Origin of the sequence: Nocardia sp. NPDC050412, from assembly GCF_044458825.1 — a bacterium.
Lineage (GTDB): Bacteria > Actinomycetota > Actinomycetes > Mycobacteriales > Mycobacteriaceae > Nocardia.
Window position 1 is genome coordinate 115,343 of sequence record NZ_JBITIJ010000011.1, and the last position, 57,671, is coordinate 173,013.

Annotated in this window: 51 protein-coding genes and 1 tRNA gene (2 of these 52 running past the window's edge); 32 read left to right on the forward strand and 20 right to left on the reverse strand. The window is 63.7% G+C overall.

Annotated elements, in window-relative coordinates:
* Positions 1-317: the 5' portion of a GTP-binding protein gene (locus tag ACIBI6_RS28505; protein ID WP_396958394.1), read on the reverse strand. It extends 463 nt beyond the left edge of the window; 317 of the gene's 780 nt are visible here — the first part of the coding sequence; the start codon lies at positions 315-317; the stop codon falls past the left edge of the window.
* Positions 318-474: 157 nt separating this feature from the next.
* Between ACIBI6_RS28505 and ACIBI6_RS28510 the strand changes: the two genes are divergently transcribed.
* From ACIBI6_RS28510 to ACIBI6_RS28520, 3 genes are all read left to right on the forward strand, one after another.
* Positions 475-897, forward strand: a complete 423-nt coding sequence (locus ACIBI6_RS28510; protein WP_396958523.1) for a Zn-ribbon domain-containing OB-fold protein — start codon at positions 475-477, stop codon at positions 895-897.
* On the forward strand, positions 890-2,092 hold the full coding sequence (locus ACIBI6_RS28515; RefSeq protein ID WP_396958395.1) for a lipid-transfer protein: 1,203 nt from the start codon (positions 890-892) through the stop codon (positions 2,090-2,092). Before ACIBI6_RS28510 ends, ACIBI6_RS28515 begins: the two co-directional genes overlap by 8 nt.
* A gap of 507 nt (positions 2,093-2,599) precedes the next feature.
* Positions 2,600-4,042, forward strand: coding sequence for a flavin-containing monooxygenase (locus ACIBI6_RS28520; RefSeq protein WP_396958396.1), 1,443 nt, complete (start codon positions 2,600-2,602; stop codon positions 4,040-4,042).
* 269 nt (positions 4,043-4,311) lie between these two features.
* Here ACIBI6_RS28520 and ACIBI6_RS28525 read toward each other — a convergent pair whose 3' ends face one another.
* The gene (locus ACIBI6_RS28525; protein ID WP_396958397.1) at positions 4,312-4,875 is read right to left on the reverse strand and encodes a hypothetical protein; all 564 of its coding nucleotides are present in this window, start codon (positions 4,873-4,875) and stop codon (positions 4,312-4,314) included.
* A 618-nt stretch (positions 4,876-5,493) separates the two neighbouring features.
* Between ACIBI6_RS28525 and ACIBI6_RS28530 the strand changes: the two genes are divergently transcribed.
* The 6 genes from ACIBI6_RS28530 (at position 5,494) to ACIBI6_RS28555 (ending at position 10,168) form a co-directional block, all read left to right on the forward strand.
* A complete protein-coding gene (locus tag ACIBI6_RS28530) occupies positions 5,494-5,769 on the forward strand; it encodes a hypothetical protein (protein ID WP_396958398.1) in 276 nt (91 codons plus the stop codon).
* A 424-nt stretch (positions 5,770-6,193) separates the two neighbouring features.
* Positions 6,194-6,475: a hypothetical protein gene (locus ACIBI6_RS28535; RefSeq protein WP_396958399.1), complete on the forward strand. Its 282-nt coding sequence runs from the start codon at positions 6,194-6,196 to the stop codon at positions 6,473-6,475.
* On the forward strand, positions 6,472-8,550 hold the full coding sequence (locus ACIBI6_RS28540; protein WP_396958400.1) for a hypothetical protein: 2,079 nt from the start codon (positions 6,472-6,474) through the stop codon (positions 8,548-8,550). Before ACIBI6_RS28535 ends, ACIBI6_RS28540 begins: the two co-directional genes overlap by 4 nt.
* Positions 8,547-8,909, forward strand: a complete 363-nt coding sequence (locus ACIBI6_RS28545; RefSeq protein WP_396958401.1) for a hypothetical protein — start codon at positions 8,547-8,549, stop codon at positions 8,907-8,909. The genes ACIBI6_RS28540 and ACIBI6_RS28545 overlap by 4 nt, the downstream gene beginning before the upstream one ends.
* 130 nt (positions 8,910-9,039) lie before the next feature.
* Positions 9,040-9,720 carry a hypothetical protein gene (locus tag ACIBI6_RS28550; RefSeq protein WP_396958402.1) on the forward strand — a complete coding sequence of 227 codons (681 nt, stop codon included), beginning with the start codon at positions 9,040-9,042 and terminating at the stop codon, positions 9,718-9,720.
* Between the two features lie 4 nt (positions 9,721-9,724).
* The gene (locus ACIBI6_RS28555; protein WP_396958403.1) at positions 9,725-10,168 is read left to right on the forward strand and encodes a YbaB/EbfC family nucleoid-associated protein; all 444 of its coding nucleotides are present in this window, start codon (positions 9,725-9,727) and stop codon (positions 10,166-10,168) included.
* 114 nt (positions 10,169-10,282) lie between these two features.
* On the opposite strand, the gene ACIBI6_RS28560 is transcribed toward ACIBI6_RS28555, so the two are convergent.
* The 3 genes from ACIBI6_RS28560 to ACIBI6_RS28570 all read right to left on the reverse strand — a co-directional run bounded on the left by ACIBI6_RS28560 (position 10,283) and on the right by ACIBI6_RS28570 (position 13,144).
* A complete protein-coding gene (locus ACIBI6_RS28560; RefSeq protein ID WP_396958404.1) occupies positions 10,283-11,128 on the reverse strand; it encodes a hypothetical protein in 846 nt (281 codons plus the stop codon).
* Between the two features lie 467 nt (positions 11,129-11,595).
* Positions 11,596-11,868, reverse strand: a complete 273-nt coding sequence (locus tag ACIBI6_RS28565) for a hypothetical protein (protein WP_396958405.1) — start codon at positions 11,866-11,868, stop codon at positions 11,596-11,598.
* A 1,075-nt stretch (positions 11,869-12,943) separates the two neighbouring features.
* A complete protein-coding gene (locus tag ACIBI6_RS28570; protein ID WP_396958406.1) occupies positions 12,944-13,144 on the reverse strand; it encodes a hypothetical protein in 201 nt (66 codons plus the stop codon).
* Positions 13,145-13,289: 145 nt separating this feature from the next.
* Between ACIBI6_RS28570 and ACIBI6_RS28575 the strand changes: the two genes are divergently transcribed.
* From ACIBI6_RS28575 to ACIBI6_RS28625, 11 genes are all read left to right on the forward strand, one after another.
* A complete protein-coding gene (locus ACIBI6_RS28575) occupies positions 13,290-13,520 on the forward strand; it encodes a hypothetical protein (protein WP_396958407.1) in 231 nt (76 codons plus the stop codon).
* 224 nt (positions 13,521-13,744) lie between these two features.
* On the forward strand, positions 13,745-21,088 hold the full coding sequence (locus ACIBI6_RS28580) for a toxin glutamine deamidase domain-containing protein (protein WP_396958408.1): 7,344 nt from the start codon (positions 13,745-13,747) through the stop codon (positions 21,086-21,088).
* 87 nt (positions 21,089-21,175) lie between these two features.
* A complete protein-coding gene (locus ACIBI6_RS28585; protein WP_396958409.1) occupies positions 21,176-21,673 on the forward strand; it encodes a DUF6301 family protein in 498 nt (165 codons plus the stop codon).
* Complete coding sequence (locus ACIBI6_RS28590; RefSeq protein WP_396958410.1) at positions 21,670-22,119, forward strand: TY-Chap domain-containing protein; 450 nt, start codon at positions 21,670-21,672, stop codon at positions 22,117-22,119. Before ACIBI6_RS28585 ends, ACIBI6_RS28590 begins: the two co-directional genes overlap by 4 nt.
* 35 nt (positions 22,120-22,154) lie before the next feature.
* Positions 22,155-22,391 carry a hypothetical protein gene (locus tag ACIBI6_RS28595; protein ID WP_364349149.1) on the forward strand — a complete coding sequence of 79 codons (237 nt, stop codon included), beginning with the start codon at positions 22,155-22,157 and terminating at the stop codon, positions 22,389-22,391.
* A 22-nt stretch (positions 22,392-22,413) separates the two neighbouring features.
* Positions 22,414-23,481: a DUF6301 family protein gene (locus ACIBI6_RS28600; RefSeq protein WP_396958411.1), complete on the forward strand. Its 1,068-nt coding sequence runs from the start codon at positions 22,414-22,416 to the stop codon at positions 23,479-23,481.
* A 114-nt stretch (positions 23,482-23,595) separates the two neighbouring features.
* Positions 23,596-24,078 (forward strand): DUF6301 family protein, encoded by a 483-nt coding sequence (locus tag ACIBI6_RS28605; RefSeq protein ID WP_364349143.1) that lies wholly within the window; start codon positions 23,596-23,598, stop codon positions 24,076-24,078.
* Positions 24,075-24,890 carry a TY-Chap domain-containing protein gene (locus ACIBI6_RS28610; protein ID WP_396958412.1) on the forward strand — a complete coding sequence of 272 codons (816 nt, stop codon included), beginning with the start codon at positions 24,075-24,077 and terminating at the stop codon, positions 24,888-24,890. Before ACIBI6_RS28605 ends, ACIBI6_RS28610 begins: the two co-directional genes overlap by 4 nt.
* A gap of 123 nt (positions 24,891-25,013) precedes the next feature.
* Positions 25,014-26,093 (forward strand): ADP-ribosylglycohydrolase family protein, encoded by a 1,080-nt coding sequence (locus ACIBI6_RS28615; protein ID WP_396958413.1) that lies wholly within the window; start codon positions 25,014-25,016, stop codon positions 26,091-26,093.
* A gap of 561 nt (positions 26,094-26,654) precedes the next feature.
* On the forward strand, positions 26,655-27,305 hold the full coding sequence (locus ACIBI6_RS28620; RefSeq protein ID WP_396958414.1) for a dihydrofolate reductase family protein: 651 nt from the start codon (positions 26,655-26,657) through the stop codon (positions 27,303-27,305).
* 447 nt (positions 27,306-27,752) lie between these two features.
* Complete coding sequence (locus tag ACIBI6_RS28625; protein ID WP_396958415.1) at positions 27,753-28,688, forward strand: ADP-ribosylglycohydrolase family protein; 936 nt, start codon at positions 27,753-27,755, stop codon at positions 28,686-28,688.
* Positions 28,689-29,320: 632 nt separating this feature from the next.
* Here ACIBI6_RS28625 and ACIBI6_RS28630 read toward each other — a convergent pair.
* The 6 genes from ACIBI6_RS28630 to ACIBI6_RS28655 form a co-directional block, all read right to left on the reverse strand.
* The gene (locus tag ACIBI6_RS28630; protein ID WP_396958416.1) at positions 29,321-29,851 is read right to left on the reverse strand and encodes a hypothetical protein; all 531 of its coding nucleotides are present in this window, start codon (positions 29,849-29,851) and stop codon (positions 29,321-29,323) included.
* Positions 29,852-30,304: 453 nt separating this feature from the next.
* A complete protein-coding gene (locus ACIBI6_RS28635; protein ID WP_396958417.1) occupies positions 30,305-31,039 on the reverse strand; it encodes a hypothetical protein in 735 nt (244 codons plus the stop codon).
* A 45-nt stretch (positions 31,040-31,084) separates the two neighbouring features.
* Positions 31,085-36,613 carry a putative T7SS-secreted protein gene (locus ACIBI6_RS28640; RefSeq protein ID WP_396958418.1) on the reverse strand — a complete coding sequence of 1,843 codons (5,529 nt, stop codon included), beginning with the start codon at positions 36,611-36,613 and terminating at the stop codon, positions 31,085-31,087.
* Positions 36,614-37,222: a type VII secretion target gene (locus tag ACIBI6_RS28645; RefSeq protein WP_327094681.1), complete on the reverse strand. Its 609-nt coding sequence runs from the start codon at positions 37,220-37,222 to the stop codon at positions 36,614-36,616.
* Between the two features lie 2 nt (positions 37,223-37,224).
* Positions 37,225-37,626: a hypothetical protein gene (locus ACIBI6_RS28650; RefSeq protein ID WP_327094682.1), complete on the reverse strand. Its 402-nt coding sequence runs from the start codon at positions 37,624-37,626 to the stop codon at positions 37,225-37,227.
* A 332-nt stretch (positions 37,627-37,958) separates the two neighbouring features.
* Positions 37,959-38,291 carry a hypothetical protein gene (locus tag ACIBI6_RS28655; protein WP_396958419.1) on the reverse strand — a complete coding sequence of 111 codons (333 nt, stop codon included), beginning with the start codon at positions 38,289-38,291 and terminating at the stop codon, positions 37,959-37,961.
* A 539-nt stretch (positions 38,292-38,830) separates the two neighbouring features.
* Here ACIBI6_RS28655 and ACIBI6_RS28660 point away from each other — a divergent pair.
* Positions 38,831-39,241, forward strand: a complete 411-nt coding sequence (locus ACIBI6_RS28660) for a hypothetical protein (RefSeq protein WP_364351103.1) — start codon at positions 38,831-38,833, stop codon at positions 39,239-39,241.
* A gap of 353 nt (positions 39,242-39,594) precedes the next feature.
* Here the strand turns inward: ACIBI6_RS28660 and ACIBI6_RS28665 are convergent, their stop codons facing one another.
* The gene (locus tag ACIBI6_RS28665) at positions 39,595-40,284 is read right to left on the reverse strand and encodes a hypothetical protein (RefSeq protein ID WP_396958420.1); all 690 of its coding nucleotides are present in this window, start codon (positions 40,282-40,284) and stop codon (positions 39,595-39,597) included.
* A 387-nt stretch (positions 40,285-40,671) separates the two neighbouring features.
* Between ACIBI6_RS28665 and ACIBI6_RS28670 the strand changes: the two genes are divergently transcribed.
* The gene (locus tag ACIBI6_RS28670; protein ID WP_396958421.1) at positions 40,672-41,178 is read left to right on the forward strand and encodes a hypothetical protein; all 507 of its coding nucleotides are present in this window, start codon (positions 40,672-40,674) and stop codon (positions 41,176-41,178) included.
* 543 nt (positions 41,179-41,721) lie between these two features.
* Here ACIBI6_RS28670 and ACIBI6_RS28675 read toward each other — a convergent pair.
* Positions 41,722-42,273 (reverse strand): dihydrofolate reductase family protein, encoded by a 552-nt coding sequence (locus ACIBI6_RS28675; protein ID WP_364351094.1) that lies wholly within the window; start codon positions 42,271-42,273, stop codon positions 41,722-41,724.
* A gap of 891 nt (positions 42,274-43,164) precedes the next feature.
* Here ACIBI6_RS28675 and ACIBI6_RS28680 point away from each other — a divergent pair.
* The 4 genes from ACIBI6_RS28680 (at position 43,165) to ACIBI6_RS28695 (ending at position 46,334) form a co-directional block, all read left to right on the forward strand.
* Positions 43,165-43,380 carry a ferredoxin gene (locus ACIBI6_RS28680; protein WP_396958422.1) on the forward strand — a complete coding sequence of 72 codons (216 nt, stop codon included), beginning with the start codon at positions 43,165-43,167 and terminating at the stop codon, positions 43,378-43,380.
* Complete coding sequence (locus ACIBI6_RS28685; protein ID WP_396958423.1) at positions 43,377-44,777, forward strand: NAD(P)/FAD-dependent oxidoreductase; 1,401 nt, start codon at positions 43,377-43,379, stop codon at positions 44,775-44,777. Before ACIBI6_RS28680 ends, ACIBI6_RS28685 begins: the two co-directional genes overlap by 4 nt.
* Before the next feature lie 32 nt (positions 44,778-44,809).
* Entirely contained in the window at positions 44,810-46,087 is a 1,278-nt protein-coding gene (locus ACIBI6_RS28690) for a cytochrome P450 (protein WP_396958424.1), read from the forward strand.
* An 88-nt stretch (positions 46,088-46,175) separates the two neighbouring features.
* Positions 46,176-46,334 (forward strand): hypothetical protein, encoded by a 159-nt coding sequence (locus ACIBI6_RS28695; RefSeq protein WP_396958425.1) that lies wholly within the window; start codon positions 46,176-46,178, stop codon positions 46,332-46,334.
* On the opposite strand, the gene ACIBI6_RS28700 is transcribed toward ACIBI6_RS28695, so the two are convergent.
* Positions 46,316-47,209: an NmrA/HSCARG family protein gene (locus tag ACIBI6_RS28700; protein WP_396958426.1), complete on the reverse strand. Its 894-nt coding sequence runs from the start codon at positions 47,207-47,209 to the stop codon at positions 46,316-46,318. The genes ACIBI6_RS28695 and ACIBI6_RS28700 overlap by 19 nt on opposite strands.
* A 112-nt stretch (positions 47,210-47,321) precedes the next feature.
* Between ACIBI6_RS28700 and ACIBI6_RS28705 the strand changes: the two genes are divergently transcribed.
* From ACIBI6_RS28705 to ACIBI6_RS28720, 4 genes are all read left to right on the forward strand, one after another.
* Complete coding sequence (locus ACIBI6_RS28705) at positions 47,322-47,891, forward strand: helix-turn-helix domain-containing protein (protein ID WP_327097738.1); 570 nt, start codon at positions 47,322-47,324, stop codon at positions 47,889-47,891.
* A 319-nt stretch (positions 47,892-48,210) separates the two neighbouring features.
* On the forward strand, positions 48,211-49,116 hold the full coding sequence (locus ACIBI6_RS28710) for a hypothetical protein (RefSeq protein ID WP_396958427.1): 906 nt from the start codon (positions 48,211-48,213) through the stop codon (positions 49,114-49,116).
* 447 nt (positions 49,117-49,563) lie between these two features.
* Entirely contained in the window at positions 49,564-49,977 is a 414-nt protein-coding gene (locus tag ACIBI6_RS28715; RefSeq protein ID WP_396958428.1) for a hypothetical protein, read from the forward strand.
* A 203-nt stretch (positions 49,978-50,180) separates the two neighbouring features.
* Positions 50,181-51,410, forward strand: a complete 1,230-nt coding sequence (locus tag ACIBI6_RS28720) for a serine hydrolase domain-containing protein (protein ID WP_396958429.1) — start codon at positions 50,181-50,183, stop codon at positions 51,408-51,410.
* Positions 51,411-51,705: 295 nt separating this feature from the next.
* Here ACIBI6_RS28720 and ACIBI6_RS28725 read toward each other — a convergent pair whose 3' ends face one another.
* From ACIBI6_RS28725 to ACIBI6_RS28740, 4 genes are all read right to left on the reverse strand, one after another.
* A complete protein-coding gene (locus ACIBI6_RS28725) occupies positions 51,706-52,323 on the reverse strand; it encodes a hypothetical protein (RefSeq protein WP_396958430.1) in 618 nt (205 codons plus the stop codon).
* 417 nt (positions 52,324-52,740) lie between these two features.
* On the reverse strand, positions 52,741-53,442 hold the full coding sequence (locus ACIBI6_RS28730; protein WP_396958431.1) for a hypothetical protein: 702 nt from the start codon (positions 53,440-53,442) through the stop codon (positions 52,741-52,743).
* Between the two features lie 222 nt (positions 53,443-53,664).
* Positions 53,665-53,740: transfer RNA gene (locus tag ACIBI6_RS28735), tRNA-Gly, on the reverse strand.
* 99 nt (positions 53,741-53,839) lie between these two features.
* Entirely contained in the window at positions 53,840-54,715 is an 876-nt protein-coding gene (locus ACIBI6_RS28740; protein ID WP_396958432.1) for an NAD(P)H-binding protein, read from the reverse strand.
* A gap of 102 nt (positions 54,716-54,817) precedes the next feature.
* On the opposite strand from ACIBI6_RS28740, the gene ACIBI6_RS28745 reads away from it, so the two are divergent.
* Positions 54,818-55,594 (forward strand): helix-turn-helix domain-containing protein, encoded by a 777-nt coding sequence (locus tag ACIBI6_RS28745; protein WP_396958524.1) that lies wholly within the window; start codon positions 54,818-54,820, stop codon positions 55,592-55,594.
* 5 nt (positions 55,595-55,599) lie between these two features.
* Here ACIBI6_RS28745 and ACIBI6_RS28750 read toward each other — a convergent pair whose 3' ends face one another.
* The gene (locus tag ACIBI6_RS28750; RefSeq protein WP_364351066.1) at positions 55,600-56,355 is read right to left on the reverse strand and encodes a lysophospholipid acyltransferase family protein; all 756 of its coding nucleotides are present in this window, start codon (positions 56,353-56,355) and stop codon (positions 55,600-55,602) included.
* Between the two features lie 8 nt (positions 56,356-56,363).
* A complete protein-coding gene (locus tag ACIBI6_RS28755; protein WP_396958433.1) occupies positions 56,364-57,116 on the reverse strand; it encodes a lysophospholipid acyltransferase family protein in 753 nt (250 codons plus the stop codon).
* A 99-nt stretch (positions 57,117-57,215) separates the two neighbouring features.
* On the opposite strand from ACIBI6_RS28755, the gene ACIBI6_RS28760 reads away from it, so the two are divergent.
* Positions 57,216-57,671, forward strand: partial view of a hypothetical protein gene (locus tag ACIBI6_RS28760; protein WP_396958434.1) — the 5' end (the start) only. 456 nt of this gene lie beyond the right edge of the window; 456 of the gene's 912 nt are visible here — the first part of the coding sequence; the start codon lies at positions 57,216-57,218; the stop codon falls past the right edge of the window.

Below are 57,671 nucleotides of genomic sequence, written 5' to 3' on the forward strand. Positions count from 1 at the left end.
CACAGCCGTGCGACCTGATGGTCGTCGGCAAGCCGCAGTATCGTCTCGAGTCGCGGCGTGCTCTTCCCAGCAGCGTTCACGACCGCGATCACCCCGTCGGCTACCCGGATGGACCGCTCCAGGTCCGCGATCGGCGCGTGGCTCGACAGCTCGGCGATATGGACAGTGTGATCGACGCGGCCCGTCACCCAATGGACCGTGGTCGCCATCCTGGCGAAACCGCGGAACAGGCGGTGGACGACTCGCGTCGTCTCGTCGGGGTCCCCGATGATCGTGACGTTGCGGATCGACTGCGGGTCAATGGCTTTGGTGCCCATCGGCGTTGTGGTACTCCAAGTCGACTCGAGGATCGCATCGCGTCCTCAATCCGCAGTCACCGTACCTCCGCGCTTACATCGCCGGAGCGGATTTCAGCCCCAAAATAGAACATGTTCCTATACCGTCGGGTTTGTGCAGAAAGAACAACGCCCCGCGGTGGCAGGCTGGTTCACTGCGGACGACGGCGCGGTACGTCTCGTGGGAAGTCGCTGCGATGTGTGCGGCACACCGTATTTCCCGCGGAACACGCTGGCCTGTCGCAACCCGCAGTGTGCAAGCCCGAAGGACGGCTCCGAGTTGGTCGAGTACCTGTTCTCCACGCGTGGCCGGATCTGGTCATACGCGGACGCCCGATACAAGCCGCCCCCGCCCTATGTCTCGCCCGATCCGTTCGAGCCGTACGTCGTCGCGGCGGTGGAGCTCGAGGTCGAGCAGATGGTGATTCTCGGGCAGGTCCAGCGCGGCCTCACGGTGGACGACCTGGCCGTCGGCATGCCGGTCGAACTGACCCTCGGCGTGCTGTACGAGGACGAGGAAGCGGAGCACACGGTGTGGATGTGGAGGCCGGTCGATGCCTGACACGAATAATCGCGACATCGCCGTCCTCGGTGCGGGCATGCACCAGTGGGGCAAGTGGGGGCGCAATTTCGTCGAATACGGGCTGGTCGCGGCACGCGCGGCGCTGGCCGATGCCGGGGTAGACCACCGCGCCGTCGGCTACATCGCCGGTGCGGACACGATCCGCAACGGATACCCCGGTTTCGTCTCCGGTGCGACATTCGCCCAGGCGTTGGGCTGGTCGGGTGCGCGGATCTCGAGCAGCTACGCCGCCTGCGCCTCCGGTGCGCAGGCCATCGCCAACGCGCGCGCCCAGATCCTGGCCGGGTTGACCGATGTAGCGCTGGTGATCGGCGCGGATGCCGCCCCGAAGGGCTTCTTCCAGCCGGTCGGCGGTGAACGCCGCGACGATCCGGACTGGTTGCGCTTCCACCTGCTCGGTGCCACCAACCCCATCTATTTCGCGCTCTATGCCCGCCGCCGGATGGCGCTGCACGGCGCCACGCTCGACGATTTCGCCGCGGTCAAGGTGAAGAACGCCAAGCACGGCCTGAACAACCCGTACGCCCGCTACCGCAAGGAGGTTTCGGCCGAGGAGGTCGCGGACTCGGCGATCGTCTCTGACCCGCTGCGGCTGCTCGACATCTGCGCGACCAGCGACGGCGGTGCGGCACTGGTGCTGACGTCGATGGAGTACGCCCGCCGCCACGGCGTCACCGACCCGGTCCGCATCCGGGCGCTGTCGACGGTCACACCCACGTTCCCGAAAACCGTCCTCGACCTGCCGGATTTCGCGACGGACTCCGCCGTGGCCGTCGAGCCCCCGCCGCACACGTTCCGTTCCGCTATCGCGCACGCCGCGTACGAAGAGGCCGGGCTCGGACCCTCCGACCTGTCCTTCGCGGAGGTCTACGACCTCTCCACCGCTCTGGAGTTGGACTGGTACGAGGACATCGGGCTCTGCGACACCGGCGGCGCCGAGGACCTGCTGCGCAGCGGCGCAACGACTTTGGGTGGACGCGTGCCGGTGAACCCCAGCGGTGGACTGGCCTGCTTCGGTGAGGCGATACCCGCGCAGGCGATCGCCCAGATCTGCGAACTCACGTGGCAATTGCGCGGCCAGGCCGACAGCCGCCAAGTGGAGAACGCCCGCGCAGGCATCGCGGTGAATCAGGGCCTCTTCGGTCACGGCTCAGCAATCATCGCCACCCGCTGAACCGAGGCCGATCCACGCTGCGAAACCCCGGGCCACGCCCGGGTTTTCGTATATCGCGACCGCGACGAAGCCGTGGTCGCTGGATGGTGAATCGGCCCCCGCCAATGCACTCGACGCCGAGATGACCGAGGCTCCAGCTCGCCATAGGTCGGCGAGCGCTTCGCGGTCGATGAGGATCAACCTCGACCTGGCGCGGGAATCTATTGCGATGCAGGCAGTAGGGGTTCCGGACTGGCAGGATCGCGTATTCAACAGTCGCAAGTTCGTCATTCCAAACCAGCCCGCGAAGCCGAGTGCGCCGCACGAACTGCACCCACAGTGCAACCAGCGCAGGCGCAAGATTGACCAGCACCATCGCCACCCAACCGGAACCCGGGCCACCGCAACAAAGAAACTCACAAGCGGGCGAAGTGCCGCCACTACCTTCGGTACCGGTCGGCCAATCCCGTTGGTGGACTGGTCATCACAGCCCCAGCGCATCAGCGGATGCGGCACTAGGCTGAGTATATGGCTGTAGTCATCGTCGGCGCAGGATTCGGTGGGGTGGCGATGGCGTTGGAGCTCGTGCGCTCCGGTCACCATGATTTCGTCATCCTGGAAAAGGCATCCGAGGCAGGGGGAGTCTGGCGGGAGAACACCTATCCGGGTGCGGCATGCGACGTTCCGTCGCCGTACTACTCGTTCTCATTCGCCCCGAATCCCAGTTGGCCGAGACGGTATTCGGAGCAGCGCGATATCAAGGACTACCTGAACCGGCTGATAGACGACTACGGTCTGCGCCCGCACATCCGGTTCAACACAGAGGTAACCGGCGCGGACTTCGATGTGGCAACGCGACGGTGGCGAATCGAGACGAACACTGGCGAGACTTTGGATGCTGACGTGTTCGTGCCCGCCACCGGCCAGCTGTGCCGACCGGCAATTCCGGCTATTTCGGGCCGGGAGTCATTTGCGGGCGTCAGCTTCCATTCCGCGGAGTGGAATCACGACTACGAACTCGCCGGCAAGCGGGTGGCGGTCATCGGAACCGGTGCGAGCGCCGTCCAGTTCGTGCCGCGGATCCAACCGGTGGTCGCCGATCTGACGGTCTTTCAGCGATCGGCTCCTTACATCCTGCCGAAGCCGGACACCGCGTACGGTCGTCTGCACCAGTGGACTTTTCGGCGGAGGCCACTGCTGCAAAGCGTGGAGCGGCTGCTGTGCTGGTCGGGCGGGGAACTTGGCGCCTTGGGCCTTGTGAGGAATCGAAGCATCGCACGCTTTGTCGGCTGGATCGCGAAATGGAATCTGCGCATACAAGTTCCGGACGAGAAACTGCGGGCGGCGCTGACGCCGGACTATCCGATCGGGTGCAAGTGTGTGCTATTCGGCAACAACTTCTATTCCGCGCTCACCGAAACCAATGTGCATGTAGTGACCGAGGCCATCACCGAGATCACCCCCCGAGGACTCCGGACTGCTGACGGTGTTGAGCACGACGTCGACGCCATTATCTACGGGACAGGTTTCCTGGCGCAGGAACTGTTGGCGCCGATGAAGATCCGAGATCACAACGGTCGCGACCTGCACGATGTGTGGGCCGCAGGCGCGCGGGCCTACCTAGGCATCGCGGTTCCCGGTTTTCCGAATCTGTTCATCATGTATGGCCCGAACACCAATCTCGGCTCCGGGTCGATCATCTACATGCTCGAACGCCAAGCGCGCTACATCCGCCAACTCATCGAGCATCTCGACACTCGTCCGGGAACCGCGCTCGACGTTCGCGCCGACGTCGAACGACACTACGATACCGAGGTGCAGCGCAGGCTCGCCTCGACCGTATGGGCTTCCTGTGCGAGCTGGTATCGCTCCGAAACCGGCCGGATCTCGGCGAACTGGCCCGGACTGGTCAGTGAATACGACCGACGCACCCGCCGAGTAGAGATCGCGGACTACCGGCTCATGTCGTAGGCAGAAGTTACGTGCGGTCCAGGGGATAGGCAGCATCTGCCGGAAATCCGGCGGTAGCGGCATGGAGCGCCGTCCAACTGGTAGTTCGTACCGCTTCGAATGCGATCCGATTGCGTTGTACGGCAGATAGATTCCCGAGTCACCTCGAATCAGTCGGACCAGACATTGCAGATATTGATGCGACTCTGACGACACTGGATACGGGGTTCCGCGCGGTCCGGTCTACCACTCGCTGCGAGCTCTCCCGATCCGTCGCGCCCACAGGTGCATCAACTTCTGCGCGTCGCATCCACTACACAGGCATCCACGGCTCGTACCCGCTCGTCTGCCGGCGAAATACTCAGCGGTGACGACGAGGCTTTCGGGAATTGCGAGTTGATGCGTGCGCCACCGGTGGAGGCGAAGACGACGTGGTCGCGCAGGATCCACACGTCCGAACGCTCTTCCATCTGTCCGGATGCGTCGAGGGTCGTCGCGCCGAAGAACGTGAGACGACCATCGATGATCACCGTGGCATTGGTGAGCCGGTAGCCATCCATGGTGAGGCCCGCTTGCACCTGCGCGACGACATTCTCCGCCGCTGGCGCGCATCGCGGATCCGACAGCGACGCCGGCGCAGCGGCCGGTGTGGTTAGCAGCGCGGCAGGGGCTGAGCTGCTCGTTGTACTCGCTGCAGTCGATTCCGACTCTTCCTCACCCAGGCCGAGCGCCTTCGAGACGAGCACGACGACGACTAACAGTGCGAACACACCGACAACGCTGGTGATCAGGGCGCGCACCACAGCATTAGCTTGCCCGCGTATGCCGAGGCGTTCGTCTGGTTCGATGGACATGGGAATCCCTTTGTGCGATTGACGGATTGACCGCGCCGCGAGCACCTATTGCCCCTGCGCACGAGGCGCAGGAATCAGCCTTTTCACGGCAGGCCGTGGCTAGGTTAGCGTCATGGGAACCCGAGCCGCTCGCTGATCTCACTCATGAGAATCGTTCCATGGCGCGACCAGCAACGAAGTGTTACAACAAGCTTGGCCGTCAGTCGGCTGCCAGTGGAAGGGTTATGCGTGCCGCGTTTGTGGCCCGAGCATCCGATGACTGGTACGTCAACCTGCTGTGGTTCAACCGCCGCAGATGCCTCCTGCTGATTCGTCATCGTCGACGAATGCCACCACATCGCCGCATTCGCCTTCACCGAAGTCCTCAACCAACCCGCCCCGATACTGGCTCGGACTCACGGCCCCTACCGGCGCCCAGTGGAGGTGTTCTTCCACGAACTCGGTGGCTGCTGTGCCCGGACGCGTGGTGTGTAACCAGCCATCGTCCCGGCGGCACCGGCGTGGGCGGGTGGCATGGTGGCGGCGATGTGTTTGCCGAGGTTTTGACGCCGGGTGACAACCAGTTTGATGTCACCACCGAAGTCGGGTGTTGCGCCTGGCTGTATCGTCGCGAGCGCAATGAGCGAATTCCATGTGGAAGACATCTTCCCGGTGAGTTTCAGATCGAATCCGTTCGTCGTCGGTCGGGCCGTCGGGGACTTCGCGGTGGGCCAACAGGTCGAGTTGCACAAGAAGGACGGAACGACCTACCGCGGAGTCCTGGAAGCGCTCGACTTCCACCAGACCGCGCCGGGCAAGTTCTCGCTGGTCTTCTCCGCCGATGTGTCGTCTCGAATCGAACCCGGCGACGTGGTCTACTCGGTTCCCACCGGGAAAGGTCTGCGCTCACAGTGACTTCAGACATCCAGGAACGGGGCGGCAACTTCAGCGCGAACTCGCCGAGATCCGCAGCAGCAGCCAGCAACTCGCCGCGGCGATTGCTGGGGTGCGCGGCCGCAGCGAACTACGAGCAGTACTCGTCGAAGTTGTGGCTAGCGGATCCACGCTTCTGCCGCTCTGCCAGGCGGTCGGTGTTGCCGGTCGGGGGTCTCAACGCCGGGGCGCGTAATCCTGGGTGACGGCAGGTGGTTACCCACCGAATCCACGCCTGCTGCCATACATGGGTAAAGACATTGCAAAGCAACGTCTTTCAAATCGAGCGCTTCTTTCGGGTGTGTCATGATCATGAAGCCAACCGGTTTCGACGGGTTGGTATTTTGTGGGTGACATCGGAAAATGTGGAGGGGCAGTGCTTTTCGTTCCGGAGTCGGTGCTTGGTATGGCACGCACGATCGAGCCGGCGGTTGATGCCACCCAGGGGCACGCGACGCGGATCGCGGGCGTTGGATTCGAGGCAGCCCATGCTGGACAGGACTATTTGGAGCAGGGGAACAAACTCGCGGCGGGTATCGACGGGATCGTCACGATGCTGACGTCATGGTCCGAGGCCTCCGGCGCTACGGTCGAGGCTTTGCGGCAAGCAGTGACTACGACAGTGACTACCGACCAGCAGTCTCATGCTCAAATCGCCGCAGCCGAGGGCCAGTTGGGCTCGGCATGACCAATCCCCAACAGTATGAGCGGCAGTATCTAGCTGGCCTGGGCAAGGCTCAGCAGGACCTCGCACGTTTTCTCAAGGAAGACGGCAATAGCGTCTTCGATAAGGCGATCTGGAACGACAAGCCGAAACTCACTGGCTCCGATGTCAACAAACTGCTCGATCAGGCTGCTCCCGGGCTCGAGTGGTTCCGGTTGGCGCTGGTTCGCTATCACCGTGTGTGGGATTTGTTGAAACTGCCAGGGTTCGACAGCATCGTCGTCGAGCCGCTGAGTCTCGACGATTCGGCGGTTGGCGGTGAACGTATCGACACCATCAAGGATCCGAACGACGAGATGCGCAGACTAGAGGGGACCTACTACGACCAACAGCGCAGCATGAACCTCGACAGCCTGCGCAGCCTCTCCGCAGCGCTCGCCGCCGCCTCCTCAGGGACTGATTCTCACCTCAGCACGGCTGATATCACGACCGACCTGGCCGGTATAAAAGACGCGGTTCCTGAGGTATGGCAGGGAAACGCCGGCGGAGCCGCTCAGGATTATCTGGCCGGATTGCACGCGCATGCCGATCAGCAGAGCCAATACGTGCAAGCGGTTACGGCAGCTGTCAATGGGCTGCCCGACGTGCTACTGCAGATCGTCAGGGACAAGGCGAATTTCGTCGCTGGATTCGACAGCTCCCAATGTCCGGTCGCTGGGCACGCTATGCGGCTCGACGGTGCCGAAGACCCCGTGAGCGCGATCATCACGGTGGCATCGGGCGACAGGGACTGGTTGGGTAACGACACGCAAGTCGCAATCCGGCAGCTGCACATTACTGAGTCCGACGGCTCAGTCATGCTGAACAACGCGGACAATATGTCGAAGATCCAGCCGGTGTGCAAACAATGGCTGACCGATCATTTCGGTCCGGCGGTGCGAGAGGCTTTCAAGGCTTTCATTCATCAATGCGCGCTGGCGGACTACTACATTCGCCGTGCCTATCAGCCGGTGATGGACCTGCTGGACAACCACGATCCCAAACCGTTTCCCAAACCGCAGGACCAGCAGACGCCAGCGCAATCTTCCACGTCCCAGACCAGCGCGGCGAGCACCGGCGTGCAGACCGCGGGGGTCAACTCGACCACACCGCAGACCACGCCCCAATCGACATCAACAATGCCCACATCGGCTACCTCGACCACTTCGCAAACGAATCCGCTGCAGACGCTGACGAGCCTTGCCAGCCAAGCCAGCCAGGTCGGACAGACAGTGCAGCAAGGTCTCAGCCAGCTAGGGACCACCGTCCAACAAGGATTGACCGGACTCAGCGGCACCACGACCGATACGGGATCAACGATTGCTGGCGCGAACGAGACATCCGGATCGAAGACCCTGGCGAACTTCACTGTCGCCGGCCAACATATGACGGTAACGCAGGCCTCGGACGGCACGGTCACCGCGAAGATCACCGGCGCCGATGGTAAGTCGCAGCAGTACTCCATGGGAATCAAGGACGGCGTGCCGTTCTTCACTCCAAGCGGGGATTCCACGACAACTCCCACGACAACCAACGCATCCAACGACTCCGGAACCCCTACTGCGGGACCCGCATTAGGTAGCGGGGCAACAACGCGGGTGGAGGCGCCGACGGCAACACTGTCTGTGCCGGTGACACAGTCGGGAACGTCGGTGGAGCAGACATCACACACTGCGACAACCGATTCCACGTCCGGGTCCTCCTCGAGCGGATCGCAGGCAACCACGGGTTCGACATCAAGCGGCATGCCTGGAAGTAGCGCGGGCGGAGGCAAGAACACAGCAGAACGCGACCGCAGCTCCACCGGACTCGTGTTGCCCCAACCGATGTGGGTCTCCCCCCCAGGTTTCGATGGGGTACTCGCCACCCCACCCGGACCGGACGGCGCAATACCCCTAGGACCGGTGCTAGCAACAGCCGGGCCATTGGACAACGGATCACAAGTTGCCTCGGACATTGAACCGCCGACCGATCCGGCGCCCCTACCCGAGCCCGCGACAACGCCGGTCCCACGAGTCGACGGCGTGAAGATCGAGATAGAAATGGGCGATCGGAAATGAACTACGCGGCCGAGATGGACCGAATCGTCGCCGAATACACGGCGGCCTCACGCACGGTTCTCAACCGGTTTCTCGACGCCGATGCCCGGACAGCTCGTAGCGGTGCCGAGGTGTTCGACGACGTCCGCCAAGAGCTGATCCAGCGCGAACAACAGCACCAGCAGACCCCGGAAGAGACAGCGGATGGCGAGGCTCGTGCCGAGCATGATCGACTGTCACGCGAAGCCGCCGACCGGGCTAGGGCTGCCGCGGCCGGGCGCAAGAACAGCAGGGACAACTATGTGATGCCGACCGATTGGACCGATGCGGACGAGGCCAGGGAAGAAGGTTATGGCTCACCGAAGTCCTGGCTGGTCTAGCGGGCTCTGTCAGGTGGCGGTTCTATTCGCCTGCGCAACAAGGTGTGTGGTTTAGATGAGGTTGCGAGTTGATTCGGCCGGGAGGTCCACGTGTGTCCATCATGGCCCGAACGAGTGGTAGGGGGCGGTTATGAATCTGGGCCAGCGGGCTAAACAGGACAAGCTCCATATTTCCGATTACCCGGGTGACAAGACCCTGGTCTTGCCCGAGCCCACGGACACGCATTTCGCGTGGGCACGTGCGAATCCAGGTAAGTGGAAGCATTTCGTGGACCCGCGGGCCGATAAGTCGGCGATCCAGCAGACCAATGTGATCGGTGGCTGGTTGGCCGACGACAAGGGTGGATTCGCTGAGATCTGGTTGAATCCGGATTTCATACCGACGCCGCAGTACGCACGTCGGGACATCGCGAACGAGTTCGAGTTGGTGATGTGGCGAGTCGAATACGGGTTCAACAACATCGGTCGATTCATCGACGCGTTCAGCCGCAGTGAGCTCATCGTGGTTCTGCCCACCGATGATCCAGATGGACAGCGGGGTTTGCCGCTGCACGCCGTACGCGACGCCATGCTCTTGGACGTCCACACCTCTGCGGGCATGTTGCTCAGTGATGTCAACCCGTGGCTGCGCCGGACGGTCTCAGGCCGGGAAGTGCTCGAGCAAGTGTGCACGCAGGAGCGGACGTGGGTGATCGTCAACCCCGACAGCTTCCCGAACATGGAGTTGCGCGGCTCGGATCTGGCCGATTGGTGGCAGGAATGGACCGTCGCCGAAAGCAACCGACTCGCAACAGAATCCGACGGCAGGTGATCGCGTGGAGCGATGGGAACAGGAACAGATCCGATCCGCCAACGCCGGGCTGCGTTCGGCATTGGATGCGATCCAGAACGACTTCGACCGTGAAATCGATGAACTGGGCGAGATCCAGCGCAAGCTCGCCGCGATGAAGATCCATGCGACGACACCGAACAATCTCGCGCGGGTGACCGTGAACTCATCCGGGATGGCCACGGAGATAACCATCGTCGACGATGCCTACCGTCGCAGCACACCGCAGCAGTTGACCGAGGATCTCAATGCCGCGATCCGGGGCGCGGTCGAGGCGGCGGCTACGGCCCGTGAGAAGGTGCTGGTGCCCATCAAGTCGATCGTGGACGGTATGGCGGATCTCAACGAAATCATTCCGGGCGCACCGAGTTTGCGGAATCTGCAGGCGGTGCTGTCCAGGACATCGCCGCCGCCCGAGCAATCACGTTGAGCTGAAAATAGCTTCTTGGAACCAAAGGCGCTGCCGCAGCGTCGAAGTCGAAGACTGTCCGAAACCTGATGTGGGAGTGCGAACGTGGCTGAGCTGTGGGCTGATCCGGACCGGTTACGTGCGGTATCGCCGCTGTTCGAGCAGTTGGGCGATGACGTGAATTCGGCCTTGGAGACGCTTCGGCAGGGTATTGAGTCCGAGGGTCGCTGCTGGGGTGAGGACAAGCCCGGACAGCAGTTCGAGCAGAACTACCCCCAAGGCGACGGTCAGGGCAGTGTCGGGGAATGCCTTGCCGCGCTGGCGAACCTGGCGACCAAGCTGAAGACGACCGGTGATCGCATCACCACCACCGCCAACGGCCTGCAAACCCAAGATCAACACAACGCCGACCCGTTCCGGCCACTGTAGGGACGAACACCTATGACTCTGTGGTTTCCGCAGCTTCCGGGCCCGTTGGGATGGCTGGAGGACTTCCTTGTCGGTCATTGGCCCGAGGGCGACGAAGACGCCATGCGCCGAACAGCCGAACACTGGTCGAACATGGCCAATGCCCTGCGGGAACTGCAGCAGCCTGCCGATCAAGCGATGAACACCGCTTTGTCGGCTATCGACGGCAAAATCCACGACGCGATGTCCACCTACTGGGAGGATGTCGCCGGCGGAGACGGCAGCGATCTGCAAGGCCTCATCAACGCCTGCGACAGCTTCGCGAAACAACTCGAACACGGCGCCACCGATATCGAATACGCCAAGCTGTCGATCTACTTTTCGTTGATCGCGATGGTGGCGATAGCCTTCGTACCCGGTATCGGTCAGGTCGCCGACTTCGCTGCCGCTGCCGCCGTCAAACTCATCATCCGTAAGACGGTGCAGGAGCTGATCGACAAGCTCGCTGCCAAAGGCGCGACATTCCTCGCCGAACGAATCGGTCTGGAAGCAGCCAGCCAGTTGGGTGAGCATGCGGCATCAAAACTGACTGCCAAGATCGTTGGGGAAGCCGCCGGCGGCTCAGCTTTCGGAACGGCTTTCGGCGCAGGCACGGATCTAGCCGCCCAGAGTGTCCAGATCGCCGAAGGCAACCGCGACGGCCTCGACCTAGGCTCCATTGGCCGATCCGCCGGCGCCGGCGCCGTCGCCGGCGCGGTGGCCGGGCCGATCGCGGCGAAAGCCGGCCAGAGCCTGGCCAGCACGGTGGGCACCGACGTCGGATCGAATTCGCTGGGCGCAGTGCTGACCCGCGGCGTGGGAGCAGTCCCCGGAAACATCGCCGGCAACACCGCAGCCGCGGCCGCGGCCTCCGGGGGGCACGTCGACTTCAGCACCGTCGCCGACGGCGCAGGCGCCGGATTCGGTCGCGTCAAACCGCATGAAGTTGTCACTCCGCACGAGACCGGATCATCGACCAGCACCACGACCCCCGCCAGCACTCACGCCGACTCTTCCCATGAATCCTCGGTCACCGCTGGCAGTGGGCAACCCTCGACCACCGCCGCATCCACACCGACGCCCCAAACCCACCCCGACACCGCGGCCTCGTCCACCGCAACGAACCCAGAGGCGAGCACCTCATCGGCTGCCGCGACGACAGCAGGCGTCCAGGACACCCACGGCCCGACTTCCACTGCCGTCGGCCAAGACAACCCGATTGGCGCCCAACCCAATTCAGCAGGAACGGGCCATACCGCCGACAGCCGCTCCATTTCCTCCGACCCATCTGCCGCACCCACAAGCGGTACCGGCGGGCACTCGACGCCCGACCGCGGCACTGTCGGACAGGCTCCGACGGCGACCACCACGACACCCACACCGGACCGACAACTCGCGCATGGGTCAGCGACACCTGCGTCCAACGCGGCTACCCCCGTCGGCGACCGTCCCTCGCCTGCAAGTACGGCCCGGGCATCCACCGACGTGCCCCAGCGTTCGGAGAGTTCGCCCCGAACAGAGAGCCCTGCCCCGACCGATCGCGGCACAACCCCACAGCGCCCCAGCGATACTCCTCGTTCATCCAGCAGCGTCGACACCCCGGAGCGGACGACGTCAACACCCCCTGCGCGTGAAACCACCAGCAACACATCACGTCTCGACTCCGGACCGCACCAGCCAACTAACCGGACACCCACCAACGGGGCCGACGACCGGTCACCACACCGCAATTCAGCCACCAGCCGACCCGATACCCACCTGCCAGGTCCACGTGACACCGCATCCCCGCCACGAGAGACCACAAATTCAGCGAACTCGCGCAGCACGGACACGGGACAACGCACCGCGCACCGCGCCCCGGAATCCACGACGAACCGTACGCCCACCGCCGAACGCGATACGCCACGCGCGGACCGCAATACAGAGTCCCGCGACCACCGTGCACCCGGGGACGATCCCCGCGGCGCCCCACCTCGACGAACCGCTGATCTTTCGGACCGGACCGACGGTACAAACCATCACCCACTCGAGCCAGAAGTTCGCGACACCTCGACCGGGGGCACGGGCAACCAGGCACCACAGGTCATTACGCACCCGCCTTCCAGCGGTGACACCCGTGGAGGTTCTGCGACATCAGGTGAACATCGCACCAACTCGCCACACACGAATTCGACTGATCACGCGCCACGTGGCACCGCCACACCAGACGAACCGGACATCGCCTATTCGGGCGGAGCGGTCCGACCACGCGACGATTTCGCGGCGTTCGAATGGGCCGAAAAGGCCTACGACCATTTCCGAAGCGACGACCGTGATATCGACGACATCGCCCATGTGCTCGCCGACCATTCACGTGACAACGGGACGCACTTCACACACGACGATATCCAGCAGATCAAGAACCACCTGTTCCGCGAAGAACATCCGATCCAGGACTACGACGGAACCGTCACACACCGACGCTACGACGCGGACCCCGACATCGCCGAAGCATGGATCCGACTGCGATCCGGTCGCCCGCACCCCGCCGATCTCGTGCTGCTCGAACACGAACTCGCGGAGTCGAACTACTATCGCGACAACCCGGGGGCGCTCTACCAACAGGCCCACGCACACGCCAACATCGACCACAACTGGGCACCAGTTGCGGCACCGCGCAGCGGCGAACGATACGACACACTATGGGGACCACACGATGGCGCTACTGATCTACTACAACCGAATCAGGAACGACCCGAACGAGGTGGAATACCAGTTCGGCGAGACGAGGGACAACCTCGACCGCGTCCTGACGATCGACACGACGAACAACACCGCCCGCACGGACCAACCGGAGGACGTGATTTTCCGGTCCGCGGCGGGACAGATCATGCTCCGGGCCAAACGCGAGAAAGTGTGGCCCCAGAACGGAGTAATCGCCTCCTAACCGACGACGGCGAGTCCCGCGACACATCGGTCCCCGAACCGGTCGATAGTCCATCTCGGCGTGGAGTGCCTGGCGAAGGCGAGCACGCCTTCCCTGCCCCCGGCTCCCACGACTCGACAACAGACCCCAACCATCCATCAGGGCCACGGGACGACCCCAGCGTTGCGGGTGCTCCAGCGGAACGGTCTGCATGGGCCCGGCAGCCAGGCGCCGAGCCGTTCGAATTGGCCTACCACGAGCAGAAGTTCGTCGAGAAGTACGCCGCGCAGCGTGGCCTCTCGTTCGACGACGTCGTCCGCGGCATTCAGGACGGCAGGCTCGTTCTCGCTGATTATGGTGTCTACAAGAATCAGCGACAACTGCGGATCGAGACTCCCGACGAACTCGACCCGCGCTACCTCACCGACGTCGTAGCCCACGAGCTAGCCAACCCGCAGGAGAAACGGCTCTACGCGAGCGTCGAACCCGACGCGTTCAAACCGGGATGCCACGACAGCGAGTTGCCCGAGCACCTGACGCGGTCCATGCCACGGGACGCGCTGAACGACACTGTGGCACCGATCGACCCCACAAAGATTGTGGTCAGCCATCACGGCGACGACCTCTCACCGATATGGCGTGACCTCAGTGCGGGGGATGCGTTCCTGGACGCTAAGAACGCGCTGTTCCGGATGGATTCGCGCGGTGCGGAGGTCTTCGGCCCAGGCTTCGCGCCACGTGACCCCGGCAACCTCAACATCGGCGCCCACGTCGGTCACACCGGCCCCGGCCACGGTGATGGATTCGTCTCACTATCCCGAAGTCCTGAGCACACCATCGCGCGGGAAACGGAGATCGCCGGCAACGACCTGAACCGGCTCGCCAACGAGGGAAAGCTACAACGTCTGCCCGACGGCACCTACCGGCAGACGCTGTATATGCATGAGCTGTATCACCCGCACGGCATCGTCGTCGATGCCACCTTCCACGATGCCACTGCCCGCAGCCGGTACCACGCGGGCAGCCACCAGGAAGCCGAAGTCTTGGCCCCTGGCGGAATCTCTGGTGACACTGTGTTCCGAATCTGGCCTCGGGAGATCATCCTCGACGCCCACGGCAACCAGGTGTCTGTCCAGGTCGGCGAACCTGTCTACAATCCGCGCTTCGCCCATCTCGACAACCCTCGATTCGCCGAAACTCATGACCTCGGCACGAGCGGCGATGGTCACCAGTCCACAGGACAGAGCACGGATCGCTCAGGAATAGGACGAGAAAACGAGTCCGAATCGGTTGCGCCGCAGGATAATCCGGTCGCCCACCCGGAAATATCGTCGACGCGAGCACCGGAATCGGAGCCGCCGCCGCACCGCCCGGGGTTCGACCCGGCAGTCGATAGATACGTCGCCAGGTTCAACGACGGCCGCCTCATTCCCATGGACCCGTTCTACAGCGGCGAATACAACCCCCACATCGGCCGCTACCAACCCACCCAACAAGAAATCGCCGCCGCCCGCGCCCACCCACCGGGCGAGAGCCCACACGACATCCAGGTGCGCAACTGGCTCGACACGCAGCGACAATCGCACCCCAGCGATCCTGCTCCGGAGTCCCAGCCTCCAGCACCACAGGAACCATGGAGGTCGTCGCGAGCACCGGAATCGCTGCCACCGATTACTCACGCACCGACGCACGAGCCGACGACACCGCATCCGCCGACCACGCCTGACCCGGTTCCACGGCAGCCTGTATCGCGAGATCATTCACGGGCACAACCGCATTCGATGTCGCAGCACGCTTCCGAGTCACCCTCGCCGCACGCGCCATGGATGTCCTCGCGCGCCCCCGAGTCACCGCTGCCGACACCACATGCGACCGCGCCGAAGTCGCACTCTCCAGCACCACCCACGCAACATCCCCCTGAAGCACACCGACCCGTCTCGCCTGCGCCGCATCGCTCACCAACGGATGCAGCTCCAGCACCGCACATTTCGCCCACTCACACGCCGACACCACCACACCAGCCGGTAGCCCGCACACCATCGACACCACACCAACGTCCCCCCGAACTCAGCCCGCACCAGGCCCCGCCACCGCAGCCCCGCACTCTGGTAGCACCTCCCGAATCCTCTCGTAGCTCGACGCCCCCGCAAGTCATCGAGTCACACACACCGGTCCCGCCAACACCGGTACGACATGCGGGTCCAGCGGAACACTCAGCGCCGTACTCGGATTCGCGCGCACCGCAGCAGCGCGGTCCGCACGCGCACAGCTCAAATGATCCCCAGCATCCGGGCAGAGCGCCGAGGCCGGACCAGCCTGTCCCGCATCAGGATCCGCAACGCCTATCGCCCCAGGAGTTGCAGCAGGCACATCAGGTGCGACAGGTACGTGAGTGGTACCGCCAGCAGCTGCCCGAGGGCGGCCACCCCACTCCGGTGCCCGCCGAGCATGGATCGAATGCCAAGCCCGCCTATGACTTCCGGCGCTACCCCGACGAGCACCAAGGCTCCGTCGCGGTAGCTGGCATCAAGGTGCATGTCACCGCCGACCGCAGCGTATCCCCAGAACAGGTGGCGCGGTTGTGGGAAAGGGCGCAGTTGGCAACGGATCTGACCTTCAATCACGGTCAACGGTTGCTGTCCGGTGACCGGGTGCTGATCGACTTAGTGCACACGCCGGATCCGGCAGCGGCGAACCTCCACATCCACGTCAGTGACACCTCCGGTCCATGGCATCCCGACGCCCACCCCGACGCGATCGTCCAGCAGTTACGCGACCATCTCGGACTGCAAACCGAACCAGGCCAGCGCGGGCACGGGTTCAGCCCGGACGAGATTCGCCAGCTCAGCAACGACATCGCCGAGGCCAATACCCCAGTCACCCGCGGCGACATCGCCGATGGTCGGGTGATCGGCGAAGGCAACCTCGACAACATCGAGGATCCCGCGTATCAACACGTAGTCGAGGATTCCGTCCGTGCTGGCAATCGATTCCTTGTCGGTGCCGATCCGCACCTGTACGCACAGCACATCAACGATGGTGGCCCCACGAAACCGGGTCGTAGCAACGACTGCAGTGATTGCACGATGGCGATCCTGTCCACCCACAACGGTCGGCCGACGGTCGCTGCCCCTCGATGGCCGGATGTGTTGCCTGACGGCAGCATCGACACCCACGGAGGTGAGGCGCTCGGTCTACAGCGCGCCGAAGCGTGGATCGGCAGCACTTGGCAACATTTCAACGACGGCGGCAGATCGATACCCGAGCAGTTCCAGGCATTGCATGACTGGGTAGCTCAACAAGGACCGGGTGCCTCGGCATACGTGCACAACGCCTGGCATGCCCTCGACCCGCAAACCGGGCAAAAGCTCTACAACCCGGACGGCAGTCCGATCATGGGGGGTTCGCACGCCACCGCGATCATCTACCCGCACGGGGCAAGCGGGCCGATGTGGGTGGACGCGCAACCGAAGCCGCCGATCATCTCCGATAACCCCCCAGCGCACCTGGTCGACAGGTCGTTTGGGGTGCGATTCATGATTTGCGACCCGAATGGAGGATCACATGGTGGCACAACGGTTCCAAACCGAGGAACAGGTCCAGCAGTATCTGGCCCAAGCATTCCCGAGCCTGCAGTTCGAAGGGCCGATTTCGTTCCAGCACGGATGGGTGTGCCGTCCGAAACTCACCCCGGAGGAGATAGCGCGGGGCATGGATCTGGGCCTGACCAGCTACGTGGTGAACCGGGAAACGGGCGTGGTGACGGTCCACCCGAGTCTGCATCCGTTCACGATCGGGGAGATGTACGACCAGGCGATCGAAGCGGGCCAACCGGTCCAGGGCGCCCAGATTTACCCACATCGCACCCGGACGACAATTCAACGCACACACGAGGACTCGGAGACGATCCAGTATCAAGTCCGAATCGAGTCGCTGCTCCAACCCCCGGAGCCGACCGAGGAATTCCAACTGACCATCACCAAGCACCCACTCAGCGTTCGGCCGACCCGGGCTGGCGCGTCACGCGCAGCGGCGTGGGCGCAATGGAAATCCCGCCAGGACGGGACCTGGCCGGAACAGGGAACCTTCGAGGACTAGGTTCCGAACACGCGGAGCTACCGCGCGACGTTGAAGTCCCAAAATCAATGTCGGCACCCGACTGGACACCAGCAGCCACAGAGGATTTCCCCGTACCTCGGGACACCTCGCGGGTCGACACGGGACCCAGTCACTCATCATTGGACAGCGATCAACCGAGTCCAGAATCGACACACCGTCCGCCTCATGTCGACGCCCCCACCCAGATCACCCGCGACGACGCGCCCCTCCGCGCAGATCCTGAACAAGCTGCTCGCAACTACGGCGAACCCGATGCTCACCGACAAGCCGCAACCGACGAGAGCACACCGACGCCGGGCACCGAAGCGGAGCACGGACCGGATCTTTCGAATACTGCCCGCGACACTGCCGCAGACCTCCGCCGAGCAGAACGATGGGCTGTCGAGGCATACAACGCCATCCGCAACGCGGATGATGTGGGTCGGGTCGTCTCGAGCCTCGAAGGTGCTCACCGCCCGGACGGATCGAAATATACGCACTCGATGATCGAAGCGGTAAAGGATCACCTTTTCCACCAAGAGCATCCGCTACGCGCAACCGATGGCGGTCTCATCAATGCACGTTTCGAGGCCAACCCAGATATCGCGGAGGCGTGGATCCGACTGCGATCCGGTAGGTTCACCGACTCTGATCTTCTCCTGTTGGAGCACGAACTAGCCGAACACCAGCACTCGGTGGAAAATCCCGATGCCAGCTATGCAGACTCGCACAGGGCCGCAAACGAAGTCGCCAATTGGGAGCAAGGACGCCGCGCATCCAGTCCCGAGGATTACACATGGGATGGGCCGGTCCACGAAAACAACCGAACTCACGCCGACACCGACTCACACCTCGACGGTCGAGGTCCAATGCCAGGCCAAAGCGGCGGCGAAATGCGGCCGCCGGGCGGACCCGAACCCAACAATCCGTCAGGGAGGGAGAACCCTGGGCGAACTCCCGGCAACGCCGGCTTCGAGGTCCCTCGAAGTCACATCACCGGTCCCGATGAATCTCCTATCGCCAGAACATCCGGCGCACGGGACCAACCCACTCCGTCCGCGGAGCCTCAGCGCTCGCGTAGCCATATCGAGCCTGCAGAAGCGACTCGAGATCAGCAGAACACCGCGAACACGCAGCGCGCAGAATCGACCGACAGTCCGTACCGGATTCCAGGAGAAAGCAACGACCGTCCTGCCCCGGCAATACCGGAGCGGGACGATCTACCGCCATCACCGGGCATGTATCGCGGAGACGACGGTTGCCTGCACAAGCCGGGAGACCCACCCAATTCCTGGCGCGATCGCGAAAAAGGCAGGTTACACGACTACAGCGACCCGCCCGGCGTATTCCGCAATAAGAACTATGATCGGCACAACGAAAAAGGGTTTGCCCCCAATCCCGACAAAGAAAATGATAAGAAGGTCATCTTTTCCGCAATCCCGGAAGGCCCCAAGCAACCCTATGAGGTGAAAGACCCCGAGATCGCAAAAAAGATTCAACTGGAGTCCGACGAGCGCAAGAAACAGCAATCTGCCCGCGATCCGGCCGGGCAAGAACTCGCCAGGCTCATCCCGAAGTTCAAGGATTTCGGGATATCAGAGGTTCGTCAACTCAAGGACAGCGAACTCGATAAGGGCGTGATAAAAGAGCTGGAAAAAGAGATCCGTGACAATCCGAGCCTCAGCCCAACGGAAAAGCTGGAGCGGTTGGCGGATGTGAGGGATCTCGAGGCCAACGCCAGGATTTGGAATAGCCAGGGCGTTGATATGGTGAACACCTCCAAGGGGATGGGCGACCTGGGCGGTGACGCATATTTCCACGACAAAGAGATATTTCCTGGCGCTGTGCAGTTAACCCCTTTCAAGGGCGCTGCCGATGGCAGGGATATGGCCGACAGACTCGTGCTCCAACCCAAGACCGAATCAACACCAACCAAGCTCATCAATGGCGAGCAGAAGGGCGTCGGCTCCGAACTCGGCGCTGCGGATACCCCACATGGCCGCGCGCAGCAGATGTCTCCGGAGCATACGGCGAGAACCTTGGCCATCGACCGGAACCTCATCACAATTTTCAATGAGACCCCCGTGCAGATGAAGGCTCGCGGTCTCGATCCGAACAGCCCTGAAGGCGTCGCGTTCATAAAAGCCCGAGATGAATTGATCCAGGCGCACCGAGACGGCACCCTGGTAATCGAGAACCACAAAGTTCACGTCGATATCAATGGCAATGTCTCGGTGACCAAATACAGCCTAGTACGTGATGGCGAGCTGGTTCCCGTCCCGATCCTCGGCGGCATCGAACGCCCCCGCGTTCGCCTGCCTGAGCTGGTAATCGAAATGGAACGCGAGCTGGTTCGAGAACATACCCTCGAAATCACACGCGTACTCGAGGGGTTGTCTCCACGTGAACGGGAGGTTGTCGGCCTAGTTGTAGAACTAGCGCGCGAACCCCACGTGTTGGATCCCCAAGCAGCAATGCTGCACCTTCAGATGCGCCAATCATTGGAGACCATCAATCAGGCAGTAGAAAGAGGCCTATCGCTCGACGAAAGAAGCCAGCTGGTCGCGGCCACGAAAGCAGGTCTAATTCGGGCGCAGGAATTGGAATTCGCGCGCAACTGGGAGCTCGTTCAGCGTTTGGATCTTGGCTCCGAGTCTGCAGTTATCGAGAAGCTCCTGGAATTGGATGTTAAATCGCGAGATATGTCGGTGACAGCAAACATCGAAGCGGCCAACCGGGAGATAGCCAAAGAGGCGGAGGCCAGGGTTTTGGAATACCGGGATCCGCAGTTGAAAGAGCGCTCCCGGTTCATCGCCCACGCGCTTGAGCAGGTCCGCGAGATGGATACGGCCTTCGCGCAAGGCAAGGAGCCAGACCTTGCCACAGTCCGGGCGAACCACGATCGTGTGCAACGCGTGATCGAGGTCGAACGAGAAAAAGAAGCCCGCGCGCTCGATCGACTGGGGCTGGACCCCGCTCATGACCGGCAAGTGACCGAATCGATCGAGGCCGCGCGCGCACGTAATTTAGAGCTGGCACGCGAAGAATTCGGACGAGAAATACTTCGGCAAGAACATAATCGTACGGTCGGCGACAATCGAGTTCTGCAGTTGACTCGTGAGCAGGCGCGAACCATGGATGTCCGGACGTATGCGCTCTGCCTCGAACTCGAACCAACCGGTTTCGATCCGCAATCGAGGTCTTTCACCTACGAGCCGACCGGACAACCACCTGTGCGAGTCCCCTACGACTCCATGGAGCGCCGTCAGGCGGAAATCATCAAGAACATCGAGCGCGGGACACCCGTCCAAACAGTCGAAGTCGAACATGTGGTCAGCGCCGGCCAAGGCCGGATCGCGACGGAGGCCGTGGGCGCGCGCGAGCGCGAAGACGACAGACAAGCCGAGCAACGACGCGTACAGATGCGGCGTGATGAACGCTTACGTGACCAAGCCCGCGCGCTGGAGCGAGAAGGTCGAACGCCGTCCTGAGCAGGGACATGTGCAGGAGTGCATCGCGATGACCGTTCCCCGGGAACGGAACCAAACGTAGTCCGGCGATAGGAATAAGGTGAATCCATGACGGGATGGCGTGCGCTGACCGACGACGAGATAATCGAATTGGCTACCGGCTTGCGATCGTTGGACTGGTCGTGGCAACTGCAGGATGTGCCCGCGATAGCCGCACGGTTCGATTGGCAGGTATTGATGGCCCGAGCGGATTGGGTCATGCTCGACTGCGGTTTCGGGCTGAGCAGCGGTGCGGTAACAGGCCGTGACGGGGTAGCCGAGTCCATCGAGTTGATGGTGGCAGACTCCGCAAGCGGGGACGCGACCGGCCGAGCAATGTTGCGTGACGCGTTCGTCAGGATGACCGAGGCCATAACCGGCGCTCTCGGCGAACCGACCGCCCGCATGCCGGGGGAAGCCGCCGAAATCCGTTGGGCTTTCCCGGAAGCAACCTTGCGCCTGAAGAATCTGAGTCTCGCGCATACTGTTCAGCTGACGTATCAGACGAACGCCTCGCTGGCGGCTCTCGATAGATCCATCGAATTCGAACGGCAGGGACTGATATGACGGATTGGACGGAATTCACCGAGCGACTGGCCGAGCAATTAGCGGTACTGCCCGCAGGCGCGATCGTAAAGATCGTCGAAGCGGGGGTCCCCCCAGGCCAGCAACGATTCGCGCAGTTCGCGCAGACCGACAGCGAGCTACTGGCCGAATTGGTCGGCGATGAGTTCCTCGAATCCACCGCAAGGCCGGACGAAACGGGATACCGGCTGATCACCGAGGCAGGCTGGCAGGAACCCGATGACGACCATGGCCCTTACTGGTGGATCGAGCTGCCTTGGCCGGTCTATTCCGCCATATACCGCCAGTTGGCGGCGATGGTGGTGACCGGACTCCGTGACGCGTTCCGAATCAGCGCCCCAGAGTCGTTGACCTACGCCGCATGGAACAAGAACGCGGACGAACGCGACCTTCACCTGCCACTGCTCGGGCTGGCACGCCAGGACTGATCGGTTGTCATCCGAGCTTTGGGGAAACGGAGACCATGACATTGGCACTGTACGCAGAAATCGAGAAAATCGAGGAAGACGAGGAAAGAGTTCGTTACCGGTACACCGATATACAGGGCAGTCAGTACACATTGGTCCTGAACAAGGCCACCGAGGTAATCGCGTCGGAGAACAGCGCCGACGACATGCTCTATCGGGCCGTTGCGAGAAAGATCGCAACGGCGTGGTTGGACAGCGGCACAACGCCCGAGCGCCTCGTAGTGCAGTCATGAAGGCACCATCGGGAGCCCTTGAATGAAACTGATGCGGCGGTTTCGCCTGGTCACGACTGGTCGGCTCGATCAAGCCCAACTCGAGGAACTTCGAGCGGTCATCGGGCTGACCCCCTCCGGTGCTGCGAACGACGCGGTAGGCAGCGAATTGGGGCACCGCATCCGAAACCACCCGCGATACCCATCAATTGGCGCTTCTACTATCACGCTGCTGCGCACCGGCGCCGATGAATGGTCCATCACCATTGATGCCCTCCCCTTTTTCGATATCGCGACATCGATCGGGCTCGTCGAAGTCGGCTGCCGCGCAGCAGGACTGACTGTCATCGACCGGCATCTGTCAGCGGACGCAACCGTAAGCGACGCACCGCCCAGCGCTGCCTCGCTGGAGCGCGCACGCAAAATTTTGGAAGAATCCAGCACACGACTGTGGGGTGACACCCTCACATTCGGCACACCGCCCCCCGAAGCACCGCGAGCCCGTATCACTTCCGAAGACGACCTGACGTTGGACTATGCGGCAGCCACCGAATCGCTGTCGACGCCCCACGCGGGCCGACCTGTCTCGAAACCGCTCTTCGTCGCCGACCACATACCCGTCGCAAAGCCGATGCCGAGACCGTCCGGATGGCAGGCGTTGTCCGACAACGCGATCGCCGATCTCGCCGAGAAACTACGCACGCTGGTCTGGTCATGGCGAATGGACAATCTGCTGCGCTTGGTGACCGTATTCGGTTGGCAAGAACCCACGATCCACTCAACGGACCGGGTCCAGTTCGCCTCCGGTCTCGGCCCGGACACCGTCGATATCATCGGCTTCGACGGCGACGCGGTACGCATCGAAGTCACCGTCAGCACCCAGGCCGCTGATACACCAGACGGCCGCGACAAAACAGTGGCGGCTTATGGCCGGATGGCGGACGTACTGACCAGATCCCTCGGCGGATCAACCGCTCGCCTCGACGACAGGGTTCCCGAAATCCGCTGGGCCGGTCCGCAAACAACCCTGCGGCTGATCGACTTCCACCACACGGTCCGGTTACAGCTGGTAACCAACGACTGGCTCAGCGCCCTCGACGAGGACGATTGACAACGCCCGTCGACCAGCGAGCTGGAATTGGGCGGATCAGGCCAGGGCGCGTGAACGTGAGAGTGTGGGCGGGAGCGGGATGGCTGTGTTGGAGACTGACGATAGGGCGGGGTTATGACGGGGTGGCGGGCGCTGGACGACGCCGAGATTGTCGAGCTGGCGCTTCGATTGCGGTCGCTGCATTGGTCGTGGCGATTGGCCGACGTGCAGGAACTGGCCGCCGAATTCGGATGGCACATAGAGCGAATAGGTCCACATTCGGTAAGCGTTGACGTTGGGTTCGGGCTGGCTAGTGGCCGCGTCGACGGCTGGGATGGACACGCCCACCACATCGTGCAGTCGGTGACCGACATCGACTCCGATGAGGCCGACAACGTGTGGGACGCGTTCGTGCGCATGACACGTGCGCTTACTGATGCGCTCGGGGCGCCGAGCACGCGAGTCCCGGGTGAATATCCCGAGGTGCGCTGGGCAGGACCACAGCAGACTCTCGCGCTGAAAGCCTTTCCTAGCGTGGTGAACCTGGAGCTGGTGCCCAACGAGCAGTTGGCTCTCGACGACGAGGGCGAAGCGCTCGCCGAGGCAGAACAGTCATGACCGGCTGGGACGAGTTCACCGATAGGTTGGCGAACCAGTTGGCGGTGCTGCCCGCGGGTGCGATTGTATCCATCCGAGAGCGTGTACCGAACCCGGATCGACGCCGGTATGCGCAGTTCTATCAGACCGATACCAAACTGTACGCCGAGCTACCCGGTCCTGGCATGCTGGACCCTGAGGTGCGGGCCGATGCCGCAGGGCTTGAGTACATCGCTGATCTGGGCTGGCAGCCGCCTATCGGGCGCGACAGCTACAACTGGTCGTTCAACGTGGCGTGGCCCGCGCCACGGGCCGAATACCATCGGCTGGCGGCGATGATCACCTCCGGTTTGCGGGATGCGTTCGGAATCGCTGCACCAGCGCAGTTGACGTATACGGCGTGGAACGAGAACAAGGGCAACGCCGACCTCGCCCTTCCCCTGCTGGGACTGGAACCAACCCCCAACGAGGCGGCATCGGCGACAGATCCGAAACTCCCGGCCAGGCCGAAACGCCGGTTGCTGCTGACCCTTTCGGGGGACCTCGACCACGATCGACTGGAACAGTTGCGTGACACCCTCGGCCTGAGCCGCCGAGGCCGTCTCGATGACCCTGATGCCGTGCAGTTCGGTTCACGTGAGCTCGGCGCGGGCGGGGATGCCTCGGTGCTGGCCAAGCTGTGGCGCGACGGTGAAAACCGGTGGTCCATCAGCGTCGAGGTCATGCCCGATGCCCTGATAGACAGCACCGACGTGGACCAGTGGCAGGAAATGTTCGAAACCGCCGCTCGGTCTGTCGGCTTCGACGTTGTCGAAGTCCGCGAATTTCCATGACCGTTGCGGGACTGTCGGTACCTGCTGATTTCCATACTGTCGCATGGTCAGGGGATGTCCCGCGGGCCCTCGGATGTGGCTGGGTGGTGTTTGTGCCAACCGGATGCGCAATGATGTTGTCCCGTGGGTGATTACAAGCCGGTCTTCGACCGGGTACGGGGTTCGCTGCTGGGTGGGGCGATCGGTGACGCGCTCGGGTGGCCTATCGAATTCCTGCAACTGGCCCAGATTCGCCAACGGTATGGAGCCGACGGGGTGCAAGGTTTTCTGCCTCAGCACGACGCGGGTGCGCCGCAACAGATTACCGATGACACCCAGATGACATTGTTCACCGCGGAGGGCCTGCTGCGGTCGGTTCCGGGAGTTGACCCGGTGCCAGCGCTGCGCAGAGCGTATCTGCGCTGGTTGCAGACCCAGACACCCGATGCTGCCGTACTGGACAGTGACGGCTGGCTGGCGAGTCAACCGTTTCTGTATGCGGCGCGGGCACCTGGGAATGCCTGTATGTCCGGTCTGAACAGGCAGGCATTGGGGTATCTCGCCCCAGACATGCTCGACCAACCCGGTCCCGTGAATCCGGGCTCGAAAGGTTGCGGCACCGTGATGCGGTCGGCACCGTTCGGACTGGCCGGGGCGGGCCCAGACCTCGCATTCACCACGGCCGCTCGCAGCGCGCAGCTGACCCACGGGCATCCCACGGGATATCTCGCCGCGGGCGCGTTCGCGGCACTAATTGATCGTGTTGTGGGCGGTGTCGAACTGCCGATTGCCGTGCAGCAGACCATTACTCAACTCGCGGCATTTCCCGCAGGTGCGGAAACCATGGCGGCGCTGACCCGCGCTGTCGAGCTGTCCGAGGGCGTGGCGAGCGCTGAAAAAGTCGAGCAGGTCGGCGCGGGGTGGATCGCAGAAGAGTGCCTGGCCATCGCGGTGTACTGCGCCCTGTACGCGGTCCGGACCGGCGATGTGCGCGCAGCACTGCTGTTGTCGGTGAACCATTCCGGTGACTCCGATTCCACCGGTGCGGTCGCCGGCAACCTGATCGGCGCCGCCCATGGTGTGTCCGGACTACCGATGGAGTGGGCATCCGTAGTCGAGGGTCGCGATGTGCTGGTCCAAGTCGCTGACGACCTCGTCCTGAACTACTTTGTCGGCGACCGATCCGCGTTACACGACCGGTACCCGTTCGACGAGGGACTGTAAGGGGTCAGTCGTTGGTTCGCGTGACTGGTCTGCTGGATCTCGGAGATCGCGGCGGCGGTCCAACGCGATCGGCCGCTGACCGTGGATGACAACATTGGGTAGAGCGGCACGAGTACGGCAAACTGGGGTACCGCCCTGTTGCGGGAGTTGCGCGATACACGCGCGGCACAGCAGCTAAACAAACACTTGAACAGACTCCCTGCGGTCGGCCTATTCGAGGAGTTCCTGCGTTTCACGCAGAAGCCAGACGAATTCCGATTCGGACGGCAAGACGACCTGTTCGACGACAGGGGGTCGTCGCTAATGATCACCGCTCGTCGATTGCCGTCGAGTGGTGAGAGGCATTTGCTGAGCCTATGACCGCTGAGGTCGCCGTAGCCGCGACTTTGGCGTGCAGAGTGATCTCTACACCGCGGTCGAGGAACTCTCGCAAGGCGTCGGAAGAGGTGGCGTGTGCGCGGAGGGGTCGCCGGTCATGTCGACCAGGTTGTTGTCACCGGCATGAAAGAGATGCGTTCTGACTCCGCCCGCAGCGATTCGACGTGAGACCGCTCAGAATCAGTGCGCCGCTCCGTCTACATCCACATGAAGCTCACCGTTCAGACGTTCCTGACCCTCGACGGCGTGATGCAGGCCCCCGGCGGGCCCGAGGAAGATCCCAGCGACACCTTCACCCACGGCGGCTGGCAGGCCCCCTTCCCGGACCAAGCCGTCGGCGAGTTCGTCACCGAACTCAACAGCCACGCCAGCGCATTCCTGTTCGGTCGCAGAACATTCGACATCTTCCGCGGCTACTGGCCTGATCAAACCGACCCCGGCAACCCCATTGCCACCGCGATCAACTCACTGCCCAAATACGTCGTGTCCAACTCGCTCAGCCAGGCCGATGCCACGTGGCGCGGCGAGCACCCCGACACCGCTCGTCTCCTCACCGGCGACGTCGTCGCGGCCGTGCAGGCGCTGAAGGACGAACCCGGCGACGAGCTGCAGATCTGGGGAAGCGGCAAACTGCTCCAGACACTGTTGCAGCACGAGCTTGTCGACCGCTTCCGCCTGATGACGTTTCCGCTGGTGCTCGGCTCCGGTCGCCGCTTGTTCAACGACGGCATCCTCCCGGCGACGATGCGCCCAGTCGAGCTCACCGTGACCGATCTCGGCATCGTCCTCGGCACCTACGAACCAGCAGGCCCGGTCCGCCACGGCCAGATGTAACCGGCTAGGGATGGCCGTGCCAGGCCCTCGCAACACCGCTGGCCATCACCGTAGCGATCACGGCGACGCGCACCGGTCTGATGTCGTCCTGATTCCCAACCTCGGTCAGCCGGTTCATCGACAACCCGAGCACCCGTCCTCGATCGACACCATTCGCGCTGTATCCAAGCCTTGAAGCTCGACGTGCGCGATCTCGCGCACGAGTCCGGGATCGCACTCGAACTCGACGAGGCATACACCCCGCCAACCGGAAGCAGCTCTCCTGGGCGCGAGCAACGCAAACACGTCACCGAACTCATCCGCGCACTTACGGCGACGAACCGACATCCACGGCCGCCGTTGAAGATTCAGACACACATTCGCCATGCGCGTAGATCGTCTTCCCCTTGGCTATCATCAGACGCAATGCATGTCGAGTTGATGCTTGATTCTTTGGATGGACTGTCCGTGGGGGACGCTTTGGGGCAGCAGTTCCCGATCATGCGCCGATCCATCGCAGATCTTCGGGCAGACAATCTTCCTGCCGGACCGTGGGGGTGGACCGACGACACCGAAATGGCCTGCTCCGTGGTTACCGAGCTGTCCAGTCGCGGCGAGATCGACCAGGATCGGCTTGCCACCGCTTTCGCGCGACGCTTCGACCCGAGCCGTGACTACGGCTTCGCCACGGTCGGCACCTTGCGTCGAGTCCGCGATGGCGTGCATTGGCGCACCGCGGCCGCAGCCGCATTCGGTGACGAAGGTTCCTGCGGCAACGGTGCGGCCATGCGGGTTGCCCCCTTGGGTGCCTTTTACGCCGGCGACCCGGAAAAGGTTGTCGCCGAAGCGGTCCGGTCGACGCAGGTAACGCATCTACATCCCGAAGGGATCACCGGCGCCGTCGCGGTCGCACTCGCCGCAGCCCACGCCGCGCATGCCCGCCTCAACGGGACACGGCCCACACCAACCGAATTCATCACCAGCGTCCTGGACCGCCTCGACCACGGTGACACGACCCGGCTGATCCGCCGCGCCCGCACCCTACTCGGATCCCCCGCCGCCGAAGCCGCGAACGAACTCGGCAACGGATCTCTGGTCACCGCGCAGAACACGGTGCCGTTCACGATGTGGGTCGCGGCCACACATCTGGACAACTACCCGGCCGCAATCACCACATGCATTGCCGCAGACGGAGATATCGACACCACCAGCGCCATCGTCGGCGGGATCGTCGCCGCCTACACCGGCAACCGCCCGGCCCCGATCGTTGGGATACCCCAGACATGGCTTGCCGCGCGAGAGGCGTTGCCCCGCTGGTGCAACCCGATCGATCGAACACGCGGGCGCAAGAATTCTGTATTCGGCCGCGCTCGACGATGGCTGTCCGGCGCATCGTCGAGATGACCATGCGGCCGGCATCCGCCGGCCTGTCATCGCATTCGTGCCCAAGCGCCCCGCGCCCCGGGATCGGACTCGGCATGCGCGGCCCAGAAACCCTTCAGCCAACGCTCTACTGTGACTGGTCTCCATCCTCCTCGGCAGTCTTTCGCGAACACTCCGCCAGTTCGCGCAAGTTGCTGGTTGCCCGGCAATCACGACACCAGGCGTCGAGCTGGTCGGTGAGGTGAGCCAGGGGCACCCCGTCTGCTGCCATGCGAGCTCCGCCTCCACCGCGGCGAACGCTTCGAGAAGGTGAGCCACCTCATCCGAAGCCGCCCAGTAGGGCACCGAAAGACCGCTGCGGCGCAACGTGTTATCCGTCGCCGACAGCCGTTCACCGTACTCGAGAATTCGACCGAGCAGGGTCCGCGCCGCCGATGCGCGGCGACCCGATCGCGCAGTGTCGCGGTCTTCAGCACCGGCATCGGCCACGCGGCATCGAGCCGACCCAGTAGGCGGCGGCAGGTCTCAGTTTCCAGGAACACCAGATGCTCGACCCGGGTCGGGATCCGACCGTCTACCCGAACATGTTCGAACAGCGGCTCTTGGCTAACATGCGGATAACCCATGTTAAGAGCCGATATGCGGCCCCTTCCCTACGTTGCAGTATGAGACTTTTGCCTGCGCTTGAGCTGCGCTTCGGCTCCCTGCCGCACAATCTGACTGTCCGAATCGCCCAGCCGGACTAAGGCTGCTTCTGCTTCCAGCCCGGGTGTGCCACCAAGCGCCCAGATCGCTTTCGTTGCGAGGGCCCTGTTGTCGTCGTAGTCGAGATAATCTGGAATCCAGACCGCAGCTCGATACAACGCAACGACCGCGGTCGGTGTCCGTAGCTGCCCGAGCAGCGACACCACAGCTTCGTGCATGTAGTGCCAATCTGCTGAACTCAACTGCAACAGCGTGTCGAGATAATCCATTGTGAGCCCGAACTCGGAGCTCACAATCAGAGCTAGTTCGACACCGTCGGCATCACGACTTTCGATCGCTTCCTTCAGCAGTTTCAATCCGAGTTCCCGACCATCGCTTGCCCCGAAGTGCCGCAGCACTTCTTCGGGCGAACCGACCCGAGTCGGATTTGCTGGGCTGTATACCAACCCTAGTATGACCTTGTCATCCTCTGGAGTCATCGTACTATCTCCCTCCACTTGACTGTCGCATCGTTGAATATCTGCAATGCAGGAACTCGACCCAACCCAATATTGACGTGCCCCAGACCATCACCCCCGAAGTGCGCCGCAAACTCCGGCCAACCCTTTGATACCACCGGCATATCCGGATACAGATCTTGGACGGCCTTCGCGTTGCTTCTGACACCGATTTCCGCTAGTTCGTCGATTGTTCTCGGACGAAGCTCGAATTCTAAAAGGTCGGCGGCATAGGAATCCGAAATCCCTGGGTGGGCGAGATGAATGTTTCCCTCGTCAGGGCAATCGTGCGGTATTTGCAATGTTTTAAAGTCAGACTCGCTCGCGCAAGGTCTGGACCGCGCCGAGCGGTCCGACATCCCCTCCAGCGCTGCTCACACATCGACGTGTCGCGCCGTCCGTCACTCGCAGTCCGCCGCCGAAAGTGCCGAGTGTTCAACCTTGCCGATTATCAGAAACGATATACTGCCATTTCGCTTCAAGTTGATCCATTGGAACGATCGGCGTGCAATACTGGTCCAGTAGCGCCGCCAGCTCCCCGGTTTCGGAAAGCGAGATCCCGCAAGCTTCTCTCAGTATGCTCATCAGTTCGATCTTGTGACCTCTAAAATACCCCGTCGATTTCAGATAAGACAGTAGATCGCTCAGGGAAGTTCCACTTTCCACCAGCCGACGCACCTCAGGATAGATCACGCTCCGCTTATGGTCAGCAGCTTTGAATTGCTCGGTGAATTTGTGGCTGATAACCCAGTAGTCATAGTCCTCTCGAGAAGTGGCGCAGAGTTGCTTACCGTCGAGCGACATTGCGATGAACTCGGGAGAGTTCGTAATCGCAATAATTCGGGAGGGAAGCCTTTCCCCTACCGTGTCTTGGACACATAACCAGCCGGCATGACTACTGCCTGGTCCCGGAAGTATGAGCAGGAACTTACCTGCATTTGCGTAGAGGGACACGGCGTTGGCTTCGGCATGCCACAGCCTGTCCAGCTCGCCGAGCGCGTCGTCTGAGCGGTAGGGGACTGTGTATTTCGGCTCCACTTCGCCGCCGTTTACGGCCTGCATTGCTTGCGATGGCGAGGGAACGCCTTCTGTGCTGTCCGAGCAAATGGCGAGGCCGATCGATGTCAGTGACCGGCGCAGCTCTTCAGATGGGATCACCGGAGTACTCATTCGCAGGCTCCTTCGTCTGGGCGGCTACTGATGCGATCACTTCTTTCAGTAGAAGAAGTGGTGGTCGCCGTGCGGCCCATCAATGCTCCCGTATCGCTGGAATGTTTCATTGTATCGACTCCCTCCGGGAGGACCTGGGGAGTTGTCCCATCCGAAGTTGACCCCAGTTTGCGTTGAATCACCTTTGGGCTGTCCGGCGTGAAAGTGCGTTCCGGCCGGATCATCGGTGTGTTCCACGATCACCCGTGACCCTTGCTCCATCTCGAATTGCCTGAAATTCCCCCAGTGCGTCGGATCGGGCGAGTAGAAATGGCCAGGAACATGGGCGTATCGGACGTCTCCCATTACTGTCCACTCGGCATCGGGAGTCCTTCCGTAGGGGACACCGGCTGCTTCGAAAGCTGCGCGCTCCGCATCGTCTCGTGTTTCGAACCTTTTGCCACATTCCTCGGGGATCAGGCCGAGTGGATCGCTCCAGCTGAGTGGGTTGTGTGGATAGGTGTTCGGGTTGGGCGCAGGCGCGAGACCGAGGGGGTCTTGGGTAAGGTAACGGCCCGTGGCGGGGTCGTACACGCGTTGGTAGTTGTAGTGGAGTCCGGTTTCCGCGTCGTGAATTTGGCCAGGGAAGCGTAGGGGGCTGGCGGCGGTGCCGTGCCAGGTTGTCCGTCCCCAGAGGTCGGTCGTGGCGGTGGCGGTGCTGTGGCCGTTGCTGGGGTCGATGAGTTCGACAGGGGTACCGACGAGGTCGGTGACAATAGCGAAGAATTCTCGGTCGACCGCAGCCTGATCAGTCTCTTGCGTGATGGGCGTGTAGCTACCGGGCTGGTATTGCCAGCGTGTAGTTGCACTGGGCGCGGATTGTTCGATGAGGTGGGTGGCGTCCCAGGTGTAGTCCGTTTGCTCGACGACAGTGCCGTCGGTGGTGAGTTGCTGTTTGGTGGTGCGGCGGCCGAGCGCGTCATAGGTGTATCGCCACCACTGACGATCAGGGGTCCATACGTCGGTGAGCTGGTCGAAACCGTTGTAGCGGTAGTGCCAAACGTCGGGTTTGCGAGACAGACGAGTAGTGGTCTTGCGGATGAGTCGACCGGCTCGGTCGTAGTGGTAGCGGGTGCGTCCGTGGCGGATGAGGATGTTGTTGCGGTATTCACGCAGGTTGTCGGTACCCGTGTCTTCGCCACGGGTGATACCCGGCCCACCGGGCGGCCGAACGAGGTCGGAGTCGGGGTCTGCGGCAAGCAGTGTGCTTGTGACGTTGCCCATGGCGTCATAGCTGTACTGTTCGGCAAGCGCACCGTGTGAGGAGATACGGGTGACGCGACCGACCGCATCCAGGACAAAATCACGCTGACCGGTCACCACACCATCGGAACCGGTAGCGATATGGCCGGTGAGGTATCCGTCGGGACGATACATGTACTCGTCGGATCGCACCTGCCGCGGGCTGGGGCGCACGGAGGGCCCGAGATCAAGCGCCAGCGAAGTGCCCGGATAGGCAGTGACTTCTTGATGAGTGACGTAGCCAATGCTGGTCAGGATGCGGTCGATTGCAATTTCGTCGACACGCCAGCCGATGGGACGGCCGATCGAGTCATGGGTGAAGGTGATGTCGTGGTCGTTAGTTTTGAGAGCTCGGACGCGTCCGGTGAAGTCGTAATGCCAGTCAGTAGTGGCGCCGGAGGGAGTGGTTCGGCGCGTTCGGCGGCTCTGTCGGTCGTGTTCGAAGGTCGTGACGGAGTGACCGTCGAGCTTCTGAGAAGCGACGCGCCCCGTCGCGGTGTAGACGAATTCCAGAGTGTGAATATGGGTTTCGCCGGTTCCGGTGTCGGCGGTTAGGACGCGACCGGCGGGGTCGCGAGTGTAGCGGATCCATTCGCCTGTGTCGGCGACGATCTGGGTGAGGCGGCCGAGGACATCATGAGTGTGGTGGCGGCTGACTCCCGTTGCCGGGGTGACGGTTGCGACGCGTCCGGCCTGGTCGTGGGCGTAACTGGTGGTAGCGCCGGTGTAGTCGATCTCGGAGATCAACCGGCCAGCGGGATCGTATGTGTAGCTCCAGGTTTGGCCGAGGGGGCTGGTGACCGCGGTGAGTCGGCGTTGGGTGTCCCAGGTGTAGCGAGTGGTCGAGCCGTCGGGCTCTGCGCGTGTTTGCAGCAGGTCGAAGGCGCCGTAGTCGAAGGTGGTGACAGTGTCGGCGCGGGTGGTGTGGGTTAGGACATTTCCTTCGCCGTCATATGTCCAGGATTCTGTGTAGCCGTCAGGGTCGGTGCGGCGCAGCAGTTTTCCATCGGGTCGCCATTCGTAGCGAGTCACGGCGCTGAGTGGGTCGATTACCTCGTAGGGGCGGCCGAAGCTGTCGCGTTCGATGGTGGTGACCGCCCCCAGCGGGTCGACCACTCGGACCGGGAGTCCGGCTGTGTTCACCTCGACGGCGGTGCGTGCACCGCCTGCGTCGGTCACCTCGGCAACGGCACCGTTGGGGTGATAGGAGTAGGTGATCCTGGCTCCGGCAGCGTCCACGCTCGCCGCGAGGTCGCCGTTCTTGTTCCACTCCTGGTACCGAACTGCGCCGTCAGCGTCGGTGAATCGCGTGGGACGGTTGCGCCACATGTACTCGATCTCGACAGAATTGCCGTCGGGGCGCAGGATTTCACTGACGTCACCGTCGCTGGTGTAACGGTATTGGGTCGCCGTGCCGTCGGGTGCGATCACTTTCAGTGGTCGACGGTCGGCGTTGTAGTCGATGTGGGTGCGGCCACCGGAGGGATCGACCAGGTCGCGCAGCCGCAGATCTCGGTCGAAGCCATGGGTGGTGGTCGCGCCACGGGAGTCGGTGAGAGTAGTGAGACTGCCGGTGCCGTCGGGGAATTCGAGGTATTCATAGTCGGTGTCGAGGACTCCGGCGGTGCCGCGCTGGTAGATGACGCGCCCGGACTCATCATAGGTGTTGACCATGCGGTTGCCGTTGGAGTCGGTCCAGGACGTCATCCGGTGTTCGACGTCGTAGGTGTAGCTGGTGGTAGCGCCGACGGCATTGATCACTGCCGACAGCTCGCCAGCGTCGTAGGTGAATTGCCTTACCGGGGTGCTGGTTTCGGCGCCATGTCGGTCGGCACCCAGAACTGACAGGCCGGTCACCCGTCCTGCGGAGGTTTCGACGCGGACTCGATACCCACCGGAGTGTGAGATTTCCACCGGTGCGCCATCGGTGTTGTAGTGGAAGCGGATTCGGTTGCGGTGGCGGTCGGTGATCGCAGAGATTGCGTAGTTGCCCAGGCGGGAGTCGATACCGCCTAATGCGGATTCGGGAGCGAAGTGCCGGATTAGTTCGCGGTGTTGGTCCCACACTCGGTAGCCGCCGACCTCGGTGCGAGTCAATGTCCATCGCTGGCCGCCGGTGATCGGCTCCACGGCGACTCCGACCTCTGCGTGCGGGTAGGCCAGCATAATGCCGTCTTCGCCGATGAAGGTGACGCCCTCGTGCTCGACGACAAGGCGCATGTCCAGCGTCGCCGACCAGGAGGGACCGAACCAGCGGCCGAATCGGTAGTTCGAGCTGTGCGTGCGACGCAGTGTGAGCGCCAGTACGCCCGGTAGATCGAGATCGGTTTCGGGGAGAAGAAATTCGCCGGTCGCGATGTCGACAGGGTCGTCGGAGCAGGTCTTCTGGTCCGGGGTTTGGTCTTTCTCCGGGCCGGATTCCTCTGCCTTGCCGTGCGCGCCGCTATCGGCGTCGGCGCGGTCCTGCGGCGTGGGATTCTCCTGCGCACCATCGTGGTGTGTTGGCTGCTGTTCCGAGGCCGGTTTGTCGTGTGCGCCCGGTGTTGTCTCGTGACCGTCCGAGTGGGTCGGATTTCCGTCGTGAGCCTGCTGTGGACCGTTGCCGCCGTGGTCTGTTGGTGTGCTGGGGGAATCTGCGTGGGGAGTTGGGTTCGAGTCGGGACGCTGGTTCGGTGTTTCGGGCTCGGCCCGCGGTGGCGCGTCGGAATCCGGTCGCGTTGAAGGGGAATCGGGGTGCCGCTCGTGCGGCGTGTCGCTCGGGTGCTCACTGGTTGGAGGTGGCTGCGATACAGGCTGTTCGGAATGTGTCGGCTGCGGTGCATCCGGCTGAGTGTGCCCCGGTGCGGTGTTGTCCGGCCCTGGCGTGCCGGAGTCTGTTGTGTGCGTGGGGGTTTCAGGTTGTGGGTTGGTTGTTCCGGGTTGCGTTGGCGATTCGGTTGTCGCGTGTGGTTGTGTGCCAGGTTCGCTGGTGCTCGGGTGGGTTCCGGCCGACGTGCCCGGGTCGCTCGCGGTCGAGGTTGGTGACGGCGCTTCGGTTGTCGGGTGTGTGCTCGTTGGTGCGCCGGATTCGTGCGGGGTCGACGAGGACGTATGGGGTGTGGAAGGTCCGCTCGGGGCATGCGGGGTGGTGTGCGGGGCGTGTTCTGCCGCGCTGGCCACGGTGTGGGTCGCTTTGCTGACCTTGGAGACGTCACCGATCTTGTCCAACGCGGACAGCGCCGGTTTGGCCGCGCCCGCACCGCCGGTGCCGACAGTGGTGATCAGGTCACCGGTCAAAGAGCCGAGGAACTCCGACGGGTTCTTGCGCGCACCGGACAGGATCGAGGACACCGTCGCTCCGGGATCGGCCGCCGCAACCACCAACCCGGTGCCCAGATCCGACATGCCCGAGAAGTATTCGGCCGGATGGGTCAGGTTGTAGGCGTCCATCGGGCTGACCTGCCGCACGAACTGCACGATCCCGGTGAAACTGGTCAGCAACCCGGAGGTGAAGTTCAGCTTCGCCTGATCGACCGCCCCCGACAGATCCGAGAGATTGTCGGTCCAGCGTTCGGTGAACGGCGGCTCGGTCGGGGCGGCCTCGGTCGCCGCCGCCAACGCCGCCGCCGCCGCGGCTGCTGCGTTGTCACGCTGTGAGCGTGCGCCGCGCAGGATCTCGCGGGCCTCGTTGTGGATCGAGGTCCACGTGTCGGTCAGTGGTGTCTTGCGTTTCTGCTCATCCGACAGGGCGTTCCACTGGTTCTTCTTGGTGGTTTCCTCGGTTTCGGCTGCTTCCCATTTCGCGATCGCGTCAGCGGCTTTGGTTTGCGCGGCGGTGACCTCGTGGTACCAGCCGTCGAGCACACCCGATGCCTTGTGCATCGCATCAGCGCCCTCCCACCACAGCTTCGGCTGTTTCGCGAACTCGGTATGGAACTCCTCCGCCGCCGACCCGGTCCAGTCCGCGGTGTTCACCGTGCGCAGCGCGTCACCGGTCTTGCCGATCGAATCGCCCATCTTCTGCAGCGCTTCGACGGCGTCGTGGATCGCTGAGGGCTCGCCCCGGATCAGTTCTTTCGGGTCGGTGGTCTGTCCGAGTTCGCGTTCCTTTATTTCACCGCCAGCCAGATCGGCGATCTTGTCCCCGAGATCGTCGAGGTTCTCCGCGACCCCGTCGGCACCGACCTTGCGCGCCAGCCCCGCCGCCGCGTCCAAACCGGCATCGGCGAGCTCACCGGCCTTCTGCGTGGCCGATTCGACGCCGTGCTCGACCGCGTCACCAACCTTGTTGACGAAATCACCGAGACCACTCACCTATTCGCCCCCACCTTGGCCATTCATGATCTCCGCCGCCCGCTCGGCAGCACCGGTATTCCAATGCCGCGGGATCCCCGGTATCGGACCGTTGTTACCCAACGCGTCCGGGCCCACCGCCTCGATCACCTTGACGTTCGTGCCGATATGAGTGAACGCGTTCTGGAACGATTCGGCGCTGTAATCGGTGTGGCGGATCTGGTTGAACTGGTTGTCGGCCAACGTGTCTCCCCACGACCGCGCATCTATCTCTTCCTTCGACAGATGCGGGTTGCCCGTCAGCTGCGTGAACATCTCCTTGAACGTGTTCGAGAACTTCTCATCCATGATGTGATAGCGCCCCGCCGCCAACCCCAACGTCTTCGCGATCTCGTTGCCCGCCTGCACCAGCGCCCGCACACCCCATGACCAGCGCTCGGTGAAGGTCTCGAAAGCGCTCTGCACCGACGCCTTACCCGCCTCCATCGGCGACAGGGTCAACAACGAGAACCCGCGCCCCATCGCCCCGGTCTCCCCGACACCCAGATCCGACAGCTCACTGATGACCCCGGTGATCCCTTCCGCCGCCTGCTGCAGTACTGCGGGATCCACATTCAACTGGTCCCCCACCGCTACCTCCCGTCCCCGACAGAATCCTCGGACACCTGCGGCGGAAACGCCATCGGCGCCGAACCGGTGATATCGACAGCCACACCGGTGGGCTCCGAACGCCCCGAGGCGTACTCGACCAGCCGCCACCCCAACAGCGACTGATACCGATACTCCTGATCACCAGCGACGCCCCGCGCAGCCATATAGCGGGCGTACTCCTCGACGCTGGTGAACGCGCAGATCCAATCGACACCCCCGAGCCGGGCCGTGTACAGGCGATCATCATCAACCAACGGCACCAATAAACCAGCCTGCCCGAACGCCGCCGCCAGCACCTCCGGCTGCCCGAAACCGGCATAGAAAGCAGCGATCTCCGCTCGCAACGCGGCACCACTGTCGAATTCAGCCAATCGCCTAGCCACCCCGCTCACGATCTATCGGCCACTCACCAAACCAGGCCCATCGCAGCATACCTATGGCTCGGTGGCCGCCATCCGATCCAGAAACGCTTGCCCCCGGGCTGGAACTACATCATCGTCAATCTCCGCTGGTGGCAGTCAGAATCGGCCGATTCGTCGTCGGGAAGAGACTCGAGACCGACCGCCACTCAACAATCTCGACTCGATCGTGGCTGGCCCCGCCTGGGACACCCTCGAGGGTTCCACTCGGATGAGCACTCGCGAACGCGTTCGGTGCTGTCGGGCTCTGGACCGGACACCACCTCACGCCCTTCAGCGATCAGAGCCACGGTCAGTCATCTGTTCTGTTTCTTCGACTTGATCGGCTTCTTCTTTGTCTTCGGCTTGTCGTGGTCTGGCTCCCACTCATAGCCCGCCAGGTTCTGCTCGCAGTGCCAGTTTTCGACCAAAACATCGCCTTGGTCTCGTTCGCACCAGCGTTCCGTCTTGCCACACGCAGTGAGGCCGAATCCAGCGGCTACCGCGATTGCTACGGTGATCACGGTGACGCGGAATCGGGTGTTACGCATTGGGGTTTCTCCGATCTCGGTAATTGAGTTCAGACGCCAGTCCTCGTCGACGATCTCGGCGACCGACTGCACGTGCGTCGGTGAAGGAATCGTGGTCACCCTCACCCGATGACACAGCAACTTCGGCCAGGGTGGCCGGAACCCGGGCCACCACCGAATCCATCAGTCACAGCAACGAAGGAGGCTGAGTCGAGTATCTGCTGGTCAGCATCAGAGTCAGAACGCATATGAAATCCATTGATAGATCGCCGGTTTGGGCACCATCATCGCCAGTGGGCCTTGCAGGAACCTTAACGATTGATAGTGAGTACCGGACGTCCAGTTCTCTTGGGATACCGAACCAACCGACGGCGCCCACATCCGCAGGGAGTACGCGTTCAGGTCAGCGACCGCCACGCTGCCCATCACACCGTCGGCCGGTGCCTGGTAACCATCACGCTGTCCAGTCGGCGAATATGCCCGGCGTTCAGCGGAGAGGGTTCGGGGCGCCTGCTGCTAATCCGCGGCCGGCATTCGCTCGAGCTCATTCCATCCTTCGGCGGTGGACTGGCGACGGACTTGCACAGCGCGCGTACTCGACAGCCAGGCAACCCATCCGCAGTGCCAGTGGAATTCATGTGGCGCAACGCTGTCCAACGTTGTTCGTCGTCCAGCATGACGAACCGGGTCAGTGTCTTGCCCGCCGCTACCGCACCCGCCAATGCGTGCGCGGCGAGCTAACGCAGGTGGGCCAGCAGAGTGTTCATCTGGTGCTCGCGTTGTTGCTTTACCTCGTCGCTGGTGAGGTGACCGGCGCGATCGCGCACAGTGAAGGTCGTAGTCGCGAACAGGTTTCCGTCAGCGACGTCGATCTCGATGCTGAATTTGTGAGACTCCGGATTCGAATCTCGATCCCGCAGCACGGCAAGGGCTTGCACTTCCGAACCCATATCGTCGAGGTTTTCGGTCCTCACTGCGGCACCGACCGCGGCGCGTTTGATTTTGTCGAACTCGGCGTTCCCACCGGCGGGGTCGAGCGTGTAATCGACCCACATCTGCAACGTAGCTGAGGCATCGACCCCGGCGAAATCGGCTCGACATTCCAGTCGGCTGTCCGCCACATCACCAGCGATGAGCTCTGCACCCGTCGGGGGCTCCGTCTGCCGCATGCCCTGCTGGTCGATCGCGGACAGGTCCAACGCCGCACAGGCGTGTAAAACCTTGCCCGGCCGATATTTCACAGCTGCCGTCGGCTGTACCGGTACGACAGGGTTGGGTCGAAAGGGACCGCCGGGATGGTAGCCGGTAATGACAAATACGGCGGTCACCACAGACACGACGAAAACCGTGGCGGCTGCGCCGACTTTGTACCAGGGCTGCGCGCTTCGTGTGGGAACCGGCACGTCGCGTGAACCATCGGTAGTCATCGCAACCGCCCTGCGGCGGTTCGAAGCTGCTGCTCGCAGAGGTCGGCCAGATCGTAGGCACTGATCTCCGGCGATCTGAACAAGTCGAATCGGATCTCAACGGAAACGTTGCGCTGGATCAGCCCTGCATCGCATCCGTGCATCGCGATGCCCGAGTCTTCAACCGAAGCCGACAGATACGCGTCCTCACCGATACCGGGTACCGTTCGTGTGACGATATCGGTCCCGGAGCGCCCCAACACCAGAGTGCGTGCCCTGTCGTACTCCGGGCGCAGATCGGTCGTCTCGGTGCGCCGGTCGGATACCTCCACCTTCAGATTCACCATGGCGTGGTCCAACTCGACATTGTCACAGTAGAGCGCCACCGGGGGTGCGATATCGATCTTTCCGGACACTGGCGTCTGTTTCGCCGGGCCCGCGACCCGCTCGAAAAGGGACAGATCGATCATGGCGCAAGGGTTTCCGAGACCATCGACGGTGTACAGCGCGGGCTGATCGGCAGTCCTCACCCAGGCCGTTACCCCCGTGAAGACGAATACGACAACTCCGGTGATCACGAACCCCGCCGTGATCACCCTTAGCAGCCGGTTGCCCGAATCGGTACGCCGCACTAGCGATTGCGGCATCACCAGGTCGGGATCGGACGAGCCGTCGGATTCGGCGGATTCACCCGATAGAGCGGGCATCCCCACCGCCTTCTGATCGCCGCGTCACGCGCCAGATCATCATGTTCCTCCCTGTCCCGGTAGCCTGGCTCGCCCAGCAGCACTTCGGGCGCCGAGCGGTCGACCAAACGATGAGAGTCGGACGTCCACGTCCGACGCCAAACCTTCACTGTCGCTTCGCTACTACCGCATCCGATTGTTCGCCGACGGTCTTAACCGGCACTTGTAATCTCCATAAAGCTCCCCGATCATCGGCCCCGGTCGGAAATACCACCGGCCACGACCTCCGCACCCGATCTGCGAAGGATCCAGCGGGGTCCGGCGATACAAGGGCCGGTACCGTCGACCGAACCGGTGAACCTGCCAGCCGCCCGGCGGCCGCGACGGCGAGAGGAGTGATCCCATCCGATGAGGTACCCAACGCCTGGAATCCGGCAGGTGACGCTGGCCTGTGTCGTCGCCGGCCTCATGGCCGTGACGGTCGGCATGACTGGCTGCAGCAGCGAAACGCATAACGGCGACCGACGGCCGGAGCCGACTCCCCAGGCCGCGAACGACACCGACATCGCCAGGGAGGCTTCCGAATTCGGCGGAATCGTCATCCCGGAGAATGTCCCTCTGCTCAGCGCCCGATCCGAGCGCGGTATCGACACGCTCTACCAGCTCGCGCTATCGACCGATCCCCAGGGCCTTACCCTGCTGCTGACCACATCGAAATTCTCCGCGCCACTGACCAAAGTCTTCGGCGTGGCTCAGACCGCCATCGCGGGGCCTTCCCTGGAGACTTCACCGTCGATCCTGAAGGCCCAGGACCTCTACCGACGCCCTGATGGAAAGTCGGTCAACCGGATCGTCATCGTGGACGAGCGGGACGCATCGAGCCGCTTCGTCCACATCCAGCTGTTCGACACATGATCGGCGTGCTCGGCCAGGGTTGAGGATCAGGTAGCCCACCAGCGCGGCGACGAACACGAGCAGCGGGAGCACGGCCGCAGTGCGTTTCTGCCAGTTGACCATCCCTGGCATCACCCAGGTCGTGCTCGCCGTCGGCGTCGATGCCGGCCTGCGACCGCACACCCTGCGCCACACCTACAGCACCCGGCCTGCGCCTCCATCGAAACCAGCGCCCGCTACTTCCGCCGGTACTGCCGAACAGGCCGCTGTCATCGAAACCGTCTTCGAGCAGCAGATCGGAAGAACCCATAAACGACGATTCCCCACACCGGAACCCCCGAGATCGACGCGGCCGACCTCGAACGTTGCGAGGGCTGGAGCCTCGCGGCAGTCGCCGCCACCGAAGGCACGGTCGCCGACGCCCGCCAAACGATCTCGCCGAACAACAAAGGTCCGAGGCGACCCACGCACCTGCTGCACGCGTTCACCAACCCTCGACGTCGCCGATCGCACCGCTGCGGTGACAGTCGCGCTTGAACGGAGGCCGCTGCGGATGAACCGGCCTCAGTCGGCGAGGTAGCGCAGCATCACCACAGTGTTGAAGTGCCTCGTCTCGGCCAATCGGAGCTGGATGCGCTTGTCCAGTGAAGGGAACAGCGGTGTGCCGCCGCCGAGCACCACGGGCGAGACGAACAGCTGGTACTCGTCGATGAGCCCGTGTGGCATCAGCGAGGCCGCGAGGCTCGCGCCACCGACCTCCATGACGCCATCGCCTCCGGCCTTGAGCCTGCGGACCTCCTCGACCGCGTTCTCACTGACCAGGGTGCTGTTCCAATGGACCTCGGTGAGCGTCCGGGAGAAGACGACCTTGGGCTTCTGCGTCCAGAGCCCGCCGAACTCACGCTCGATTCGCGGCGCGTCCTCGGGCACGTGCGGCCAGTACTCGGCCATCAGCTCATACAGGCGACGACCGTGCAGCGAGACCTCGATGCCGCGGTAGCGGTCGTTGTGGAACTGGTGCAGCTCCTCGTCCGGGGCAGTCCAGTCGATGCTGCCGTCGCGATCGTTGACGTAGCCGTCCAGAGACACACCGAACCCGTAGATCAGTTTCCTCATAACCGGGCAGACCTCCTACACGCTCGAAACTCATCGGACCTCACCATGGGTTAAGCCATATCCATTGGTTTTTCGGAGATCTCACCAGTCGGCGACCCCATGTCCGACAGCCGGGTACGGCAGATTCCGGCGAGGTCGTCGGCCCCGGCGAAGCCCGTCCTGTGCCAGCTCGCAACAGTGCAGGACCCGCCGGAAGCCACCAAGGCGCGCGTGACACATGGCGGCGCCCAGCACCGCGTCACCCCATTCCGCTGCCACCTCACAGGATGCCGCAGCCCACGGCTCGCCCCACGCACCAGACTCAGACTCCGCACGGGCACGCAGTCTGCCCGCCACAGCGGGCCCATGCCCCCAGAACTCACAACGTATATCCCAACTCCGCAACCTAGCCCCGCACACCGCAACCAATCCCTAAACAGAACAAATATTGTCCGTTCCAATTGCGGACCGCGACTAGCTGACCTGCTCCCGAAAGGTTGCCGAACAGTTCGGCGGCGCGAGTGTTCGGAAATCTACTTTGCGGATCGGGGGACCTCCGCCGGTCAGACCGAGTGATCCGGGGACGCAGGCAACGGGAACGATCGGGTTCCCACCGGTCACCACCAGCACACCGAAACCATGTCCACCGAACCCACCGACGAAAGCCAACCTGAACACCGAAATGCCGGCCCGAACAGGAGCGGACAGGTTTCCGGACGATGCGGGATTGCAGCGAAGCTAGTGGTGCCTCCGTGCGGAAACGCCGCTGACGCGACTCCTGTGCGGGTGACAGGTGAGACTCATATTTCTCCGGCGCCCGGCGTACGATAGCGGTGGTTGATCCGGGGTCGGTGGCCCCGCCAGTCGGCGACCGAGGTGGATGCGAGGAAGTGGCTCACAAGGGAGCTGAGTATGCGCATCGTAGTGGATCTGAACAAGTGTCTGGGATACGCCCAGTGTGTCCCGCTGGCGCCGGATGTGCTGAAGCTGCTCGGTGACGAGGCGCTCGCCTACGATCCCAACCCGGTCGAATCCCAACGCCAGCGGGTACTGAGGGCGGCGGCGGCATGTCCGGTTCAGGCGATCATCGTGGAAACCTACACTCCCGCTGAGGATGACCCGATGTGAGCGCGGCATCGCTGGTCGCCGAGCTGGTCGCAGCGTTTCGCGCGGAAGGCCGCATCGTGATCGTGGGCGCCTCGCTGGCCGGGTTGCGCGCCGCGGAAGCGTTGCGAGAGCGCGGTTTCCGCGGCAAGCTCACGGTGATCGGCGACGAGCCGCACGAGCCCTACGATCGTCCGCCGCTGTCGAAGCAGGTGCTCGAGGGATGGGTACACCCCGATCACACCAGGCTCCCGCGGCGGCGGGCCGTCGACGCCGACTGGCGGCTGGGGGTGGCCGCCACCGGCCTGGATCGGGTCAACCGCCAAGTGCTGCTGGCCAACGGGGACAAGGTCGACTACGACCGGCTGCTGATCGCCACCGGGGTGCGGGCGCGGCAGTGGATCAATCCTCGAGAGGCCGCGCTCGACGGCGTTTTCACAGTGCGAACCTGCGATGACGCGGCACGCCTGCAAGCCGCACTACACGCCGACCCTCGACGGGTCCTCATCATCGGGTCGGGATTCATCGGATCGGAGATGGCCTCGGTGTGTCGCAAGCTGGGCCTGCCGGTGACCGTCACCGAACGCGCCGACGGGCCGCTGGTCGGCGCACTGGGCGGGGTGGTCGGTGATATCGCCGCCAGGATGCACCGCGATGCGGGGGTCGACCTGCGCACCGGGGTCGCGGTCGAGGCGCTGGAGGCAGATGACGGCGGCCACGTGCGGCGGGCTCGGCTTTCCGACGGAGCCACCCTCGATGTCGACGTCGTGGTCGCGTCACTGGGCTCGATCCGCAACGTCGAGTGGCTCGAGGGCGCCGGGCTGGCCAGCGGCTTCTGGGGGGTGGGTTGCGACGCCGGCTGCCGCGCGTTCGACATCAACGGCGTAGTGACCGACAACATCTTCGTCGCCGGCGACATCGCGCGCGCCCCGCACGTGCTCTACGAATACCAGTTCATCTCCATGGAGCACTGGGACAACGCGGTGTCCGGAGCTCAGGTAGCTGCCAACAACATGATCAACCTGGAGACCGAGCGGTGCCCGCACCTTCCGCTGCCGATGTTCTGGTCGGCCCAGTTCGGCGTCAACATCAAGGGTGTGGGGGTGTGCTCGTTCGGCGACGAGATCGTGTTCACCCAAGGTTCGCCTGACGAGCGCCGCTTCGCCGCCGTGTACGGCCGTCGGGGGCGCATCGTCGGCGCCGTCACGTTCGACCACGGCAAGTGGCTGGACTATTACGGCGCTCTCATCGAGCGGTCGGCGCCGTTCCCGCCGCCACCACCGGGCTACGACCGCCCCGGGGACATGACCCCGATCCCGGCGCGCTTCCCGGATCCGCGCGTGCCCACCGAGATTCCCACCGTCGTGCTCACCGGCCATGACCCGACCACGCGGGGAGCCGAGTTTCGTCGGCGGAGCTGACATCGCACGCCACTGCGAATCAAGGAGGGATTATGACCGCAGAGACTGCCTGGGCGGAGGCGATGAGCTACGACAACCGCGCCGATCCATACCCGTTCTTCGCCGAGCTTCGCAAAACTCCCGTCGTGCAGGTGGCCGACAACCTCTATGTCGTCACCGGCTACCGCGAACTGCTCGCGCTCGCGCACGACCCCCGGATCAGTTCCGACATCCGCCGCAGCCCGCTGGCAGCCCACCTAGCCGGCGACGCCGAACCACCCGCGGGCGTCGAAGACTTGCAGGCGCACGGCGGCCGCAAACCGAGCATCATCGTGTCCGATCCGCCGAATCACGACCGAGCCCGCCGGCAGGTGATGCGCCACTTCGGGCCGCCACACTCGCCCGACCTGATCCCGAGCATGGAGCCCAGCATCGTCGGACTGTGCAACAAGCTGCTCGACGACATCAAAGCCCGAGAATCAACCAGGTTCGACGTGGTCGACGACTACGCCTATCCCGTACCAATGACAATGATCTGCAAAATCCTCGGGGTCCCCCGCGCCGACGAACCAACCTTTCACATCTGGATCCGTGACCTATTGACCGGCCTGGATCTAGGCCCGGACGCCACCACCGACGAAGGACGTGCCCGCGCAGCCCAAGGCCGAGCCGCCGGTGCGGCACTGCGGCACTACCTCGCCGAGCTGATCGAGCAATACCGTCACCAGCCCGGAGATGGACTGCTGTCGGACCTGGTCAACGACACCGACGGGCCGGACGGTCCGATGTCACCGCAAGAGGCGGTATCCAACGCGCAGTTGTTGCTCGTCGCCGGCCACGACTCCACGGTCAACACCATCGCCAACTGTGTGATGACCCTGCTACGCAACCCCGGCTCGTTCGAACTGCTGCGGCAGCGCCCGGAACTAATTCCACGCGCCATCGAAGAAGTCCAGCGACTGCAGTCGGCCGTGCAGTTCTTCCCCAGCCGCAGCGCCACCGACGACATCGAGATCGCCGACACCGTCATCCCGAAGGGCGCGGCGGTGCACCTGATGTACAGCGCCGCCAACCGCGACCCCACCCGCTTCGCCAACCCCGACCAGTACGACCCCGAACGCCCCGACAACGAGCACCTCGGCTGGGGCAGCGGAATCCACACCTGCATCGGCGGCCCGCTAGCGCGGCTCGAAGTCAACCTCACACTGGAAACCTTCCTGCGCCGCGTGCAGAGCCCCCGCCTGGTTGACGACCCACCGCCATATCGCCGAAGCCATATCTTCCGCGGACCCCTACACCTCATGATCGACGTCGACCACATCACCGACTGACGACACATCATCAAGTCGTCGCCCACCCCTTGCTCACCCGACCACCGACATCAGGCGATCCGCTGGGAGAACATGGTCCAGATTCGTTATGCCGACCGATCATGGCGACGGCAAACTGAACGTCCGGGAAATGCCGATGAGCGTGCATATCTCGGGCGGCATGTGCGGACCCGGCACTACGGCTGTTCCGCCGATCGAGTTGCCCGCGCATGTCTTCGGCAATGTTCATCAGGGTCGGGCGGTGTGAGCGGAGTACCGCCATGCACCTTCACGCTCTAGCCAGGTGGTGAAATCCAGCAGTTCCGGATGGCATCGCCGCAGCGCCACGATATCGGCATTCCAGCCTCCACCCTGGTTGGCGAACCGGTAGCCGGCGAGGGCGTCGGGGTCCTTGTCCAACAACGCTTCTCGTGGGATCGCTCGGTATTCGATCGATTGTCCGAGGGACCGGCTCATGGCCTCGGCGATCTCGGTCATGGTCAGCTCGTCGCCCGCCAGTTCCACCGCGGCTCCGATGTATTCGTCCGGGTGAGTGAAAGCCCGTACAGCGAAGACACCGATGTCGGTACCCGCGATCAGCTGCACGGGAACGTCCGGATGAATGACATCGGTGAGTACTCCCTCGCGCAAGCCGAAGCGGGGGTCGAGCTGGTTCTCCATGAAGCGCACCGGGCGTAATGCGGTGGTCGGCAGGCCGAGCCGAGTCGAGTAGCTCTCCAACTCCGCCTTGCTCTGCCAGCGGCGAATGCCGTGATCGGCGTCTGCAGCGCCGACCGAGGCGTAAACGAAGTGAGCAACACCCGCTGCCGCGGCCGCATCCGCGACATTGCGGCCGAGCCTCAGTTCATCGTCGACGGTGAAGCCGGGAGGTGTGCCAGGGTATCCCGCGGTCGGTTGCACGCTGAACACCCCGTGAACACCCGCCGCCGCCGTATCCAGCGTGGTTCGGTCGCCCATATCGCCACGCGCCAGTTCCGCACCCGCCTCTGCCAACACCCGAGCACCCGCCGTGTCCGGGTCACGCACCAGCGCACGCACCCGCCAACCCGCCGCCAGCAGTGCACGAGCCGTTGCACCACCCTGGGTGCCCGTCGCTCCGGTAACCAACACGATGTCCGACATCGCAGCCTCCTCGAGTAGCGCTGTTCGCCTGTATCGGCAATAAGTGGGGATTGTCCCCGTTTAACCGTCGGCTACAATACGGGGACTATCCCCGTTTTGCAATCGGAGTGTAATGACACCAGCCCCGAGTAGACCGGCTCGCGCCGACGCGCTGCGCAATTACGAGCGGCTCATCACCGCCGCCACCAATGCCTTCGCCGAACACGGCCCGCAGGTGCCGCTGGACGACATCGCACGCGCCGCCGGGGTCGGCAATGCCACGCTCTACCGCCATTTCCCGACCAGACAGGCACTACTGGAAGCGGTTCACCACGACCACATAGAGGCACTGGTCCACCGAGCCGGCGACTTGGCCACAGCACACGCCCCCGCCGAGGCGCTCAGGTTGTGGCTCGACACCGTTGTCGCACAGGGCAGCGCCACCCGCGGCCTCGCGGCCTCGCTGCTCGCAGTCATAGGCACATCGACCGAATCTTGGTGCCGGAAAGAAATATTCGCCACGGCAACCGGCCTTTTGCAGCGCGCTCAGGATGCGGGCGAGATCCGTTCCGGGCTGACCGCACCACAGTTACTGAAGCTCGTCAACGCGATAGCCCTTGCCACTGAAGGAGATCCGGACCGAACGCAGCAAGCCCATACGCTGCTGGACTTCCTCTTCGACGGCCTTCGCATCCAAGCGTGACACTGTGCACGCGACAGACCTTGTGCGCAGCTCGAACGGGCCGATCCACCCTCCCGGCAACAATCGGCTTCCACCCGGTGCAGGACTCTCGGCTAGGATCGTGTTTTAGCGCTTCACTTTCCAGGTGTGGCGTGGGCCCGCCTCTTCGATGATTCGACCTGCTGGTGTGAGTCGAGTCGCGGTCGCGAATGCAGCTGGGACGACCGGAAGCTGGGCGCGCCCGCCAGGCCTATGGCAATTCCACTGCGAAGCCCGGCCCGTCCTGACCGCACCGGCGCTATCGTGGAGGTACCTGTGGGGGAGGAACACGATGGTATCGGTGACGCTGTACCGCTATTCGTTCAATTTCCGCTATGCCCTGAACGACCGGCAGATGGCGGGTTTCGACCCGGGCCGGGCATTCGTCGAGATCTATGCCGTCGACACGCCCGAAGGCCGGGACGAGCGCGGGTGGACCTGTCTCGACCGGAGGACGGCGACGCGGAGTATCCGAGTCGAGGCCACCGACGGGGAATCCGCCGCGTGGGCCCGGGCCCAGACCGCCGCGCTGGATGCACTGTGGACCGCCGAACAGCAGCTCGTCCACGATCTCGGCATGCGGATCGAGGGCGGTTTCTTCTCACCCGGACTGCGGCGTGGTTCCGGCTGGTCGGCGGCCCGCCGCCGCCGCAGCCGGACCGCGTCACGGCAGGCATTCGACAGACTCGAACAGCGGCTGCACGACATCGCCGAGCGCTATCGCCCCGTCCGCGAGCAGATCGAGCCCCGCGTGCACGAGGCCGACGCACGCGCACAGGAAGAACAGGCACGACTCTGGAAAGCCCAGCGCGAGCGGGAAAAACGCGATGACCGCTTCACCGAGCTGGCGGCCCAGACCCGATGGAGCTACCGCGTCACCGAATCCGACCGAACCGTCCACGTCTTCCGCGCCGACGACTCGACCCTGACCACCGGCGAACTGATCGACGAGCTCCAGCGCCCCACGCACCACCTCACCGGCTACACCGTGCACTGGGCCGCCGCCGATCGCGCCGAGATCGAGCACGTCAGCGGCGCGGATTTCACAACTTGGTGGGCCGTAGTAGCTCCCGGCCACTGGAACGATTCCCGGCGCATCCCGTCTCGCCCGCCGACCCGTTCCGGCCCATACATCGGCGGCCACTCCAGCTACGGCGGCGGAAATTCCTGCGGTGGCGGCTTCTCCTCCTGCGGGGGCGGCTTCTGACGCGACGGCGTGCAGCCGGGCTGATACACAACGTCCAGGCGGTCGCGGACCTGTGCTTAGCGCCGGATTGGGCGGATCTGCTCCCGGACCCCCGACGGCCGCCCGTCGATGCTGGCGAGGGCGAGGACGTCGTGCTGGTCGATTTCCGAACACGACTCGGGAGTAGCGGTGTATCCGCCCCAGATCCGGCGATAGCGTCGAAAGACGTTGTGAACACGGTAGTTCGAGTTCACCTGAACACTGGCCCGAGATCCGGCTGACGATCTCGGGCATCTGCACCACTACCCCCTGGCCCTACATGTGGGATCTGTCAGCTCTGTGTCAGCGGTCGTGTCAGCACGGGATCAGTCCGGTGTCAGGACAGCGGGCGATTGTTGCTTCCGTAATCAGTTCGGCGAGCACGACATACGCCGACCCGGACAGAACAGATTCAAGGGAGCAACCATCATGTCCATCACCATCACCCTCACCGACCAGGACAAGGCCACCCTGCGGACCGCCGCGTACGGCGCCGTCTCGCTGATCGCCGCCGCTGATGCCACCGGCACGCCCCATAAGGCCGCCACCAACGGCAGCAACGCCCTGTACGCCGCGACCGGCCTGGTCGGGCATGTGCTCGCCGCGAAGTCCAAGGACATCAAGCTGAAGGGCAAGAACGTCGCCGAACTCGCCGACCAGGTACTGCCGGCACTCACCGCAGCCATGAGCCTTCTCGGGCAGCAGGATCCGGCCGAGGCCGAGAACTTCCGTAGCACCGTCCTCGTCGCTATCGACGCGGCGAGCCGGACCCACCAGAGCCAGCCCAGCCCCACCGTGGTCGCGATGATCAGCAAGATCACCGGAGCCCTGTACGCCGTGTGACGGGATGGGCCGGGGCCTCTGAAAGTCGGCGGCGTCGCTGAACGTCGCCGTGTGGGATGTCGGCTTTTCATCCGGTGCCAGGCAGACCCGTAGGCCGAATGACCGCGCCGATAACGCGCGGCCTTCGGGGAGCGCCGTCGAAGCCATGGGCGCCACACCGGGACGGGTCCCGCAGATCGAACACTATAAGCAGGAGATTGATGATGGAACACAACAACAGCGGCTTCTCCGAGGCAGGGCTGCGCAGAGTACGCGACGTGCTGGACCGGCATGTCGAGTCCGGAAAGATTCCCGGGGTCGTCGCCCTGGTCAGCCGGGGCGGCCAGACGCATGTCGAAGCGATCGGGACGATGCGCGCCGACGGTGGCGCTCCGATGCGCCGGGACACGATCTTCCGGATGGCGTCCACGTCCAAGCCGGTCACGATGGCGGCGGCGGTGATCCTGCTCGACGAATGTCGTCTGCGGCTGGACGACCCGGTAGATCCGTGGCTGCCCGAACTGGCCGACCGTCAGGTGCTGCGCCGGGCCGATGGGCCGCTGGAGGACACCGTGCCCGCGCAGCGACCGATCACCGTACGGGACCTGCTGACCTCCACATTCGGGCTCGGAGTGGATCTCACGCTCATGGGATCCCCGATCATGGACGCGGTTCTCGACCGGGCCAACTACAGCGGGGAAGCCGCATCGGCGCCCGAGCCGGACAAGTGGATGAGCCGCTTGGGCGAGCTGCCGCTGTCGTACCACCCCGGCGAGCGGTGGCAGTACGAACTCAGCCACGATGTCCTCGCCGTGCTCGTCGCCCGGGTCTCGGGTCAGTCGTTCGAAACGTTTCTGCGCGAACGCGTCTTCGAGCCGCTGGGGATGACCGACACCGGCTTCCACGTGCCCGCCGGCAAGATCGACCGGCTCCCGCCCAGCTACGCCCCCGACCCGCAGACCGGCGAGTTCATCGTGTGGGACGAGGCCGCGGGCGGAAGGTTCAGCGAGCCTCCGGTATTCCAGCACGGCGGCGGCGGGCTGGTCTCCACCGTCGACGACTATCACGCCTACTTTCAGATGCTGCTCAACCACGGGATGCACGGGACCGAACGGATCCTGTCCCGGCCCGCCGTCGAGCTGATGACCACCAACCGCCTCACGCCCGAACAGAATGCCGCCCGAAATGCGCTGGCCAAGAACAACGTCCATGTGTCTTTCGGTCAAGGACAGCACGGTGGCTGGGGCTTCGGAATGGCGGTGCGCACCTACCGCGGCGACTACGCTCCCATCGGCCAGTTCGGTTGGGACGGCGGCACCGGCACATCCGCCTACGCCGACCCGAGCAACCAGCTCACCGGAATTCTGTTGACCCAGGTCGGGTTGTCGACCCCGGATCCGGCGTGGCTCATCCACGACTTCTGGACCACGCTCTACCAGGCACTCGATTCCTGACGAGGCCGGTCTCGACCCCGTCTGCCTCAGGCCGGGTCGCCCGAGGGCGAGATCACCTCAGGCGACCCGACCTGAGCAATCCAGACAACAGATTCATCAGCTGACGAGCTGAGCACCTGTACACGGGGGTAGTGGTGTATACCCCAGCTCCGGTGCCAGCATTGAAAGACGTTGTGGAACATGATAGTTCGGAGTTCGCCGGAACATTAGCGCCGGATCTCGGGCATCCGCAACCCCGATTTCTCGCAGATGCTCCTCAACCCCGACCAGTTGGCCGCTACCTCCTTGCCCGTGATCACGGCTGGCCGGTGGCGAACGCCTGTACAGCGTCGCCGAACTCCGGGCCGCCCACGACGTATCCGCCGACGGTTCCACCGATCAGCACACCCGCGGGGATGCTGATCCCCCATATCAGGGGCAGACACGCCCCGAGGAGGCCGCCCACGATGGCACCGCCGACGACGCCAGGCAGGTTCTTGTTGATCTGCTCCTCGAGCCGGTCGTAGGAGCTGATGTCCTTCAGTTGCGCAATATCTTCTGCCGTCGGGGTCGGTGTCACCGCCAGAGTGCGACCGTCCGCACCGACGTGCTGCGCAATCGCGATCGAACGCCCGTCGACGGCGAACCACTGCGGTATTTCGGTCACCGCCGCTCCGTCGCCGGACTCGAGCACCACCGCACCGTTCTGCGCGATCGCGAACTTGCCATTCTCGACGGTGGCGATAATCACCCTGTCGACTGGCGAAACCGTGATCTGGTAGTTGATTCCGTGATCCACACCGGAAGTCGTGTCCCCCACACTCACCGCAGTCGGCTGCTCCGTGCCGGCCAGCTCTGCATGCGCGGTTGCCGCCGTGACACCCACGGCCGAGATGGCGATGAAAACAGCAGCAGTGATCTTCTCGAACTTCATTCTTCGAATCCCTCCACTCAGCTGCCCCGGGATGGGCGGACCGAGTCAGACCTTAGGCGTCGAATCCAGCGGTGTGTGGTACGCCACACACAGTTTCGAAGTCGAGAGCTGACCTCGAACGTCCGATAGAGGGCCAGGGGGTCGGGAGCCCGGGGCGATGACACCCGTTGGTGGCCTCGGGCTCGATTGGCAAACCTGCTCGAACGATGCCAGGGTTCCCGCAGAACTCGCCGATTTGGGGCGGATTTGAAGATCCCCTACCCAAATAGATTGCGGTAGACCGCCGATTCCATTCCCTTATCGGCGGTCAGAACTTTGCAAGGATGGATATGCCCCGGACGAAACCGCGCGCATGCCACCATGCCGTGGCGCTGTAGTTCACAGCGTGGAAGGCGAAACGCCGTGCCCGGTCCATCTTCAGTCCTCGGCAGACGGCTGATGTTGTAGGCCGACCAGATCGGCGGCAGCCGGGTTTTGTTCGAGCTGGTGTTCGGTGTGCATCGGACTGATCTGCCCGCGGTATGTCCGCAGGATTTCGGTGACTTGGTCGCGGTGTTCGCGGGCGGCGCGGTCGGCCATGGCGTGGGCGGCGGTAATCGCGCGGGAGTACTCCATATCGCGTTGTTCGAGTTGATGGTGGTGTTCGGTGGCCTGATCGTCGAGCCGCTGTCGCAGAGTCGCGTTCTCCTCAGCTGACGCCTCAGCGTTGGTGACCGCGGCATCTCGTTCGCCTTCGGCGTGGGCCTGTGCTGCGCGGGCGGCGTCGAGGTGTCCGCGCATTTCCCTCAAGACCGCTTCGGCCTCCTCGTACGCCCGGTCGCGATCCACTTCTACCTCGCCAATGCGCTCTTGTGCGTCGGTAGAAGCTTGTGCTGCAAGGTCTTTGGCCTGCTGTGCTTCCTCAGCGGCTTCGTCGGCGGCGACCAGGGCCAGCTCCTCGAGTTCGACCGCGCGTTCCAGCCGACATGCCATGACCGTGGCCGATTTCTCCGCATCGGCGCGAGCCTGTTCGGCGGCGGCGATGCGGACGGTCGCGTCCCGTCGCACCTCGGCGATCTCGCGGTCGATGACCTCGGGATCGGTGACCTCGGCGATCAATTCACCGGCGTCTACCAGCATGGCTGCCAGTTCCGCGCGCGTCAGCTCGATGCGGTCGACAAGATCGGTCGTAGAAGTGGAACGGAACCTGCCAGGCGATCGACCCGTTACTACGGGGTCGCGGGCGGGGTGTGAGCATGAAGCCTCCAGAGCCGGTAGGTGCCCTGAGAAGCTGTCGTGACCGCAAGTGGTGACATACACGTCTACACCAGGGTAGATCACGCTACTGACCTGGCGTTTTCATGGAGCGGATGACGGGATTCGAACCCGCGACCCTCACCTTGGCAAGGTGATGCGCTACCAGCTGCGCTACATCCGCGTGCGCTTCGTTGTGGTCCGGGAGGGCCGCGACGTCGTGCGCCCAAAACTGTAGTCCGTCATCACGTCCAAAGGAAAATCGGATATTCGCCGGGGCCGGTCAGGTGGCGTTTTGGTCGGCAACGCTCGGGGTGAAGGAGGAGGCGTGTTCGGCCGCCCATTCGGCGTAGCTGCGGGGGGCGCGGGCCAGGACTTGGCGGACATCGTCGGTGACCGTGGCGTTGCCTCCGGCTCGGACGTAGGCCTGGCCTGCTAGTGCCCCGTCGGCGAACTCCGGAGACATCCCTGCCGAGATCATGTGGTCGCGCGCAACGTGTTCCGGCACGTCGACCACGTCCAGGGGGTGGCCGAGGAGCGTTGCCAGTGTGGCGACCTGATCCGCGCAGGTGAGCAGCGCCGGGCCGGTGAGAGTGTAGATACGGCCGGAGTGGCCCGGCATAACCAGAGCCTCGGCGGCAACCGCAGCGACGTCACGTGGATCGATGACACCCTGGCTGCCGGTGCCGGTCAGATTCGGCACGGGTTGGCCGGACCGGACGGCATCGGCCCAGCTCAATGTGTTGGAGGCAAAGCTGGTCGGACGCAGGATCGTCCATTCGAGCCCGCTTTCCCTGGCCGCCTCTTCGCCGGGAATATGCCAGGTGCCGACGCGGCCGAGTTCCGGATTGCCGGTGCCGATGGCGGAAAGTTTGACGATCCGGCGGACGCCCGCGTCGCGCGCCGTGCGGACCAGCGCGCGATCGGTCTCGGCGTCGTCGGGGCCGAGGACACCGACGATGAAGGCCGCGTCCGCGCCGGTCATCGCGACGGCCATCGAGTCGAGGTCGTGGTAATCGCCACGCACCACCTCGACCCCGGCGGGCACCCGCGCTTGCTCCGGATTCCGCGTCACCGCCCGGACCCGCACACCGCGCGCGGCGAGCTGACGGATGAGTTCACTACCGATGGTGCCCGTGGCACCGGTGACGACGATCATGAGTAGAGCGTGCCGCCCATCCCACCCGGTTCGATAGGAAATTTCGGCACGGCTTCGGGCGCTGTATTCGGCCGTGAGCTGCTTACAGTGGGTCGGGTGAGCATGCAGGTAGACCTGATCGAACCAACGGTGCCCGCACCCGAATCGCTGCGTGCGTGGATCACCGAGCTGGGACGCTTCCCCACCGACACCGATGCCTCCCTACCGCTCACGCATGTACCGCACGCCGGGACGACGATCGTGCTCCGCACCGCAGACCGCCCTGACGCACTCGTCCTCGGCCCGCAGACCCGCGCCTCCTACTCCACAGCCGATAAGCCCGCCGGCTGCGTCCGCCTGCGCCTGGCTCCCGGCGCGACCCGGCAACTGCTCGGCGTCCCGGCCACCGATATCGCCGATCGCGTTGTCCGCCTCGCCGACCTTCCCGGCGTTGCCGCCGAGCTGGCGAACGAACTCGCCACGCTGCCAACGGATGAGGTCCTGCCTTTTCTGGAAGAGGTCCTCCCGCAACGCATCTCCGAAGACGCGACGCAGCGCACCCACCGCGAACTACTCCGCGATGCGGTTGCCGCCATATCCGCAAGGCCAACGGTTCACGAACTCGCCACCGATCTGGCCGTCAGCGAACGCCAGCTTCGCAACCTGTTCACCACTGGAATCGGTATCTCCCCAAAGCATTTCGCCCGGATCGGGCGTGTGCGCCAGATCCTCGTCGATGCGAGCAACACCCCTGGAGTCGAGCTGGCCCACATTGCGGCCGTCCACGGCTACTACGACCAATCGCACATGTCGGCGGACTTCAAAGCTCTGATGGGCGTTCCACCGGCCAAGTTCTTCCAGGGGCGGGTGCCCGCGCCAACCCGGTGCCAGTCGTCCTGACGAGTTCAGCGAGTTTGCCGCTGTGCCGCACGAGCGCGACGGCGGGCCATCTCTTCCCGCTCCAGAACCGCGGCCTCGGCAAGCGTAGGCGCGCCGCCGCCGAGGCGGGCCGGGACCCAAGGCGCGCCTTCGGGCATCGGGTAGCCGGTTTGCGCCTGTTCGAGCAATTCGCCCATCCGCGTGCGGGTTTCGGCGGTCAGGTCATCGGTCGGTTCGGCGGGCGGGATCGGATCGCCGATGCGAATATTGATCGGAAAACGATGGCGACCGAGTTGTTTCGGGAAACCCTTGGTCCAGATGCGGTGCGCGCCCCAGATGACGATGGGGATGATCGGCACATCCGCGTCGATCGCCATGCGGGCCGCGCCGGATTTGAATTCCTCGAGCTCGAAGCTGCGGCTGATCGTCGCTTCCGGATAGACCACGACCAGTTCGCCGTCCCGCAACGCCTCGACGGCGCGTCGGTATGACGCCGCTCCGGCCGCGCGGTCGACACCGATTGCCTTGCAGTGCTTCATGAGAAAGCCGACGATGCCGTGCTCGAGTTCGGCCTTCATCATGTATCGGACATTGCGTCGCGATTTGCGCCCGACCAGCCCGACCTCCATGAAGTCGAGGTAGGCGGTGTGATTCACGGCGAGTACGGCGCCGCCGGTGCGCGGGATCCGGTCCTGTCCGCTGATGTCGATGCGCAGCCCTTGCACCGCGAATATCGTGCGAACCAAGCCGGTGAGAATGTCATAGACCGGTTCCCGCGACATAGCTTCCCCTACAACGAATCCTCGGCCGCCCGGCGCGCCGCCTTCTCCTTGGCTTCGGCGGCATCCATGGCATCGGCTTCTTCGAGGGTAGGCGCACTGCCGCCCAAGCGTGCCGGTACCCAGTACGCGCCGGGTTCGTGCACGTAGTCCTGCTGCAGATCCAGCAGCATGGCCTGCATGGTGCTGCGGAGTTGGGCGGTGAGTTCGGCGGCCGGCTCATAGGGCTGGATCGGTGCGCCGACGGCAATCGAGATCGGAGTGTTGGTGCGGCCCAGACGCTTCGGGAAGCCCTTGGTCCACACGCGCTGAGCACCCCAGATGACGATCGGGATGATCGGCACTTCCGCCTCGATCGCCATGCGCGCGGCACCGGACTTGAAGGCCTTGATCTCGAAGCTGCGGCTGATCGTCGCCTCGGGATAGACGCCGACCAACTCGCCCTTGCGGAGATATTCGAGTGCCGCCTGGTACGAGTCGGCCCCTGCGGACCGATCGACCGGAATATGCTTGAGCGCCCGCATGATCGGGCCGGAGATGTTGTTGTCGAACACCTCTCTTTTGGCCATGAAACGGATGTACCGCTTGGGGGTGCGCACCGGCAGACCCGCGTAGGTGAAGTCCATGTAGCCGGTGTGGTTCACCGCAAGGACGGCACCACCGCGCGCCGGAATATGTTCAGCGCCCTTGACGCTGAACTTCAAACCTTCGACGAAGAAGACGGTCCGGGCAAGCCCGATTATCGTCTGGTAGACGGGTTCCACAATTCCGCTAGCGTAGTCGCTGACTGTCCCATCCGGCAGAGCCGCCGCGACTGCGCGCGTCTGACCCGTCGCTCAACGTCTAGAAAGAGGACCCCCGAAGTGGAACGCGCCCGCCCGATCCCGCGTGAACGCGACTGGAAGGACCCGCGCGAACGCGACCGGAGAGGGCTGGCGGCCATCATGGGTGGTCTGCTGACCGGCGCCGTGCTGCTCACCGGCTGCGATTCGGTATCCGGCATTCCCGGCGACGAGCCGAAGCAAACATCGACTCCGACTGCCAGCACGAAATCGGCCGCGATTGCGACCACAACTCCTACGGACGTGGCGCGAGCGTTCGCGGTGCCGGTCGGCGCGGTCCCCGGCCTGCCCGGCGCGACAGATGTCGCGGCGCGCTTCGGGGCCGTATTGGCTGGTTCGACACCTGCCGAATTGCGCGCCAAGTGCTGGATGCTGGCTCCGGGCAATGTGGCCGATATGGCCACCGAGCAGACGGCGATCCTCAAAGCCCTAGCACAGCCCGCGACCACCACACAGAACACCGTCACCTGGCAGAAC

Bases quoted from the DNA above. Each gene is read 5' to 3' on its own strand.
- ACIBI6_RS28670 (WP_396958421.1), top strand. From the start codon at position 40,672: ATGAGGTACCCAACGCCTGGAATCCGGCAGGTGACGCTGGCCTGTGTC.
- ACIBI6_RS28705 (WP_327097738.1), top strand. From the start codon at position 47,322: ATGACACCAGCCCCGAGTAGACCGGCTCGCGCCGACGCGCTGCGCAAT.
- ACIBI6_RS28530 (WP_396958398.1), top strand. From the start codon at position 5,494: ATGAGCGAATTCCATGTGGAAGACATCTTCCCGGTGAGTTTCAGATCG.
- ACIBI6_RS28740 (WP_396958432.1), bottom strand. From the start codon at position 54,715: ATGATCGTCGTCACCGGTGCCACGGGCACCATCGGTAGTGAACTCATC.
- ACIBI6_RS28695 (WP_396958425.1), top strand. From the start codon at position 46,176: ATGCCGACCGATCATGGCGACGGCAAACTGAACGTCCGGGAAATGCCG.
- ACIBI6_RS28535 (WP_396958399.1), top strand. From the start codon at position 6,194: ATGGCACGCACGATCGAGCCGGCGGTTGATGCCACCCAGGGGCACGCG.
- ACIBI6_RS28525 (WP_396958397.1), bottom strand. From the start codon at position 4,875: ATGTCCATCGAACCAGACGAACGCCTCGGCATACGCGGGCAAGCTAAT.
- ACIBI6_RS28700 (WP_396958426.1), bottom strand. From the start codon at position 47,209: ATGTCGGACATCGTGTTGGTTACCGGAGCGACGGGCACCCAGGGTGGT.
- ACIBI6_RS28545 (WP_396958401.1), top strand. From the start codon at position 8,547: ATGAACTACGCGGCCGAGATGGACCGAATCGTCGCCGAATACACGGCG.
- ACIBI6_RS28560 (WP_396958404.1), bottom strand. From the start codon at position 11,128: ATGCTCACCCAACTGGCTGGCTGCTTCCAGACCGATTCGTTCGGCGAG.
- ACIBI6_RS28540 (WP_396958400.1), top strand. From the start codon at position 6,472: ATGACCAATCCCCAACAGTATGAGCGGCAGTATCTAGCTGGCCTGGGC.
- ACIBI6_RS28745 (WP_396958524.1), top strand. From the start codon at position 54,818: ATGCAGGTAGACCTGATCGAACCAACGGTGCCCGCACCCGAATCGCTG.
- ACIBI6_RS28680 (WP_396958422.1), top strand. From the start codon at position 43,165: ATGCGCATCGTAGTGGATCTGAACAAGTGTCTGGGATACGCCCAGTGT.
- ACIBI6_RS28520 (WP_396958396.1), top strand. From the start codon at position 2,600: ATGGCTGTAGTCATCGTCGGCGCAGGATTCGGTGGGGTGGCGATGGCG.
- ACIBI6_RS28600 (WP_396958411.1), top strand. From the start codon at position 22,414: ATGAAACTGATGCGGCGGTTTCGCCTGGTCACGACTGGTCGGCTCGAT.
- ACIBI6_RS28610 (WP_396958412.1), top strand. From the start codon at position 24,075: ATGACCGGCTGGGACGAGTTCACCGATAGGTTGGCGAACCAGTTGGCG.
- ACIBI6_RS28665 (WP_396958420.1), bottom strand. From the start codon at position 40,284: ATGCCCGCTCTATCGGGTGAATCCGCCGAATCCGACGGCTCGTCCGAT.
- ACIBI6_RS28550 (WP_396958402.1), top strand. From the start codon at position 9,040: ATGAATCTGGGCCAGCGGGCTAAACAGGACAAGCTCCATATTTCCGAT.
- ACIBI6_RS28590 (WP_396958410.1), top strand. From the start codon at position 21,670: ATGACGGATTGGACGGAATTCACCGAGCGACTGGCCGAGCAATTAGCG.
- ACIBI6_RS28715 (WP_396958428.1), top strand. From the start codon at position 49,564: ATGTCCATCACCATCACCCTCACCGACCAGGACAAGGCCACCCTGCGG.
- ACIBI6_RS28585 (WP_396958409.1), top strand. From the start codon at position 21,176: ATGACGGGATGGCGTGCGCTGACCGACGACGAGATAATCGAATTGGCT.
- ACIBI6_RS28690 (WP_396958424.1), top strand. From the start codon at position 44,810: ATGACCGCAGAGACTGCCTGGGCGGAGGCGATGAGCTACGACAACCGC.
- ACIBI6_RS28565 (WP_396958405.1), bottom strand. From the start codon at position 11,868: ATGGAGCGGCTGTCGGCGGTATGGCCCGTTCCTGCTGAATTGGGTTGG.
- ACIBI6_RS28630 (WP_396958416.1), bottom strand. From the start codon at position 29,851: ATGACTCCAGAGGATGACAAGGTCATACTAGGGTTGGTATACAGCCCA.
- ACIBI6_RS28725 (WP_396958430.1), bottom strand. From the start codon at position 52,323: ATGAAGTTCGAGAAGATCACTGCTGCTGTTTTCATCGCCATCTCGGCC.
- ACIBI6_RS28515 (WP_396958395.1), top strand. From the start codon at position 890: ATGCCTGACACGAATAATCGCGACATCGCCGTCCTCGGTGCGGGCATG.
- ACIBI6_RS28720 (WP_396958429.1), top strand. From the start codon at position 50,181: ATGGAACACAACAACAGCGGCTTCTCCGAGGCAGGGCTGCGCAGAGTA.
- ACIBI6_RS28675 (WP_364351094.1), bottom strand. From the start codon at position 42,273: ATGAGGAAACTGATCTACGGGTTCGGTGTGTCTCTGGACGGCTACGTC.
- ACIBI6_RS28575 (WP_396958407.1), top strand. From the start codon at position 13,290: ATGGCGCTACTGATCTACTACAACCGAATCAGGAACGACCCGAACGAG.
- ACIBI6_RS28595 (WP_364349149.1), top strand. From the start codon at position 22,155: ATGACATTGGCACTGTACGCAGAAATCGAGAAAATCGAGGAAGACGAG.
- ACIBI6_RS28730 (WP_396958431.1), bottom strand. From the start codon at position 53,442: ATGCTGGTAGACGCCGGTGAATTGATCGCCGAGGTCACCGATCCCGAG.
- ACIBI6_RS28750 (WP_364351066.1), bottom strand. From the start codon at position 56,355: ATGTCGCGGGAACCGGTCTATGACATTCTCACCGGCTTGGTTCGCACG.
- ACIBI6_RS28635 (WP_396958417.1), bottom strand. From the start codon at position 31,039: ATGAGTACTCCGGTGATCCCATCTGAAGAGCTGCGCCGGTCACTGACA.
- ACIBI6_RS28605 (WP_364349143.1), top strand. From the start codon at position 23,596: ATGACGGGGTGGCGGGCGCTGGACGACGCCGAGATTGTCGAGCTGGCG.